General features: G+C 67.4%; 49 protein-coding genes, 3 pseudogenes and 1 other annotated feature (1 of these 53 running past the window's edge). Of the genes and pseudogenes, 30 read left to right on the forward strand and 22 right to left on the reverse strand.

Annotated features, from left to right (window positions below; translation table 11 throughout):
• The 3 genes from QP165_RS19170 to QP165_RS19180 form a co-directional block, all read right to left on the reverse strand.
• A protein-coding gene (locus QP165_RS19170) for a cell wall hydrolase (RefSeq protein WP_333996847.1) crosses the window boundary here: on the reverse strand, nucleotides 1-343 show its 5' portion. Its footprint begins 281 nt before the window's first position; only the first 343 of its 624 coding nucleotides appear in the window; it begins with the start codon at nucleotides 341-343; its stop codon lies off the left edge, out of view.
• A 181-nt stretch (nucleotides 344-524) separates the two neighbouring features.
• Complete coding sequence (cysK, locus tag QP165_RS19175) at nucleotides 525-1,445, reverse strand: cysteine synthase A (protein WP_056024711.1); 921 nt, start codon at nucleotides 1,443-1,445, stop codon at nucleotides 525-527.
• Nucleotides 1,442-2,794, reverse strand: coding sequence for an MFS transporter (locus QP165_RS19180; RefSeq protein ID WP_333996848.1), 1,353 nt, complete (start codon nucleotides 2,792-2,794; stop codon nucleotides 1,442-1,444). The genes cysK and QP165_RS19180 overlap by 4 nt, the downstream gene beginning before the upstream one ends.
• A 430-nt stretch (nucleotides 2,795-3,224) precedes the next feature.
• On the opposite strand from QP165_RS19180, the gene pdhA reads away from it, so the two are divergent.
• Nucleotides 3,225-4,232, forward strand: coding sequence for a pyruvate dehydrogenase (acetyl-transferring) E1 component subunit alpha (gene pdhA / locus QP165_RS19185; protein ID WP_333997070.1), 1,008 nt, complete (start codon nucleotides 3,225-3,227; stop codon nucleotides 4,230-4,232).
• Nucleotides 4,232-5,656, forward strand: a complete 1,425-nt coding sequence (locus QP165_RS19190) for a pyruvate dehydrogenase complex E1 component subunit beta (protein WP_056024720.1) — start codon at nucleotides 4,232-4,234, stop codon at nucleotides 5,654-5,656. Before pdhA ends, QP165_RS19190 begins: the two co-directional genes overlap by 1 nt.
• Before the next feature lie 75 nt (nucleotides 5,657-5,731).
• On the opposite strand, the gene QP165_RS19195 is transcribed toward QP165_RS19190, so the two are convergent.
• The 3 genes from QP165_RS19195 to QP165_RS19205 are packed head-to-tail and all read right to left on the reverse strand — an operon-like array spanning nucleotide 5,732 to nucleotide 8,648.
• A complete protein-coding gene (locus QP165_RS19195; protein ID WP_333996849.1) occupies nucleotides 5,732-6,379 on the reverse strand; it encodes a TadE/TadG family type IV pilus assembly protein in 648 nt (215 codons plus the stop codon).
• A complete protein-coding gene (locus QP165_RS19200; RefSeq protein WP_333996850.1) occupies nucleotides 6,376-7,002 on the reverse strand; it encodes a TadE/TadG family type IV pilus assembly protein in 627 nt (208 codons plus the stop codon). Before QP165_RS19200 ends, QP165_RS19195 begins: the two co-directional genes overlap by 4 nt.
• Nucleotides 6,999-8,648 carry a TadE/TadG family type IV pilus assembly protein gene (locus tag QP165_RS19205; protein ID WP_333996851.1) on the reverse strand — a complete coding sequence of 550 codons (1,650 nt, stop codon included), beginning with the start codon at nucleotides 8,646-8,648 and terminating at the stop codon, nucleotides 6,999-7,001. The genes QP165_RS19200 and QP165_RS19205 overlap by 4 nt, the downstream gene beginning before the upstream one ends.
• A gap of 70 nt (nucleotides 8,649-8,718) precedes the next feature.
• Here QP165_RS19205 and QP165_RS19210 point away from each other — a divergent pair, with 70 nt between their 5' ends.
• Both QP165_RS19210 and QP165_RS19215 read left to right on the forward strand, forming a co-directional pair.
• On the forward strand, nucleotides 8,719-9,417 hold the full coding sequence (locus tag QP165_RS19210; RefSeq protein ID WP_333996852.1) for a hypothetical protein: 699 nt from the start codon (nucleotides 8,719-8,721) through the stop codon (nucleotides 9,415-9,417).
• 76 nt (nucleotides 9,418-9,493) lie between these two features.
• The gene (locus tag QP165_RS19215) at nucleotides 9,494-9,967 is read left to right on the forward strand and encodes an EF-hand domain-containing protein (RefSeq protein WP_333996853.1); all 474 of its coding nucleotides are present in this window, start codon (nucleotides 9,494-9,496) and stop codon (nucleotides 9,965-9,967) included.
• Here QP165_RS19215 and trmFO read toward each other — a convergent pair.
• Nucleotides 9,903-11,286, reverse strand: a pseudogene (gene trmFO, locus QP165_RS19220) (methylenetetrahydrofolate--tRNA-(uracil(54)-C(5))-methyltransferase (FADH(2)-oxidizing) TrmFO). The gene QP165_RS19215 and the pseudogene trmFO overlap by 65 nt on opposite strands.
• A gap of 58 nt (nucleotides 11,287-11,344) precedes the next feature.
• Here trmFO and QP165_RS19225 point away from each other — a divergent pair.
• From QP165_RS19225 to QP165_RS19245, 5 genes and pseudogenes are all read left to right on the forward strand, one after another.
• On the forward strand, nucleotides 11,345-11,776 hold the full coding sequence (locus tag QP165_RS19225) for a DUF488 domain-containing protein (protein ID WP_056024739.1): 432 nt from the start codon (nucleotides 11,345-11,347) through the stop codon (nucleotides 11,774-11,776).
• Nucleotides 11,777-11,845: 69 nt separating this feature from the next.
• A pseudogene (locus tag QP165_RS19230) lies at nucleotides 11,846-12,278 on the forward strand (TonB-dependent receptor plug domain-containing protein); the annotation flags it as partial.
• A 270-nt stretch (nucleotides 12,279-12,548) separates the two neighbouring features.
• The gene (locus tag QP165_RS19235) at nucleotides 12,549-14,261 is read left to right on the forward strand and encodes a TonB-dependent receptor (RefSeq protein WP_333997071.1); all 1,713 of its coding nucleotides are present in this window, start codon (nucleotides 12,549-12,551) and stop codon (nucleotides 14,259-14,261) included.
• 8 nt (nucleotides 14,262-14,269) lie between these two features.
• Nucleotides 14,270-15,019 carry a tetratricopeptide repeat protein gene (locus tag QP165_RS19240; protein WP_443019341.1) on the forward strand — a complete coding sequence of 250 codons (750 nt, stop codon included), beginning with the start codon at nucleotides 14,270-14,272 and terminating at the stop codon, nucleotides 15,017-15,019.
• The gene (locus QP165_RS19245) at nucleotides 15,013-15,696 is read left to right on the forward strand and encodes a Fe2+-dependent dioxygenase (protein ID WP_333996855.1); all 684 of its coding nucleotides are present in this window, start codon (nucleotides 15,013-15,015) and stop codon (nucleotides 15,694-15,696) included. Before QP165_RS19240 ends, QP165_RS19245 begins: the two co-directional genes overlap by 7 nt.
• Before the next feature lie 19 nt (nucleotides 15,697-15,715).
• Here the strand turns inward: QP165_RS19245 and QP165_RS19250 are convergent, their stop codons facing one another.
• From QP165_RS19250 to QP165_RS19275, 5 genes and pseudogenes are all read right to left on the reverse strand, one after another.
• Nucleotides 15,716-16,453 (reverse strand): FAD:protein FMN transferase, encoded by a 738-nt coding sequence (locus tag QP165_RS19250; RefSeq protein WP_333996856.1) that lies wholly within the window; start codon nucleotides 16,451-16,453, stop codon nucleotides 15,716-15,718.
• On the reverse strand, nucleotides 16,417-16,704 hold the full coding sequence (locus tag QP165_RS19255) for a hypothetical protein (RefSeq protein ID WP_333996857.1): 288 nt from the start codon (nucleotides 16,702-16,704) through the stop codon (nucleotides 16,417-16,419). Before QP165_RS19255 ends, QP165_RS19250 begins: the two co-directional genes overlap by 37 nt.
• A 4-nt stretch (nucleotides 16,705-16,708) precedes the next feature.
• Entirely contained in the window at nucleotides 16,709-17,545 is an 837-nt protein-coding gene (locus tag QP165_RS19260) for a DUF4198 domain-containing protein (RefSeq protein ID WP_333996858.1), read from the reverse strand.
• A gap of 42 nt (nucleotides 17,546-17,587) precedes the next feature.
• Nucleotides 17,588-18,069: pseudogene (locus QP165_RS20165) on the reverse strand (DUF2271 domain-containing protein).
• 11 nt (nucleotides 18,070-18,080) lie between these two features.
• Nucleotides 18,081-18,734: a PepSY-associated TM helix domain-containing protein gene (locus tag QP165_RS19275; RefSeq protein WP_333996860.1), complete on the reverse strand. Its 654-nt coding sequence runs from the start codon at nucleotides 18,732-18,734 to the stop codon at nucleotides 18,081-18,083.
• Between the two features lie 117 nt (nucleotides 18,735-18,851).
• Nucleotides 18,852-18,907, forward strand: a sequence feature (sul1 is cis-regulatory element that is thought to sense ions involved in sulfur or methionine metabolism; They are found in Alphaproteobacteria).
• Nucleotides 18,908-18,975: 68 nt separating this feature from the next.
• On the opposite strand from QP165_RS19275, the gene QP165_RS19280 reads away from it, so the two are divergent.
• The gene (locus tag QP165_RS19280) at nucleotides 18,976-20,457 is read left to right on the forward strand and encodes a SulP family inorganic anion transporter (protein WP_333996861.1); all 1,482 of its coding nucleotides are present in this window, start codon (nucleotides 18,976-18,978) and stop codon (nucleotides 20,455-20,457) included.
• Between the two features lie 102 nt (nucleotides 20,458-20,559).
• Here QP165_RS19280 and QP165_RS19285 read toward each other — a convergent pair whose 3' ends face one another.
• From QP165_RS19285 to yaaA, 4 genes are all read right to left on the reverse strand, one after another.
• Nucleotides 20,560-20,910 (reverse strand): DUF952 domain-containing protein, encoded by a 351-nt coding sequence (locus tag QP165_RS19285; protein ID WP_333996862.1) that lies wholly within the window; start codon nucleotides 20,908-20,910, stop codon nucleotides 20,560-20,562.
• On the reverse strand, nucleotides 20,907-23,687 hold the full coding sequence (gene gyrA, locus QP165_RS19290; protein WP_333996863.1) for a DNA gyrase subunit A: 2,781 nt from the start codon (nucleotides 23,685-23,687) through the stop codon (nucleotides 20,907-20,909). Before gyrA ends, QP165_RS19285 begins: the two co-directional genes overlap by 4 nt.
• Before the next feature lie 267 nt (nucleotides 23,688-23,954).
• Complete coding sequence (locus QP165_RS19295; RefSeq protein WP_333996864.1) at nucleotides 23,955-24,641, reverse strand: SDR family NAD(P)-dependent oxidoreductase; 687 nt, start codon at nucleotides 24,639-24,641, stop codon at nucleotides 23,955-23,957.
• Nucleotides 24,638-25,387, reverse strand: a complete 750-nt coding sequence (gene yaaA / locus QP165_RS19300; protein WP_333996865.1) for a peroxide stress protein YaaA — start codon at nucleotides 25,385-25,387, stop codon at nucleotides 24,638-24,640. The genes QP165_RS19295 and yaaA overlap by 4 nt, the downstream gene beginning before the upstream one ends.
• A 165-nt stretch (nucleotides 25,388-25,552) precedes the next feature.
• Between yaaA and QP165_RS19305 the strand changes: the two genes are divergently transcribed.
• Complete coding sequence (locus tag QP165_RS19305) at nucleotides 25,553-26,845, forward strand: hypothetical protein (protein WP_056024762.1); 1,293 nt, start codon at nucleotides 25,553-25,555, stop codon at nucleotides 26,843-26,845.
• Between the two features lie 112 nt (nucleotides 26,846-26,957).
• Here the strand turns inward: QP165_RS19305 and QP165_RS19310 are convergent, their stop codons facing one another.
• The gene (locus QP165_RS19310; RefSeq protein ID WP_056024765.1) at nucleotides 26,958-27,425 is read right to left on the reverse strand and encodes an Lrp/AsnC family transcriptional regulator; all 468 of its coding nucleotides are present in this window, start codon (nucleotides 27,423-27,425) and stop codon (nucleotides 26,958-26,960) included.
• A gap of 195 nt (nucleotides 27,426-27,620) precedes the next feature.
• Here QP165_RS19310 and QP165_RS19315 point away from each other — a divergent pair, with 195 nt between their 5' ends.
• Nucleotides 27,621-29,468, forward strand: a complete 1,848-nt coding sequence (locus tag QP165_RS19315) for a sensor histidine kinase (protein WP_333996866.1) — start codon at nucleotides 27,621-27,623, stop codon at nucleotides 29,466-29,468.
• Nucleotides 29,465-30,460 (forward strand): polysaccharide deacetylase family protein, encoded by a 996-nt coding sequence (locus QP165_RS19320; RefSeq protein WP_333996867.1) that lies wholly within the window; start codon nucleotides 29,465-29,467, stop codon nucleotides 30,458-30,460. The genes QP165_RS19315 and QP165_RS19320 overlap by 4 nt, the downstream gene beginning before the upstream one ends.
• Before the next feature lie 15 nt (nucleotides 30,461-30,475).
• Here QP165_RS19320 and QP165_RS19325 read toward each other — a convergent pair whose 3' ends face one another.
• A complete protein-coding gene (locus QP165_RS19325; protein WP_056024772.1) occupies nucleotides 30,476-30,745 on the reverse strand; it encodes a hypothetical protein in 270 nt (89 codons plus the stop codon).
• A 131-nt stretch (nucleotides 30,746-30,876) separates the two neighbouring features.
• On the opposite strand from QP165_RS19325, the gene QP165_RS19330 reads away from it, so the two are divergent.
• The 8 genes from QP165_RS19330 to QP165_RS19365 all read left to right on the forward strand — a co-directional run bounded on the left by QP165_RS19330 (nucleotide 30,877) and on the right by QP165_RS19365 (nucleotide 40,792).
• Nucleotides 30,877-33,093, forward strand: coding sequence for a ribonuclease R family protein (locus tag QP165_RS19330; RefSeq protein WP_333997072.1), 2,217 nt, complete (start codon nucleotides 30,877-30,879; stop codon nucleotides 33,091-33,093).
• 71 nt (nucleotides 33,094-33,164) lie between these two features.
• Nucleotides 33,165-34,988 (forward strand): translation elongation factor 4, encoded by a 1,824-nt coding sequence (gene lepA, locus QP165_RS19335; RefSeq protein ID WP_056024779.1) that lies wholly within the window; start codon nucleotides 33,165-33,167, stop codon nucleotides 34,986-34,988.
• A 241-nt stretch (nucleotides 34,989-35,229) separates the two neighbouring features.
• A complete protein-coding gene (locus QP165_RS19340) occupies nucleotides 35,230-35,517 on the forward strand; it encodes a hypothetical protein (RefSeq protein WP_333996868.1) in 288 nt (95 codons plus the stop codon).
• Nucleotides 35,518-35,637: 120 nt separating this feature from the next.
• Entirely contained in the window at nucleotides 35,638-38,064 is a 2,427-nt protein-coding gene (locus QP165_RS19345) for a polysaccharide deacetylase family protein (RefSeq protein WP_333996869.1), read from the forward strand.
• An 8-nt stretch (nucleotides 38,065-38,072) separates the two neighbouring features.
• Nucleotides 38,073-38,627, forward strand: coding sequence for a glycosyltransferase (locus tag QP165_RS19350; protein ID WP_333997073.1), 555 nt, complete (start codon nucleotides 38,073-38,075; stop codon nucleotides 38,625-38,627).
• 100 nt (nucleotides 38,628-38,727) lie between these two features.
• Complete coding sequence (gene modA / locus QP165_RS19355; protein ID WP_333996870.1) at nucleotides 38,728-39,498, forward strand: molybdate ABC transporter substrate-binding protein; 771 nt, start codon at nucleotides 38,728-38,730, stop codon at nucleotides 39,496-39,498.
• On the forward strand, nucleotides 39,499-40,203 hold the full coding sequence (modB, locus tag QP165_RS19360; protein ID WP_443019342.1) for a molybdate ABC transporter permease subunit: 705 nt from the start codon (nucleotides 39,499-39,501) through the stop codon (nucleotides 40,201-40,203).
• Nucleotides 40,193-40,792 carry an ATP-binding cassette domain-containing protein gene (locus QP165_RS19365; RefSeq protein WP_333996871.1) on the forward strand — a complete coding sequence of 200 codons (600 nt, stop codon included), beginning with the start codon at nucleotides 40,193-40,195 and terminating at the stop codon, nucleotides 40,790-40,792. Before modB ends, QP165_RS19365 begins: the two co-directional genes overlap by 11 nt.
• Nucleotides 40,793-40,856: 64 nt before the next feature.
• On the opposite strand, the gene rpsI is transcribed toward QP165_RS19365, so the two are convergent.
• The 3 genes from rpsI to QP165_RS19380 all read right to left on the reverse strand — a co-directional run bounded on the left by rpsI (nucleotide 40,857) and on the right by QP165_RS19380 (nucleotide 43,058).
• Nucleotides 40,857-41,414: a 30S ribosomal protein S9 gene (rpsI, locus tag QP165_RS19370; RefSeq protein WP_082446261.1), complete on the reverse strand. Its 558-nt coding sequence runs from the start codon at nucleotides 41,412-41,414 to the stop codon at nucleotides 40,857-40,859.
• Nucleotides 41,414-41,893, reverse strand: a complete 480-nt coding sequence (gene rplM, locus QP165_RS19375) for a 50S ribosomal protein L13 (RefSeq protein ID WP_082444974.1) — start codon at nucleotides 41,891-41,893, stop codon at nucleotides 41,414-41,416. Before rplM ends, rpsI begins: the two co-directional genes overlap by 1 nt.
• A 121-nt stretch (nucleotides 41,894-42,014) precedes the next feature.
• Nucleotides 42,015-43,058: a COX15/CtaA family protein gene (locus QP165_RS19380; RefSeq protein WP_333996872.1), complete on the reverse strand. Its 1,044-nt coding sequence runs from the start codon at nucleotides 43,056-43,058 to the stop codon at nucleotides 42,015-42,017.
• Between the two features lie 194 nt (nucleotides 43,059-43,252).
• On the opposite strand from QP165_RS19380, the gene QP165_RS19385 reads away from it, so the two are divergent.
• From QP165_RS19385 to QP165_RS19415, 7 genes are all read left to right on the forward strand, one after another.
• Nucleotides 43,253-43,657 (forward strand): MerC domain-containing protein, encoded by a 405-nt coding sequence (locus tag QP165_RS19385; RefSeq protein WP_333996873.1) that lies wholly within the window; start codon nucleotides 43,253-43,255, stop codon nucleotides 43,655-43,657.
• A gap of 70 nt (nucleotides 43,658-43,727) precedes the next feature.
• The gene (locus tag QP165_RS19390; protein ID WP_333996874.1) at nucleotides 43,728-44,201 is read left to right on the forward strand and encodes a Fur family transcriptional regulator; all 474 of its coding nucleotides are present in this window, start codon (nucleotides 43,728-43,730) and stop codon (nucleotides 44,199-44,201) included.
• Between the two features lie 92 nt (nucleotides 44,202-44,293).
• Nucleotides 44,294-46,216: a 1-deoxy-D-xylulose-5-phosphate synthase gene (gene dxs / locus QP165_RS19395; protein WP_333996875.1), complete on the forward strand. Its 1,923-nt coding sequence runs from the start codon at nucleotides 44,294-44,296 to the stop codon at nucleotides 46,214-46,216.
• Nucleotides 46,213-46,380, forward strand: a complete 168-nt coding sequence (locus tag QP165_RS19400) for a hypothetical protein (RefSeq protein ID WP_333996876.1) — start codon at nucleotides 46,213-46,215, stop codon at nucleotides 46,378-46,380. Before dxs ends, QP165_RS19400 begins: the two co-directional genes overlap by 4 nt.
• A 267-nt stretch (nucleotides 46,381-46,647) precedes the next feature.
• Complete coding sequence (locus QP165_RS19405) at nucleotides 46,648-47,067, forward strand: hypothetical protein (protein WP_333996877.1); 420 nt, start codon at nucleotides 46,648-46,650, stop codon at nucleotides 47,065-47,067.
• Between the two features lie 17 nt (nucleotides 47,068-47,084).
• Nucleotides 47,085-48,716 carry a TonB-dependent receptor gene (locus QP165_RS19410; protein ID WP_333996878.1) on the forward strand — a complete coding sequence of 544 codons (1,632 nt, stop codon included), beginning with the start codon at nucleotides 47,085-47,087 and terminating at the stop codon, nucleotides 48,714-48,716.
• Between the two features lie 9 nt (nucleotides 48,717-48,725).
• On the forward strand, nucleotides 48,726-49,919 hold the full coding sequence (locus tag QP165_RS19415; RefSeq protein ID WP_333996879.1) for a DUF1624 domain-containing protein: 1,194 nt from the start codon (nucleotides 48,726-48,728) through the stop codon (nucleotides 49,917-49,919).
• 8 nt (nucleotides 49,920-49,927) lie between these two features.
• Here QP165_RS19415 and QP165_RS19420 read toward each other — a convergent pair whose 3' ends face one another.
• Complete coding sequence (locus tag QP165_RS19420; RefSeq protein WP_333996880.1) at nucleotides 49,928-50,266, reverse strand: hypothetical protein; 339 nt, start codon at nucleotides 50,264-50,266, stop codon at nucleotides 49,928-49,930.
• A gap of 357 nt (nucleotides 50,267-50,623) precedes the next feature.
• On the opposite strand from QP165_RS19420, the gene QP165_RS19425 reads away from it, so the two are divergent.
• Entirely contained in the window at nucleotides 50,624-52,117 is a 1,494-nt protein-coding gene (locus QP165_RS19425) for an ATPase domain-containing protein (RefSeq protein WP_333996881.1), read from the forward strand.
• Between the two features lies 1 nt (nucleotide 52,118).
• Nucleotides 52,119-54,095 carry a PAS domain-containing hybrid sensor histidine kinase/response regulator gene (locus tag QP165_RS19430; RefSeq protein WP_333996882.1) on the forward strand — a complete coding sequence of 659 codons (1,977 nt, stop codon included), beginning with the start codon at nucleotides 52,119-52,121 and terminating at the stop codon, nucleotides 54,093-54,095.
• Nucleotides 54,096-54,283: the final 188 nt, after the last annotated feature.

A 54,283-nucleotide genomic window follows, 5' to 3' on the forward strand; every position in this document is an offset into this window, starting at 1 on the left:
CGGTCTCGCGCGCCTCGCCCTCGAAGACGACGCCGCAGACGGTCTTGGGGAAGGCGGGGTGCCGCAGCCGGTTGAGCACGACCTGCGCCACCGCGCGTTCGCCGAGCGTGTCGTCGCCCGCCTCGTAGAGAATGCCCGCCGCCATGCAGTCGGTCGCGCGCGCGCGATCCGCGGTTCCGCCGGCAAAGCGGAATGGCCGCGCGGCGGGGTTGGGGTCGGTCGAGAAGGGAACGCTTGCGTTGAACGCGCGCGCATCCTCGGGCGCGAGATCGACGAACTTGACGGGTTCGACCTGTGGCAGCTCCGCCTGCGGTACCACGCGGGGGCGGGGGATGACCGGCACCCCCGCTTGCGGACGGCGGGCGGGTCCGACACGACCAGCGACGGTACCGCGATCGCCGCCGCGGCGATCGCGAGTACCGACACGCGGACCAGCGTCGACCGGCGCGTGCCGGTCCCGGTGGTCTCTTCGCCGGGCGCGTCCGGTAGGGCGCCGGCGTCGCCACGCGCGTCGATCATCGTTGTCACTGCTCCGGAAGGAAGTCCGGCACCGACAGATAGCGCTCGCCGGTGTCGTAGTTGAAGCCGAGGACGCGGACGTCGTCGGGCAGGTCGGGCAGCTTCTGCAGGATCGCCGCAAGCGTCGCGCCCGAGCTGATCCCGACCAATATGCCTTCCTCGCTCGCCGAACGACGCGCCATGTCCTTGGCGACCGCGGCATCGACCTCGATCACGCCGTCGATCGCCTGGGTGTGGAGGTTGGCGGGGATGAAGCCCGCGCCGATGCCCTGGATCGGATGCGGCCCGGGCTGGCCGCCCGCGATCACGGGCGACGCGGCGGGTTCGACCGCATAGACCTTGAGCGATGGCCATTCGGCCTTGAGCGCCTGTGCGACGCCGGTGATGTGACCGCCCGTACCGACCCCGGTGATGATCACGTCGATCGGCGAATCGCGGAAGTCGTTGAGGATTTCCTGTGCCGTCGTACGGACATGCACGTCGATGTTCGCAGGATTTTCGAACTGTTGCGGCATCCACGCACCGGGCGTCTGCGCGACGAGTTCGCGCGCACGCTCGATCGCGCCCTTCATCCCCTTTTCACGCGGGGTGAGATCGAAGGTCGCACCATAAGCGAGCATCAGGCGGCGGCGTTCGAGGCTCATGCTCTCGGGCATGACTAGCACGAGCTTGTAGCCCTTGACCGCGGCGACCATCGCGAGACCGACGCCGGTGTTGCCGCTGGTCGGTTCGATGATCGTCCCGCCGGGCTTCAGGCGGCCATCCGCCTCTGCCGCCTCGATCATCGCGAGCGCGATCCGGTCCTTGATCGAGCCGCCGGGGTTCGAGCGTTCGGACTTCACCCAGACCTCGGAGTCGGGGAACAGCTTCGACAGGCGGATGTGCGGCGTGTTGCCGATCGTGTCGAGGATCGTGTGGGCCTTCATGGCTTGGCTTCTCCGTGCTGGGGTTCGGTCTCTAGTATCTCTGGCGGATCAAAGGTCTTGGCGCGTCCGAGTTCCGGGAACAGGCGCGCCCAGCCGATCGTGACGGCAATAGCACCGACGCCCCCGAACACCACTGCACCGACCGGACCGAGCATCGCCGCCATCACGCCGCTCTCGAACTCGCCGAGCTCGTTCGATGCCGAGATCGTCAGCTGCGAGACCGCGCTGACCCGGCCGCGCATGACGTCGGGGGTGTGAAGCTGGATCAGCGACTGGCGGACATAGACCGAGATCATGTCGGCACCCCCCGCGACGATCAGCGCGACGAGGCTGAGCAGGAAGGCGGGGTGGACGGGGATGCCGGCGATCGTGCCGGGCGCGATGCCGAGCAGGTCGACGATCGGCGTGGCAACGCCGAAGGTCAGGATCGCGAGCCCGAACACGACGACCGCGATCAGCATCTTCACGCCGACATTGCTGCTCATCGGCCGGAACGAGAACCAGATCGCGGTGACGGCGGCGCCGATCCCCATTCCCGCCGCGAGCACGCCGAGGCCCTGCGACCCGACATGGAGGATGTCGCGCGCATAGACGGGCAGCAGCGAGGTGGCCCCCGCCAGCAGCACCGCGAACAGGTCGAGCGTGATCGTCGCGAGCACGAGCCGGTTGCGGCGGACATAGGTGAAGCCCTCGATGATCCGCGCCAGCGGGCGGTGATCGGTCTGCGCGGCGGGCTGTGCCACCGGGCCGATCAGGAACATGAAGACGAGCGCGACGAGGAACAGCAACGTCGCGACGCCGTAGGCGACCTCGGGATGGATCGCGTAGAGCAGCCCGCCGACGCTCGGCCCGGCGATCGTGCCGACCTGCCACGCGATCGAGCTGACCGCGATCGCGGTCGGCAGGACCGCGCGCGGGACCAGATTGGGGGCGAGCGCGGAATAGGCCGGGCCCGAGAACGCACGCGCGACGCCGAATGCGACCGCCGCGGTGAACAGCGCGCCGAGCGTCAGATGGCCCGACCAGGTCAGCAGCCAGAGCGTCGCCGCGGTCAGCACGAGCAGCCCCGTGGTCCCGCGCACGATCCAGCGACGGTCGAAGCTGTCCGCGACGAGCCCGGTGATCGGGGTCAGCAGGAACAGCGGGACGAACTGCGCAAAGCCGATCATCCCGAGCATGAACGCGGCCTGGCGGATGTCCATCGTTTCGCGCGCGAGATTGTAGACCTGCCACCCGATGACGATCGACATCGCGCTGACCGCGATCGTGCCGGTGAAGCGGGACAGCCAATAGGCGCGGAAATTGGCGATCCGGAAGGGATGCTGATGCGGGTCGATCGTCGGGTCCATCGTCCCGGGCTTTAGGGGGAAGCGCGCGCGAAGGGCAACCGGAGCTTTGCTTGGGGCGGGGATAGGGCGGGGGCGGCGCCGCCTCTACCGGTCGCTGTCGTCATGCTCCGTCAGGCTCCGTCATGCTCCGTCACCCTGACGAAAGTCAGGATCGAGAGTTACAGGCGCTGTCCTGCGTTACTCTGGATCCTGACTTTCGCCAGGATGACGGGGGGAGGGGCGGCGTCCGGCTGAGGCAAAGCATGCGGCAGGGGACCCGTTGCGCGCGACGAGCCGCGGGGGCTCGGAGCCGCGCAGAACCGCATACCCCAGACGGGAATTGATGTTCGGCCCCGTCCGCGCCTATAGGCTCCATCAACTCCCCTACGGAAAACGAGGTTTCCCACATCGTGGCCAAAGCCCCCCAGCACGCGCAATCGCCGAACCGCCGATCACCAACCGCGAACGACCGGCCGAACCCAAGCCGTACGAGCCCAGCAAGGACGAACTGCTCGCCTTCTACAAGCAGATGCTGCTGATCCGCCGTTTCGAGGAAAAGGCGGGGCAGCTTTATGGCCTCGGCCTGATCGGCGGGTTCTGCCATCTGTACATCGGCCAGGAAGCGGTCGCGGTCGGGCTGCAGTCCGCGCTCAATGGCGACACCGATTCGGTGATCACCGGCTATCGCGACCATGGCCACATGCTCGCCTACGGGATCGACCCCAAGGTGATCATGGCCGAGCTGACCGGGCGTGGCTCGGGCATCTCGAAGGGCAAGGGCGGGTCGATGCACATGTTCTCGACCGAGCATAAATTCTATGGCGGTCACGGCATCGTCGGCGCGCAGGTGTCGCTGGGCACCGGCCTCGCGTTCAAGCACAAATATTCCGACGATGGCGGCGTCTGCATGGCCTATTTCGGCGACGGTGCGGCGAACCAGGGCCAGGTCTACGAGAGCTTCAACATGGCCGAGCTGTGGAAGCTCCCGATCATCTTCGTGATCGAGAACAACCAGTACGCCATGGGCACGAGCGTCAATCGCGCCTCGGCCGAGGACCAGCTCTATCGCCGCGGCGAATCGTTCCGCATCCCCGGCATCCAGGTCGACGGCATGGACGTGCTGGCGTGCCGCGGTGCCGCCGAGGAAGCGCTGGCATGGGTCCGCGCGGGCAAGGGCCCGGTCATCCTCGAGATGAAGACCTATCGCTATCGCGGGCACTCGATGTCCGATCCGGCGAAGTATCGCACGCGTGACGAGGTCCAGGCGGTCCGCGACAAGTCCGACCCGATCGACCACGTCAAGAAGCTGCTCGACGCGCAGGGCGTGACCGAGGCGGACCTGAAGTCCATCGAACAAGAGATCAGGAAGACCGTGAACGAAGCCGCCGATTTCGCCGAACAGACGCCCGAGCCGGATGCCGCCGACCTGTACACCGACGTTCTGGTGGAGTCGTACTGATGGCGATCGAGATCAAGATGCCCGCGCTCTCGCCGACGATGGAAGAGGGTACGCTCGCCAAATGGCTCGTCAAGGAAGGCGATAGCGTCAAGTCCGGCGACATCATGGCCGAGATCGAGACCGACAAGGCGACGATGGAGTTCGAGGCGGTCGACGAAGGCACGATCGGCAAGATCATGGTTGCCGAGGGTACCGACAATGTGAAGGTCGGCACCGTCATCGCGACGCTGCTCGAAGAGGGCGAAAGCGCCGATTCCGCGCCGACCGAGGCGCGCGCGGGCGAGGCCGCCAACGCCGCGCCGAAGGAAACGCCGTCGGACGACAAGGCACCGCCGGTTCCCGAGGGTGCCTCGCCTGCCAAGGCCGAGAGCGGCACGCAGCAGCTCGTCGCGTCGGCGGAGAAGGTCGGCAAGACCGATCCGGCGATCCCGGAGGGTACCGAGATGGTCAAGACGACCGTCCGCGAGGCGCTGCGCGATGCGATGGCCGAGGAAATGCGCGAGGACGACCGCGTCTTCGTGATGGGCGAGGAAGTCGCGCAATATCAGGGCGCGTACAAGGTGACGCAGGGTCTGCTCGACGAGTTCGGCGAGCGCCGCGTGATCGACACGCCGATCACCGAATACGGCTTTGCCGGCATCGGTGCGGGCGCGGCGATGGGTGGTCTCCGCCCGATCGTCGAGTTCATGACCTTCAACTTCGCGTTGCAGGCGATCGACCACATCATCAACTCGGCGGCCAAGACCAACTACATGTCGGGCGGCCAGATGCGCTGCCCGATCGTGTTCCGCGGTCCCAACGGCGCTGCGTCGCGCGTCGGTGCACAGCATTCGCACAACTTCGCGGCCTGGTATGCCAGCGTCCCCGGCCTGATCGTGATCGCGCCCTATGACGCGGCGGATGCCAAGGGTCTGCTCAAGGCGGCGATCCGTACCGAGGATCCGGTCGTGTTCCTCGAGAACGAGCTGATGTACGGCCGCAGCTTCGACGTGCCCAAGCTCGACAACCATGTCCTGCCGATCGGCAAGGCGCGGACCGTGCGCGAGGGCAAGGACGTCACGATCGTCAGCTATTCGATCGGCGTGGGCATCAGCCTCGAAGCCGCCGAAAAGCTGGCCGAGGAAGGCATCGATGCGGAGGTCATCGACCTGCGCACGCTGCGGCCGCTTGACACCGAGACGGTGCTGAAAAGCCTCGCCAAGACCAACCGCATGATCATCGTCGAGGAAAACTGGGCGACCTGCTCGATCGCGTCGGAGATCGTGTCGGTGGTGATGGAGCACGGCTTCGACGACCTCGACGCGCCGGTGCTCCGCGTGACCAACGAGGACGTGCCGATGCCCTATGCGGCGAACCTCGAGAAGCTGATGCTGGTCGACGTCGCCAAGGTCGTCGCCGCGGCGAAGAAGGTGACGTACAAGTAATCGGGTCGGGCTCGGGCACGCCGTTTCGGCGGGGTGCCCGGACTGCCGGGCGGCGATGCCCGGAAAGTCACCGCGTCAGGCGGTGAAGGTCGAGCAGGATGACGCGGTGCCGGTCGACTGGACGTCGTTAACCTTGCGCTCGCGGACCATCATGCCCGTGACCGACCGCAGCGTCCGCGCGCCGAGAAAGCTGTTCGAGATCAGCGGCTGGTAGCGATAGACGACCTCGACGAAGATGACCTCGTCATTGGGTCCCGCGGCGATCTTGCGATCCGACGGGCCGATCCCCTGTACCCCGAGCGATGCTCCTGCGACGCCATAGGACGAGGTGGCGGTCATCGCACCGGTGCAGCGCTGCCAGCGGATCTTCTGGTCGGTCACCTTGCCCGCGCCATCGACGATCGGCTGGACGCTCGAGACGATCACCCGCCCGTTCGCGGCGAAGTTGAGCGTCGCGCCCGTCGTCTTGATCCCGTCGAGCGATTCGGTGATGTCGGCCTCGCTGATGCCGATCCGGATGCGCGCGATCTGATCGGTCGTCAGCGTCGCGATGTCTCCGATCTTCTGCGTCGCATAGGCGAGGTTGACGGTTTCCATCCCCACCATCGTCAGCGCGATGAAGATCGGCATCGACAGCGCGAATTCGAGCATCGCGACGCCCGACCGGTTGCGTGCGAGCGCGCGGAGGCCGGCACGCGGCGGCGAAGCGGGTGCGAGCGTCACGACTTGCACCGGATCGTGGGGGAGGCCTGCGCCTCGAACGGCTGGCGGCGGACGACCGTGGTCGCCTGCGTCGAGGCGCGCGCGGTGCCGCCGATGAAGCGGTGCACGGGCAACAGGCGATCATAGCTCACGGTGACGGTGTATTTGACGATGTCGTCGGCGCCGCCGATGCCGTCCGCACCCGCGGTGACGATGTTGCGCACGCCATTATTGTCGACGTCCTCCCAGCAGTCCGACTTGTCGGGGACGCCGTTGCCATCGGTATCGACCGGCCCGTCGAGGATGCCGTTGTTGTTGAGGTCCTGCGTCAGGCGTTCCAGCGTACCGAAGCTGTTGTAGCGATTGACGCTCCCGCGGACGATATTGATCGTCGCGGCGGGCGCGACACGCCTGATCTGCGTGCGCAGTTCTGTCTCGCTCGTGCTGGCATCGGCGTTCTGCAGCGTGACCGCCCGCGTCAGCGTCTCGAGCGCGCCGAGCGTGACCGAGCGGACATAGGCCTGATAGCCGACCTCCATCGTCCCCATGATGATCACGCACAGCGGCACGAGCAGGAGCGCGAACTCGGGCAGAGTCGCGGCACGCCGGTCGGCGGCGAGGCGCAGCGTCGTGCGCGGGATCATTTCGACAGTCTCAGCGAACCGATATTCTCGCCAATGTCCTGAAACGCCTTGTTGAGCGCAGCACTGTCGGCGGCGCGATAGCCATAGCCGGCGCCCGACGAGCAGGCCTCGAGATCCGCCGACAGCGTCGATCCGTTGCCGAACGAGATCGCATAGATCTGCGCTTCCATGTTCTTGATCGCCGCGCAGGTCATCAGCAGGCGCTTGCTGTGATTGTCGTCGGACGTGTCGCGGTCGCCATTGTTGGTGATCCGCCGCCAGAAATATTCCTGCGCATAGGCGCCGTAGCCCAGATTGCCCGTGTCCATCTCGCCGTCGGTCATGAGGATGACGTACCGCTTCACAGGGAACCCGTTGTAGAACTCCGGGTTTTCCGTGCCCCACAGGCCGGTGCGCGACAGGAACCGCGCCGCCCAGAGCATCCCGATGTCGAGATAGGTACCGCCATTGGCGACGAACCCGTTGTTGAAGGCGAAGTAGTTGTTGAAATCGCTTCCCGTCATCGCGCCCAGTTCGCGCATCGGTTTGGGGCAGGCGTACTGCGCGACGCCGGTTGCGTTGGGATCCGCCATCGTCCAGCGCCGTTCCGTGCTGGTCGGTGTTTCGTCGAACTTCAGGTCATACGCGTTGGCGGGGATATTGCCGGGAATCTGGTAGCTCGAGGTCGCGGTAATGAGGTTGCTCGTAGCGCGCTCCTCGACGCAGCCGTCCCATGTCTTGCTGATCCAGTCGGCGTCATGCGAGGTGGTAGCGGGCGCATAGGCGCAGCTGCTGCTGTAGGCGTTGCAGCGTGAATAGCGATAGGATCCGCTGCTGTTGAACCAGCTGGGATTGCGCGAATACAAGGTCGTTCCCGCAGCGCCGGTACTGAACCCGGGATTGGTCATCTGCGAAAAGGGGACGATCGCCCAGCGGATCCGCTTGCGCGAGCTTGAGGATGCCGCCGCGAACTGATCCTCGATGATCGCCATCTGGGCTTGCAGCGATTTCAGCGCGTCCCTCAGGCCCTGCATGCGCGAGACGTTCGTGGTACCGCTTCGCTCCTCGCCGACATAGCTCACGTTCTTGCCGTTGACGGGCAGCGTGTAGCCGGATTCATTGTTGGCATAGGTACTGCACGTCGCCGCGGTCCGCGACGGCGCGCACGCCATCGAGCCCGTCGTGTCGAGCACGAGGACGATGTCGATATTGGCGTAGTCGTCGCGCGCGCTGCACGTCACCGAGACCGGGATCGTCGCCGTGCCGAACAGCCGCATGATCGCGGTGTTCATCGTCGTCGACAAGGTCAGGTTGATCGTGTCGGTGGCACTCGTCAGCGTCGGCGTGACCGGGAACGCGGTCGTGTCCAGCGAGCGCTGCGGAAAGTTGAAATTGACGTAGCTGGTGACCTGATCCGTCACCGGGGTGGTCAGCGAACCGCCCGCGCCCATCGTGCGTCGCCCGGCAAGAACGCCCGCGTCGCAGGCCTGCTGGAGCCGCGTGCGGACGAGATAGGCGCGGCTGAGATCGAGGCCTGCGCCGACGAATGCGGTCATCGGCAGGATCGCGGCGGCGACGATCGCCAGGACGTTGCCACGCGTGTCGCGCGCGAGCGAACCCAGGAAACCTCGTGCGGACGATGATGCTCTAGTCTTGCGCAATCGCATGGCGGGCCAACGTAAGGGGGGCATTCGCCCGTGCCTTACGCCGGGAGTTCATAAGCGGAGCACAAGCGATATGGTTAACGGGCGCGGCGATGATGGAGCCGGGGAGGGACATGGCATCCCGACGCTCGCCGAGCGCGAACGGGGGCTGGCGATCGGCTACGCGCCTTCGGCCGTACGGCCGAGGCTGGAGGCGCTGTTCGCGCTCGATACGACGCTGGGGGCGATCCTGAAGACGACGCGCGAACCGATGGTGGGGCAGATGCGGCTGACCTGGTGGTATGAGGCGCTGGTCAGGCTGGACAGCGCGCCGCCGCCCGCCGAGCCGGTCCTCCAGGCGCTTGCCGCGCATGTCGTGCCGCGCGTGTCCGGGGCTGCGCTGGCCGCGATCGCCGAGGGCTGGGAGGCGCTGCTCGAGACGCCGCTCGAGGACGATGCGGTCGAGCGGTTCGCGCAGGGGCGCGGCGGGTTGCTGTTCGCGGCAGCGGCGAAGCTTTCAGACGTCGAGGATGCGCGGATCGCGCTCGCCGGGCAGGGCTGGGCGCTGGCGGATCTTGCGCTGCGGCTGTCGGACGACGCGCGGGCGGCCGCCGTCGCGGCGCGCGCGCGTGAGCGGCTGGACCGCGCGCTGACGGGACGCTGGCCACGCCGCGCGCGGGCGCTGGGGGCGCTCGCGCTGCTCGCGCGGGCGGACGTCGATCCGGCGCGCCGGCCCGCGGGAAGCCCGGCGCGGGTCGGGCGGCTGCTGCTGCACCGATTGGTCGGATACTGACCGATCGGATTGGGCGCGACAGACGGAGGCGCTAGCGTGGCGACCGGGGCGATGTCCGCCTGCGGGGAGAGCGGCGATGTGGCGATACCTGACGGGTGGGGCGGCGCTGATCGCGTTCGCCGGCGCGGCGGTCCTCTTCCTGGGAGGGAAGGCGCCATCGGCCGCGGTGCTGAAGCCGCAGCCCGCGGGTCGGGTCGCGGGGCGCGCGGGCATGGCGCCGGAGCCGTTACCTGATGCGGCGCCCGAGGCGACGGAATTGACGCGCGAGCAGAAGCGCTTCGACCGCTACGACAAGGACCGCGACGGCGCGGTGACGCGCGACGAATATCTCGTCGCGCGCCGCAAGACCTATGCGAAGCTCGACGTCGACGGCGACGGGCGGCTGTCGTTCGACGAATGGGCGCTCAAGGCGACGACGAAGTTCGCGGCCGCGGACAAGGACCGGTCGGGCGCGATGACCCCGCCCGAATTCGCCGCCACCGCGGTCAAACGGAAGCCGTCGTCTCGGGCTGCCTGTCCGCCGGTTCCGGCGCCGTCGGAGGAGAGTTGAGCCACGCCGCCAGCGCCGCGCGGCCCCGGTCGGTGTACATGCGCTTGCGATCGGTCTTCTTCGTCCGGCCGGGGATCGGCGGGAAGAGACCGAAATTGACGTTCATCGGCTGATAGGTCTCGGCCTCCGCACCTCCCGTGATGTGCCCGAGCAGCGCGCCGAGCGCGGTCGCGAAGGGCGGCGGCGTCAGCGTCTGCCCGGTCAGCTCGGCCGCGGCGAACCGCCCGGCGAGCAACCCGATGCCGCAGCTCTCGATATACCCCTCGCAGCCCGTGATCTGGCCTGCGAAGCGGATGTTGGGGCGCGATTTCAGGCGCAACGTCTGGTCGAGCAGTTCGGGCGACCGGATGAAGGTGTTGCGGTGGAGGCCGCCGAGCCGCGCGAATTCGGCGTTTTCGAGCCCCGGGATTGTGCGGAACAGCCGGACCTGGTCGGCGTGCTTGAGCTTGGTCTGGAAGCCGACGATGTTCCACAGCGTGCCCTGCGCATTGTCCTGGCGGAGCTGGACCACAGCGTAGGGCCAGCGCCCCGTCTTGGGATTGTCGAGACCGACGGGCTTCATCGGACCATAGCGCAGCGTGTCGACGCCGCGCTCGGCCATGACCTCGATCGGCATGCAGCCGTCGAAATAGGGGGTGTCCTTCTCCCAGTCCTTGAACGGGGTCTTCTCGCCGTCGACCAGACCCTGGTGGAAGGCGAGATACTGGTCCTTGTCCATCGGGCAGTTGATGTAATCCTTGCCCCCGCCTTCGACGTCGGCGCCCTTGTCCCAGCGCGAGGCGAACCACGCGGTGTCCATGTCGATCGAGATCGCGGTGGACGATGGGTGCGAGCGCGTCGAAAAAGGCAAGCGCCTCGCGGCCGGTCTCGGCCCCGATCCCGGCGGCGAGCGAGGCGGCGGTCAGCGGGCCGGTGGCGATGATCGTCGGGCCGTCGGGCAGCGCGTCGATCCGTTCGCGGACCAGCGTGATGTTCGGGTGCTGGTCGATCGCCTCGGTCACGCTGTTCGAGAAATTGTCGCGGTCGACCGCGAGCGCGGAGCCTGCGGGGACGCGGTGCAGATCCGCCTGCCGCATGATCAGCGAGCCGAGCGTGCGCAGTTCCTGGTGGAGCAGGCCGACCGCGTTGCTTTCGGCATCGTCCGAGCGGAAGCTGTTCGAGCATACCAGCTCTGCGAGGCCGTCGGTCTGGTGCGCGGGCGTCGCTTCGCCGCTGCCGCGCATTTCGGACAGGCGCACCTTGAGGCCGGCTTCTGCGAGCTGCCAGGCGGCCTCGGATCCGGCAAGGCCGCCGCCGATAACGTGAATGTCGTGGGTCATCTCCGTCAGATAGCGCCGGACGCTTGCCGTGTCAGGTCTGCAATCCCATTTCGACGCCATGAAAATCTTCACGATCGGGTACGAAGCCACGACGATGCCGGACTTTATCGGCACGCTTGCCGCGGCGGGCGTCGAACGAGTCATCGACGTCCGCGCGCTGCCGCTGTCGCGCCGGCCGGGGTTTTCGAAGACATCGCTCGCCGCGTCGCTCGGCGAGGCAGGGATCGGGTATGTCCACCTCAAGGCGCTGGGCACGCCCAAGGCCGGGCGCGACGCCGCGAAGAAGGGCGACGTCGCGACGCTGACCGCGGTGTACGAGGCACAGCTCGAGCTGCCCGAGGCGCAGGCGCAGGCGGCGATCATGCTCGGGCTGGCGGCGGAGAAGCCGAGCGCCCTGCTCTGCTACGAACGCGATCCGTGTCATTGTCACCGCACGCTGCTGCTCGACGCGGTGGGCGATGGCGCGGAGGTGGTCGACCTTTTCACCTGACGCGGCGGGTCGTGCTATTGACTCTGATAATCAGTCGCAATAGCGAGGAGCCCGTAAAGGGGTTCCATCATGTCCAACATTTTGTCACGGCCGGTCACGGCCGGTCGCTTCCTTGCGCTCTCCTGCGTCGGGTTTCTCGCCAGTGCGCCGGGGCATGCGGCAGACGCGCCGCGCACCCGGCCCGTCGATGCCGATACGCCGCAGGTCGGTGATATCCTCGTCAAGGGTCAGCGACCGACCGACGACGAACCCAAGCGCGTCGCGCCCTTGCTCGATACGCCGCGATCGATCCTAGTCCTGCCGAGCGAGATCATCGAGCAGACCGGGTCGAACAGTCTTCAGGATGCCCTTCGTACCGTGCCGGGGATCACCTTCGGCGCGGCGGAGGGGCAATCCGGTCGGCGACCGGCCGTTCATCCGCGGCTTCGACAGCCAGGGGAGCATCTATCTCGATGGCGTCCGCGACCTCGGCGCGCAGAGCCGCGAGGTCTTCGCGGTCGACAATGTCCAGATCGTCCGCGGGTCGGACTCGACGCTGGGCGGGCGGGGATCGGCGGGCGGCTCGATCAACGTCGTGTCGAAACTGCCGCAGCTCGACACGTTCGTGCGCGCAAGCGCGAGCTATGGCGAGGCGTCGTACAAGCGGACGACCGCGGACGTGAACGTCAAGGTCGCGGATACGGTCGCGGTGCGGATCGCGGGGCTGTGGCACGACCAGGACATTGCCGGTCGCGACGCGCTCTACGCGCGGCGCTGGGGCGTCGCGCCGAGTGTGACGATCGGGCTCGGCACGCCGACCCGGCTGACCGCGAGCTACTATTATCTCGAAAGCCACGACCTTCCCGACAGCGGGATCCCGTATCTGAACACGCTTGCCAACGCGCCGGGAACGGGGACGATCCGGGTCCGCCCCGCGATCGGCACGGTCACGCTCGCCGACGGCAGCACGGGGCGGGTCGATCGCGCGACCTTCTATGGTCTGGCGAACCGCGATTTTCGCGACACGACCAACCATCAGGCGATGCTGCGGGTCGAGCATGACTTCGGTGCGCTGACGCTGCGCAACACGTCGCGGTTCAGCGACAGCGTCCAGCGCTATATCTACACGCAGCCCGATGACAGCCAGGGCAACGTGTTCGCGACCGGCCGCGTCTGGCGGCGCGCGAACACGCGGGACAGCCATTACGAGAGCATCGTCAACCAGACCGACCTGTACGGCGTGTTCAGAACTGGCGGGATCGAGCACAGCATCTCGGTTGGCGCCGAACTGTCGGCCGAGCGCGCGCGACGTGGCACGTTGCTGGTCACGACAGACCCGCGCTGCACCGCCGAGGGGGTGGCGCGGTACAATTGCACCAGCCTGTTCGCCCCCAACCCCTATGACCCCTGGGTCAATTCGGTAAGCGGCACCGACGCGACGGCGACGCCGATCGTTCCGAGCGCGCAGACGACGCGCGTTCAGAACAGCGCGACGAGCAAGGGGGTCTATGCGTACGACTCGATCACGCTGATGCCGCAGCTCGTCCTCAACCTCGGCGCGCGGTACGATCACTTCCGCTCGGTCGCGATCGCGGCGGGCGCGACGCAGGTCCGCGTGACGCGGGCGGACGATCTGTTCAACTGGCAGGCGGGGCTCGTCTTCAAGCCGACCCCGGAGACCAGCGTGTATGCGAGCTATGCGACGGCGGCGACACCACCCAACAGCCTGCTCGGCGAGGGGCGCGAGGACAATGCGATACCCGCCAACGCGACCGGTGCGAACGCGGCGCTGCTCGACAGCCTGAAACCGCAGAAGACCAGGAGTTACGAGGTCGGCGCGAAGGCGAACGTGCTTGGCGAGCGGCTCGCGCTGAGCGTTGCGGCGTTCCAGACCGAGATCAGCAACGCGCGCGTGACGGGCGACGACGCCACCGTCGCCTTTGTCGGCGAGACGCGGATCCGCGGCATCGAGCTGTCGGCGACGGGGACGATCGTGCCGGGCTGGACGGTGTTCGGCGGCTACAGCTATCTTGATCCCGAGATCGTCGATGGCGGCTTCACCGCGCTGACCGCGCCCGCGGTTGGGGCGCAGCCGGCCCGGATCGTCGCGGTGCCCTCGGTCAACACCGGTCGCCAGCTGCAGCAGACCGCGAAGAACAGTTTCACCGCGACGACCAACGTGACGCTGTTCAAGCGGCTCCAGCTCGGCGGCACCGCGATCTACATGGACAATGTCATCGGCGGCTATCAGGACAATCGCACCGCGACGCAGACCGCCGCGGGCGTGGTCACGGTCAATCCGGCGACCAAGCTGATCGTGCGCGACGTGCCCAGCTATTGGCGGTTCGACGCGCGCGCGAGCTTCGCGCTGACGCCAAGCATCGAACTCGCGGTCAATGCGCAGAACCTGACCGACAAGACCTATTTCAACCAGGTGTTCACGACGCATTATGCGGGGATCGCGCCGGGGCGGACGATCTTCGGCACGATCAACCTGAAGTTCTGAGGAGAGCGGTGGTGACGACGATCGATGCGCTGACCCCCGAGGCGATCGCGGCGCGACTGTCGGGTGCGCCCGAAGAGCGGACGGCGTTGATCCGCGAGGGTGCCCAAGCGGGGCTCGCCGAGGCGCAGGCGGTCTATGGCCAGATGCTGCTCGACGGCGCGGGGGTGCCCTGCGACCCCGCCGCCGCGCTCGGCTGGTTCGTGCGGGCGGCGGCGCAGCATCACCTGATGGCGCTCAACATGGTCGGGCGCTGCTACGACCTTGGCTGGGGGACGGCGCCGGACAAGGCGAAGGCAGCGGCGTGCTACCGCATCGCTGCCCAACGCGGGCTCGACTGGGCGATGTACAATTATGCGACGCTGCTGACGCTGGGCGAGGGCGTCCCCGAAGACCGGGTGGCGGCGCTCGGCTGGCTGCGCCGCGCGGAACGGGACGGCGTGGGGCTCGCACGCGCCAAGGCAGTCAACGTCATCGGCAGCTTCCACGAGGATGGCTGGGCGACGCCGCGGAGCATGACCGATGCGGCGGCATGCTATGCGCAGTCCGCGGAAGGCGGCGATTTCCGCGGCTGCTTCAATCACGCGCGGATGCTGGGTGCGGCGGGCGACGTCGCGGCCGCGCTGCGCTGGCTGACGCGTGCGGGCGAATGGGGCACCGCGTCGTTCGTCGCCAAGGCGGAGGCCTGGCTTGCGAAAAGCGATGTCGCCGCGTTTCGGAGCGAGGGCGTCGCCGCGCTTCGCCTGGGTGCCGCATGCTGATCGCGATCCCCGATGTGCTGAGCCCGGCGGAGGTCGCGCGCGTGCGCACGATCATCGACGCGGGATCCTGGGTCGACGGCAATGCGACATCGGGGGCGCAGAGCGCGCTCGCCAAGCGGAATGCGCAGCTGCCCGAGGACAGCGCGGCGGCGCGCGAGGCGGGCGGCATCGTGCTCGACGCGCTGGGGCGAAGCGCGCTGTTCGTTGCCGCCGCATTGCCGCTGAAGGTGTTTCCGCCGTTGTTCAATCGCTATGCCGGCGGGCAGGATTTCGGGCTTCATGTCGATACCGCGGTCCGCGTCAAACGCGGCAGCGACTTCCGGATCCGCAGCGACCTGTCGGCGACGCTGTTTCTCGAGGATCCCGCGGATTATGACGGCGGGGAATTGATGATCGAGGGGCAGTTCGGGCCGCAATCGGTCAAGCTGCCCGCCGGGCACATGGTGCTCTATCCCGCGTCAAGCCTCCACCGCGTCATGCCGGTCACGCGGGGCACGCGCACGGCGTCGTTCTTCTGGCTGCAGTCGATGGTCCGCGACGAGGAGTCGCGGCGGATCCTGTTCGATCTCGATCAGGCGGTGCAGGCGGTCTCGGTCGACAAGGGGCTGGCGGACCCGAGCGTCGTGCACCTGACCGGGGTGTATCACAATCTGCTGCGGCGCTGGGCGGACGTCTGAGCCGAGCCGGGCGGGCGGGTCAGTCGTCGAGCATCGCGTGCAACGCGGGCGAGAGATGCTCGACTTCTCTGCCGTCGATCACCGTCACCAGCCGCGCCGCGATCCCCAGATCCGATGCGAGCGCGAGACCGTCGACGGGCCCCAGCACGCTCAGCGCGGTGGCGAAGGCATCGGCGGCGGCGGCGGTGGCGTGGATGACGCTGGCGGAGACGACACCGGTCGCGATCGGCCGTCCCGTGCGCGGGTCGAGCGTGTGCGCCCCCCGGCGGTAGTCCCCCGACGTCGCCACCGCGAGTCCGTGCAGCGCGATCCGCAGCGGTGGCAGCACCATGCCCGGCGGGCTTTCGAGATCGACCCACCACGGGTCGCCATCGGGCTTGACGCCACGCCCTACCAGTTCCCCGCCGATCTCGACCAGTGCATGTTCGATCCCGTGCGCCCGGAGCAGATCCGCGACCGCGTCGACCGCATGGCCCTTCGCGATGCCCGACAGATCGAGCGCGACGCCGCCCGGCTGGTGGAGCATCGCGCCCTGCGTTGCCATTGCCTGCGTCGCCAATGTGAGCCGCTGCCAGCCGGAAAGCGCGCGCGCCTGTGCGATCGCCGCGTCGTCGGGGCGGCGGGGCTGGCCGGTCGCGCCGAACCCCCAGGCATCGACGATCCGGCCGATCGCCGGATCGAACGCGCCCTCGGTCGTGCGGGCAATCGACAGCCCCTGCGTCATGCACTGCGCGAAATCGGGGGAAGCGCGAACCACGTCCCCGCGGCTGCGCGGTTGAAGCGGGACAGCAGCGATTGCGACGCCCAGTGGCTCATCTCGGCGACCAGCCCCGCCAGTCGCGCGACGATCGCCCGGTCGAGCGTTGCCACGTCGATCCCGCTGCGGGCCGCGAAGCGCACGCACCAGCTCGTACCCATCGTCTCGCCGCGCAGGTCGACGAGCGTGGCGGCGGGATCGCGCTCGCGGAACGCCGCGGGGTCGATCGATGGCGGCAGCGCTATCCGCACGACGTCACGGCGTCAGCACCTCGAGCGTCGTGACATAGCTCATCCGCCGTTCGGTCGCGCGCGGCGTGGTCGCCTTCGCGTCGGTCAGCGTCGCATTTAGCCAGTACATCCCTGCCGCGGGCCAGGTGACGCTGAGCACGCCGTCGGCGCCCGTGGACAGCTCGCGCGCGCCCTCGTCGTTGCGATAGCGCTTGCCACCGGGGATGATCGTCACCTTGAGCCCCGGCGCGGGTTTGCCGTCGACGAGGAAGCGGAACGTCGCGGTCTCGCCCGCGACCAGCTCGTCGGGATGCGTGACGGGCGCGAATTCGAGCCCCTTGCCCGTCGGCCTGAAGACCGTCGTGGTGGGCGCGCCCGCGGTGACGAAGATCTCGTTGCGCGTCGACGTCTCGGCGAGCTTCACGTCGGTGGCGTTCGCGGGAATGTCGGCGACGGTGAGGGGGGCCGGGGCACCCGGCTGCGGCGGGCCGCGCCGGCCGAGGCGCTTCTCGACGCCGTCGACCTTGAAGCTGCCCATGACGGCGGTCATCTGCGTCCCGATCTTCCACGTCCCCGGCTTGTCGAGCCTGACGTCGAATACCGACCGATAGCGTCCGGTGGCGCCGTTCTGGAGCACGCCCTCGCTGCCGTCGGGCTGCCAGACCTTGACGCCGTCGAGGCGGAGCGGCTGGTGATCGAAGAAGAAGAGATCGTTCGAGACCGCGGCGTCGACCGTCACCCAGCCGCTCGTGTCGGAGAACACCGTGCCCGACGGCAGCATCCACATGCGATGCGCGGACAGCGCGGCGGGGACCGACACGAGTGCGGCGGCGGCGATCAGGCGTGCGCCCAGGGGTGTCATGAGGCTGTTCCTAACGGGGAGAGGCGGGGAGGGGCGGGCGCGTCAGCGCGGCGACAGCGCGATCGCGCCGAGTTCGGTCTTGCCCGCGCCCTGCGCGGCGGCGCGCACCGGGACGACGAGCGGGATGCTGACGAGTTCGCGGCCGCCCGTCTCGCGCGCGGCCTCGACGTTCAGCACATAGTTGCCGGGCTTGAGCGTGGCGGGGAGGGGATGCTGTACCGGCCGGGTGCGCGCGTCGCGCCGCTGATGCCGTCCGCGGGCATTGCGAGCCCGCGTCCGCCCTTGCGCCACCATGCGCGCAGTTCCGAGAGCCATTTGGTGCCGGGTTCGTTCCCCGCCTTCTTGACGTCGTACCACAGGGCGAGCGTCCGCGGTGCACCGCCACCGACCGGGTCGAGCCAGACCGCGACATAGGGCCGGTGATATTCGGCGACGCTCAGGCGCGGGATCGTGACGGTCACGGTTCCGGCAGCAGCGGGCGCCGCGACGGCACCCCCGATCAGGACAAACGCGGACAGACGCATGGCAGAACCCCTCAATGCAGGAACAGGATGGCTAGGATCACGGGAATGGCGAGCCCGGCGCCGACGATCGGCCAGGTCGCCGGACGATGCCGCGCGTGCAGCTGGAGCAGCAGCAGCCCCGTCAGCGTGAAGACGATGCACGCGACCGCGAAGACGTCGATGAACCAGAACCATGCGGTCCCCGCGTTGCGGCCCTTGTGCAGGTCGTTGAGATACGAAATCCAGCCGCGATCGGTCGTCTCGGCGGTGATGCGGCCGGTCGCGCGGTCGATGCTGACCCAGGCGTCGCCACCGGGGCGGGGGAGCGCGACGTAGGCGTCGGTATCCGACCATTCGACCGCCCGGCCGGCGGGATCGAGCCCGGTCGCCGCGGCAACGGCGGCGGCGACCGGCGACGGCAGGCGCGCGTCCGGTGCCTGAGAACGCGAGAGCAAGGGCCGGAGCGGTGCGGGCAGGATCGCCGCCTGCTCGGTGACCACGGGCGTCGCGCCGATCGTCGCGGCATGGTTGAGCGTGAGCCCGGTGACCGCGAACAGCAGCATGCCGACCAACGACAGCGCGGCGCTGATCCAGTGCCAGCTGTGAAGCTGTTTCAGCCACCAGCCCCGCCAGCGGCGCTTGCGCTGTTGCGGTGTCGGTGCAGCTTTGGGGGGCGGGGTGGTCACGCTCGAGCGCTATCGCAACGAGCAGCCCCTGGCAAGCTATTGCGACCCATTATCAATAGATTCGGTCGTCTCCCCTGTTGCAATGCAGCATCGAGGGAGGTAGGGGGCGGACATTCACAAGGACCCGGTGAAATTCCGGGTGGCTATTCCGGCCGCCGATCCGCCGGACAACGCAACGACGCCTTTCCATCGACTGCCGGCCAGCGCGCCGCAGCATCGTGCGTCCTATGCGGATACATCCATGAAATCCTTATCGTTTTCTCGTTACCGAGCCGAATGGTTCAGCGGCCCTGCCGCCGCGCGCCGCGACATCCTTGCGGGGATGGTCGGCACCTTTGCGCTGATCCCCGAGGTCATCGCCTTCTCCTTCGTTGCCGGGATCGATCCCGAGGTCGGCCTGTTCGCCTCGTTCGTGATCGGCATCGTCATCGCCTTTGCCGGCGGGCGTCCCGCGATGATCTCGGGCGCGGCGGGCTCGGTCGCGCTGGTCGCCGCCGCGCTCGTCCACGCGCACGGGCTGCAATATCTGCTCGTCGCGACGATGCTCGCAGGCGTGCTCCAGATCGCGTTCGGGCTCGCCAAGCTCGACGTGCTGATGCGGTTCGTGTCGCGCTCGGTGCATGCGGGCTTCGTCAACGCGCTCGCGATCCTGATCTTCTCGGCGCAGGTGCCGCAGATGGTCGGCGTCAGCTGGCAGGCCTATGCGATGATCGCGGCCGGGCTTGCGATCATCTATCTCGTGCCGCGGATCTCGAGCGCGATCCCGTCGCCGCTGATCTGCATCGTCGTGCTGACCGCGATCGCGATGTGGTTTCCGATGCCGCTCAAGACGGTCGGCGATCTCGGGCGCTTGCCCGATCTGCTGCCGTCGTTCGGGCTTCCCGACGTGCCGTTCGCCTGGGATACGCTGCGGATCGTGGCGCCCTATGCGTTTGCGATGGCGGCAGTCGGCCTGCTCGAATCGATGATGACCGCCAATGTCGTCGACGAGCTTACCGAGACGCGCAGCTCGAAGGCGCGCGAATGCACCGGGCTCGGGCTAGCCAATGTCGCCGCGGGCGCGTTCGGCGGGATCGCCGGGTGCGGGATGATCGGGCAGACCGTCGGCAATGTCCGCTATGGCGGCACCGGACGGCTCTCGACGATGGTCGCGGGCGTGTTCCTGCTCGTGGTCATGGTGCCGCTGCGGCCATGGGTCGCGCAGGTGCCGGTCGCGGCGCTGGTCGCGATCATGATCATGGTGTCGATCAGCACCTTCTCCTGGGGCTCGCTGCGCGACCTCGCGCGGCACCCGAAGATGTCGAGCGTCGTCATGCTGGCGACCGTCGTCGTCACTGTCGCAACGCACGACCTGTCGCTCGGCGTCGGGGTCGGCGTGCTGCTGAGCGGCGTGTTCTTTGCGTGGAAGGTCACGCGGTTGATGGACGTGGCGGTCGATTACGACGCCGCCAGTGATACGCGGATCTACCGCGTGACGGGGCAGGTCTTCTTCGCCAGCGCCGATATCTTCGCGGACACGTTCGACCTGCGCGAAGAGGCCAAGCACGTGCGGGTCGACCTGACGGGCGCGCATCTGTGGGATGTGACCGCAGTCGGCGTGCTCGACGACGTGGTCGGCAAGCTGCGGCGGCATGGCGTGGCGGTCGAGGTCGTCGGGCTCAATCGGGCCAGCGAGGTGCTGGTCGACCGGCATGCGCCTTTGATGCGCGATCTGGCGGGGTGATCGGGTAGCGGCGGGGGCGGTTACAACGACGGTCGTCGTTGCCGCCCCCTCCGTCAGGCTTTGCCTGCCACCTCCCCCTGGCGGGGGAGGATTGTTCGGGGGTTAGCCGGCCACGGGGAGCTTGACCTGGCCGGCGTCGTCGCGTTCGAGCGGGCCGTAGGACAGCACCGTCTCGAGCAGCAGCGGGCCGTTATAGATGTGCGGAAAGAGCTGGCCGCCGCGCGATTCTTCCCAGGTCACGTCGTCGCCGATCGCTTCAAGATCGACCGCGGCGACGTGGAGGTCGCTCTGGCCGGCGAAGTGCTTGTCGACCGTCTCGGTCAGCTGTTCCGCGGTCGACAGGTGGATATAGCCATCGGCCAGATCGACCGGCGCACCGGCGAAGCTGCCGCTTTCCAGCGTCGCGAGCTGCTCGCCCGTCAGCACCTTGTAGGCGATAGGATCGCGGCTCATTCGCTATCCCCCTGGCCTTCGGTCGGATCGCCAGCCGCCGTGTCCTCGCCGATCGTCGCACCGGTATCGGGCGCGAGCTCTGGCGTTGCGTCCGCCAGGTTCACTTCGGCGTCTTCCTCGGTTTCCTCGATCCGCGCGGCGGAGACGACATGCTCGCCCTTTGCGACGTCGAACAGCTTCACGCCCGCCGAATTGCGGCTGATGACGCGCAGCGACGCGAGCGTCGTGCGGATCAGCTTGGCCTGGTTGGTCACCAGCATCAGCTGATGGCCCTTCGCCGCGGCGAAGCTCGCCACGACCGGACCGTTACGGCCGATATTGTCGATGTTGGTGATGCCCTGACCACCGCGACCTGTGCGGCGGTAATCATAGGCGCTCGACAGCTTGCCATAGCCGTTCTCGCAGACCGTCAGGATGAACTGCTCGCGGTCCTTGAGATCGTTGTAGCGCTCGTCGCCCATCCCGTGATCGCCCTCGCGCTCGCCCTTCCAGGGGGCGAACTTCAGGTACGTCTCGCGCTCTTCCGGAGTCGCGCCGACGCGGTGGAGAACCGACAGCGAGATGACCTCGTCGTCGCCCTTCAGCGTCACGCCGCGCACGCCGGTCGAGGTGCGGCTCTGGAACTCGCGGACGTCGTCGCCGGCAAAGCGGATCGCCTTGCCGAGCCGCGTCGCGAGCAGCACGTCGTCATGCTCGGTGAGCAGCGCGACGCCGATCAGCTTGTCCTCGGAGCCTTCCTCGAAGCGCATCGCGATCTTGCCGTTCGAGGGCACGTTGGTGAACGCATCCATCGCGTTGCGGCGGACGAGCCCGCGCTGCGTCGCGAACATCACGTGCAGGCGGCTCCACTCGCTGAGATCCTCGGGCAGCGGGAGTACGGTCGAGATCGTCTCGCCCGGCGCCAGCGGCAGAAGGTTGATCATCGGCCTACCGCGCGTGGCGGGGCCGCCCTCGGGCAGGCGCCAGACCTTGTAGCGATAGACCTTGCCGAGGTTCGAGAAGAACAGCACCGGCGTGTGCGTCGAGGTGACGAACAGCTCGGTGACGACATCCTCGTCCTTCGTCGACATGCCCGCGCGGCCCTTGCCGCCACGTGCCTGTGCACGGAACGTGTCGAGGCTGGTGCGCTTGATATAGCCCTGCATGGTCACGGTGACGACCATGTCCTCGCGCTCGATGAGATCCTCGTCGTCGATGCCGTTGGCGGCAGCGGCGATCTCGGAGCGGCGCGGCGTGGCGAATTCGTCGCGGATCGCGATCAGCTCGCCGCGCATCACTTCGTACAGCTTGGCGCGGTCGGCGAGGATGTGGAGCAGCTCGGCGATCGACGCCGCCAGCACCTTCAGTTCGTCGCCGATCTCGTCGCGGCCGAGCGCGGTGAGGCGGTGGAGGCGCAGGTCGAGGATCGCGCGGACCTGCGGCTCGGACAGCTTGTAGATGCCCTCCTGCTGCTTGTCCTCGACCGCCTCGACGAGCGCGATGTACGGCGCGATCTCCGCGACCGGCCATTCCCGCGCAAGCAATTTGCCGCGCGCTTCGGCGGGGCTCGACGAGCCGCGGATGATGCGGACGACTTCGTCGAGGTTGGTGACGGCGATGACGAGGCCGAGCAACAGATGCGCGCGCTCGCGCGCCTTGGCGAGCTCGAACTTCGAGCGGCGCGTGATGACCTGTTCGCGGAACGTGATGAACGCGCCGATGATGTCGCGCAGGTTCAGCAGCTCGGGGCGTCCGCCGCGGATCGCGAGCATGTTGGCGGGGAAGCTCGACTGCGCCGGCGTGTGGCGCCAGAGCTGGTTGAGTACAACGTCGGGGGTCGCGTCGCGCTTCAGGTCGATGACGATGCGCACGCCCATCCGGCTCGATTCGTCGCGAATGTCGCTGACGCCTTCGATCCGCTTGTCCTTGGCGGCTTCGGCGATCTTCTCGACCAAGCCGTTCTTGCCGGTCTGGAACGGGATTTCGGTGAGGACGATCGAGCGACGATCGCCCTTGCCCTCCTCGACGACGTGGCGTGAGCGGACGATGATCGAGCCGCGGCCGGTCTCGTAGGCGGACTTGGCGCCTGCACGGCCGAGGATGATCGCGCCGGTCGGGAAGTCGGGACCGGGGACGATCTCGAACAGTTCCTCGGTCGTGATCGCGCCATTGTCCATATAGGCGAGGCACGCGGCGATCACTTCGCCGAGATTGTGCGGCGGGATGTTGGTCGCCATGCCGACCGCGATGCCGCCCGCGCCGTTGACGAGCAGGTTGGGGAAGCGCGCCGGCAGCACCGACGGCTCGCGCTCCGACCCGTCATAGTTGGGCGTGAAGTCGACGGTATCCTTGTCGAGATCGCCGAGCAGCGCGTTGGCGACCTTGCCGAGGCGGGCCTCGGTGTAGCGCATCGCCGCGGGCGGATCGGGATCCATCGAACCGAAGTTGCCCTGACCGTCGATCAGCGGCACGCGCATCGACCAGTCCTGCGTCATGCGCGCCAACGCGTCGTAGATCGAGCTGTCGCCGTGCGGGTGATATTTACCCATCACGTCACCGACGATGCGTGCCGACTTGCGATACGGCTTCCCCGCGACGAAGCCGCTCTCATGCGCGCCGTAGAGGATCCGGCGATGGACGGGCTTCAGGCCGTCACGCACATCGGGCAGCGCGCGGGCGACAATCACACTCATCGCATAGTCGAGATAGCTCGACTTCATCTCGTCGACGATCGAGATGGTGGCAATGCCGGCTGGCTCGCCGCCGGTGGGTTCGGCGAGCATGGTCTCGTCGGTCAAATCTGAAGGCTTTCGGCTTGTTTCGGTACGATGACACACCTTAGCCGAGGGGCCGGCGCCTTACTACCCCCGCGCACGCGTACGCACGCGAGCGATATGGGTTTCATGGGTATTTTGCGGGTGGTTGCGGCTTGGCGGGAGCGCGGCCGCCTTTATCCGTCATCCCGGCGGAAGCTGCGATCTCATTATGGGACGAGCGTCGCCGGATGCGGGGAGAGACCCCAGCGTTCGCTGGGGTGACGAATTGGCGGGGAGGATTGCACGAGGTTACGGCGTGATCTCGGCACCGTCCCATGCGAACAGCTTGCCGCTGTCGGGCGCGCGAAGCCCGTCGATCACGTCGAGCAGCTGGACCGCGGCGCGATCGGGCTTGAACAGCGTGCCGGGCGTGACGTTGCCCTGGAACGGCTGCGACAGCCCGGTGTCGACCGTGCCGGGATGCAGGCCGACGACGATCCCGCTCGAGTTGCGGCGCTTGTCCTCGATCGCGATCGTCCGGACGAACTGGTTGAGCGCGGCCTTCGACGCGCGATAGCCGTACCAGCCGCCAAGCTTGTTGTCGCCAATGCTTCCGACGCGCGCGGAGAGCACGGCGAAGACGATCCGCCCCGCCTTGGGCATCGTCGGGAGGAAGTGCTTGGCGACCAGCGCGGGGCCGATCGCGTTGATCGCGAAGTTGCGCGCCATCCATGCCGGATCGAGATCGCGCATCGCCTTTTCAGGCCCCTTGTCGCCGTCGTGGAGCAGTCCCGTCGCGACGATCACCAGCGTCGGCGATCCCACGCGCAGGGCGGCGGCGGCGATGCTCGCCTCGTCCTCGAGGTCGAGATGACGCTCGCCGCCGTCCGAGCGCGAGAAGCCGTGGACGGTGTCGAATGCCCCCTCGTCGAGAAGCGCCGCCTCCAGCGCCTTGCCGATTCCACCCGAGGTGCCGATGACGACCGCGCTGCTCATGCGCGGACGAACCGCCACTGCGCGTCGGTGCTCCCGGCCGCGTCATAGGCATAGCCGTCGGTATCGAAGCCCTTCATCCCCTCGATGTCGTCGATGCGGTGCTCGACCATCCAGCGCGCCGCCATGCCGCGGGCCTTTTTGGCGTGGAAGCTGACGAACTTCTGCGCGGCACCCTCGCGGAAGTCGAACGCGACGACGCGGATCGACGATGGCAGCTGGCCGTCGGCGGCGGCCCAATATTCCTGGCTGGCGAGATTGAGGATCGTCCCCGAGCCCTCGGCCTCGACGTCCTTAGCGAGCAGCGTGGCGATCCGGTCGCGCCACCAGTCGGTCAGCTTCTTGTGCCGTGGCGCCCAGCGCGTGCCCATTTCGAGCCGGTATGGCCGCATCGCATCGAGCGGACGCAGCAGCCCGTACAGCCCCGACAGCATCCGGAGGTGATCCTGCGCATAGTCGATCGCCGGCTCGTCGAGCGTCCCGGCATCGAGCCCGGTATAGACGTCGCCGGCAAACGCGAACAGCGCGGGGCGTTCGGGCAGCGTGTCGAAGTCGCGAAACCGGTCCGCGTTCAGCTTGGCGAGCGCGGGCGAGATATGCATCAGCGCTGCAAGCTTCTTCTGGGTGAGGTTCGCGGCGGCATGCGCGAGCGTCGTCGCCTCGGCGGCGAAGCGTGGCGTGGTGGGATCAAGCGGGGGTAGCGCCGTCTCGTAGTCGAGCGTCTTGGCGGGCGATAGGACGGCAATCATCGCGAACACGTAGCGGTGCAACCCGCGCCGTTCAATTGGCGTTCAGTGCGCAGGAGGGATAAGACGCGTCGTCATCATCCATCTTCGGCTGTTCGCTTGAACGCCGGCCGCCACACCCATATAGCGTCGCGCCAAGGCGCACATACGCACGAGGAGAGTCCCCGCATGAAGACCATTTCGAAGCTCGCACTGGCCGCGGTGCTCGCCACCGGCGTAAGCGGCATGGCGCTGATCGCCCCCGCCACCGCGATGGCGAAGAAGGAAGAGGCCAAGCCCGGCCTCAAGCTCAGCCCCGACGTGCTGAAGGCGGCGCAGGTCGCACAGCCCGCGATCGCGGCGAAGGATTTCGCCACCGCCGAGCCGGCACTGGCGCAGATCGACGCGGCCGCCAAGACCGACGACGACAAGTATATCGGCGCCGCGCTGCGCTATGACCTCGAGCAGCAGAAGCTCGCGGCGCAGCAGGCTGCCAATCCGAACGCACCGCTGAACGAGACGGTGCTCGCCGGCCCGCTCGACGTGCTGATCGCCAACCCGAGCACGCCCGCGGACATGCGTGGCCGCTATACCTATCGTCGTGGTGCGCTCGCGTTCAACGGCAAGCAGTATCCGGTCGCCGTCCAGTATTTCCAGAAGGCCAAGGCGCTCGGCTACACGAACGAGGATCTGGATCTCCAGATCGTCAAGGCGAAGATGGAGAGCGGCGACGTCAAGAACGGCCTCGCCGATCTCGATGCGTCGGTGACCGCATCGACGGCCGCGGGCAAGAAGGCGCCCGAGGATTATTATCGCTACGCGATCAGCAAGGCGAACGGTGCCAAGCTGAAGCCCGAGACGTTTGCCTGGCTGCAGAAATACGCGGTCGCCTATCCGTCGCCCAAGACGTGGCGTGACGTGATCGTGACGTTCGGTCTGCAGCAGAACGGCGTCGTGACGCTCGACGAAACGCAGAAGATCGACATGTTCCGCCTGATGCGCCAGACCAAGTCGTTGGCCGACCAGAACGACTATCTGGAATATGCCGACAGCGTGAACCGTCGCGGGCTTCCGAGCGAAGCGCAGGCCGTGCTGAAGGAAGGCATGGCGTCGGGCAAGATCCCGGCGTCGAACACGATGGCGAAGACGCTGCTGACCGATACCGCGACCGCGATCCGCAACGACGGTCCGCTGGCGGGCCTCGAGAAGAAGGCGACGACGAACGCCGACGGCAAGCTCGCCGCGGGTACGGCGGATGCGTATCTCGGGCAGGACAATTATGCCAAGGCGATCGAGCTGTACAAGGTCGCGCTGAGCAAGGGCGGCGTCAACGCCGACGACGTCAACCTCCACCTCGGCATCGCGCAGGCGAAGTCGGGCGACAAGGCGGGCGCGGCGGCATCCTTCGCGGCGGTCAAGACGACCCCGCGGATGGAGCAGGCCCAGCTCTGGACCGCGTGGATGAACGCACCGACCGCCTGATCATCGGACGTCGGTTACGGGAAAAGGGGCGGCAGTGATGCCGCCCCTTTTTCGTGTCGCGTCCGGTTCGTTGAAGAACGACGCGACCCCTAGCCGCAGCCGGACCGGTCGATCAGTCGACGGTGACGGGGATTCCCGACAGCGCCTTGGCCGTGCGGATCGTCAGCGAGGTCTTCACGCTGGCGACATTGGGCGCCGGGGTGAGGTGCGTGGTGAGGATTTCCTGGAAGCTCTTGAGGTCGGCGGCGACGATCTTCAGGATGAAGTCGATCTCGCCGTTGAGCATGTGGCATTCGCGGATTTCGGGAATGTCCGCGATATGCGTCTCGAACGCGGTCAGGTCGTGCTCCGCCTGGCTGCGCAGGCTGACCATCGCGAACACGGTGATCGGAAATCCGAGGCGGCTGGCGTCGAGGTCGGCGTGATAGCCACGGATCGCGCCAGCTTCCTCGAGCGCACGGACGCGGCGCAGGCAGGGTGGAGCGGTCAATCCGACCTGGTCTGCAAGGTCGACATTGGTCATGCGACCATCGGCTTGCAGAAGCGACAGGATCTGACGATCGATCCGGTCAAAACTCATTACGCGCAACTCCCATCAAACGTTTCGAACCATGCGGTTCGGATGGGCTAGCTATAAGATAATTACCGGGGAACGCAATTGTCCCACATTGCGACGCAGCACGGGAACGCGGCAATTCTGCGGTTTCCTCTAAGGCGCTGCGGAGGTATGACACAGTAATGACGTTTGCCGTGCAGCGTCGATCCGGGGAACGACGTGCGCTTCGATGATAGCCTGAAGACAGTGTTATCTGCCGACATGTCGACGAGCTTCGGCGCGCAATCGACATGGCGGCAGCTCGTCGACCTGATGGGCAGGGGCCGTGGTCCCTCGAATGGCGAGGCGCTGGCATGTCTTCGTGCGCTGCGTCCCGATATTCCCGAACCGATCAGGGCGAGCAGCGCACGCGCGCTCGCCTTTGCCGCGCCCGACGCCGCGCTGGTCGGATTTTTCGCCGAAGACAGCCTGGCGATCGCAGCGCCCGTGCTGCGGACGGCGACGCTCGATGCGGGCGACTGGATTGCATTGCTCCCGCGGCTGACCCCGGCGGGACGTTCGGTGCTTCGCCACCGCCGCGACCTGCCGCCCGCGGTCGGGCGGGCTCTCGAGAGCTTCGGATCGACCGATTTCGTGCTCGGGCATCCCAAACCTGCGGTGAGCTCCGACGCTGTTATGGACGTCCCCGTCGATGCCGTGGCGGTCGGCGAGGATCCGGTCGCGTCGCAAGCGCCCGCCGCGCCGTCGGCGCCGTCGCCCGACACCCCGCTGAGCGCGTCGCCGTTCATGACGTTGGGGATGATCGCGCGCGGGCTGCCGTTCGTTGCCGAGGCATTGCGTCATGCCGCCGAACCCGGTGAGCCGACTTCCCAGGCCAGCGATACCGCGATGCCGGAGCCCGTCTCGACCGCGTCGCCTGCGCCCGAGCGGTTCGAGATTTCCGACCTCGTCAAGCGGATCGACGCGTTCAACCGCGACCGGGTCGTTCCCGAGGTCGCGCCGGCGACGGCGGCGGCGCCGCCGGAGGCTTTCCGGTACGAGACCGATGCGGCCGGCGTGATCCGCTGGGTCGACGGCGTGTCGCGCGCCGCGCTGATCGGCGTATCGGTCGCGCATGCGGCACGACAGGGCGAGGTCCAGATCGATGGCGTCGCGGTCGGCGGGTATCGTCGCAGGTCGCCGTTCGAGGCGGCACGACTCCAGGTCGGCGGGCTCTCGAACGCGGCGGGATCGTGGCGCGTGTCGGGCGTCCCCGTGTTCGACGAGGGATCGGGCCGGTTCATCGGCTTTCGCGGCAGCGCGCGCCGGCCGCGCCGCGACGAGATGGCCGAACTCGCGGTGGCCCCCGAAAAGGCGAATTCGCCGGTATCCGATCTGCTGCGACAGCTGGTCCACGAGCTGCGCACGCCGACCAATGCGATCGCGGGGTTTGCCGAGCTGATCGAGACCGAATTGCTGGGCCCCGTCGCACCGACCTACCGCGACCGCGCGACGACGATCCGCCGCCAGGCATCGGACCTGCTGGCTGCGATCGACGATCTCGACATCGCCGCGCGGATCGAGGGGCACGCGCTCGACCTGCGTCCGACCGTCGTCCCCGTGCTGCCACTGCTGAACGCGGTCGTGCACGATTTGACCCCGCTCGCGGCGTTGCGCGGCGCGCATGTGATGGTCGATCCGTCCGCGGGCCCCTGCGAGATCGCCGGCGACGACCGCGCGGTCGAGCGGCTCGTGAGCCGTCTGCTGGCAACGCTGGTATCGGCGAGCAGCAAGGACGAGATGCTGATGGTCGGGGTCGAGGCGACCGCCGGCGAAGTCTGCATCGGGTTCGACCGGCCGCGCTCGCTCGCGGTGCATGCGGCCAACATCCTGCTGAGCATCGATACCGAGCGCGAGCATGAGCGCGAGGGTGCGCCGCTGCTCGGTACCGGGTTCGCGCTTCGGCTTGCACAGAATTTTGCGGTCGAGCTCGGTGGGCATCTCGCATTCGGGCCGGACCGCCTCACGCTGCGCCTGCCCGCCGTGGCGACCGAGCGGAGCGAACGGGTGCTCGACGGCCTGCGGTGATCGCGCGCTATCGGCCCGAACGGCCCGCACCGGAACACCACGTCACGTGGAAAAGCGGCTTCGGTCCGTGCTTCACGTTGTTCGTCGACGTCGAGGAGGAGTTCGACTGGCGTCGTCCGCTCGGCACCGCGCCCTATTCGACCAAGGCGATGGCGGCATTTCCCGCGGCGCATCGCCGCTTCGCCGATCGCGGCGTTGCGCTCGCCTGCGTCGTCGACCTGCCGATCGTCAGCGATCCGCGGTCGGTCGACATTCTCCAGGCGGTCGTCGCCGACGGCCGGTCGGAGATCGGTGCGCAACTGCATGGCTGGGTCAATCCGCCGATCGTCGAAGAGATCAGCGCGGTGACCAGCTATGCCGCGAACCTGCCCGCGGGTGTCGAAGCCGCCAAGATCGCGGTGCTGACCGACGCGATCACCGCAGCCTTCGGAACGCGGCCGCGGGTCTATCGCGCGGGACGATACGGGATCGGGCCCGACAGCTTCGCGATCCTCGCGGCGATGGGATACCGGATCGATAGCTCGGTCCGGTCGGGCTATGATTACAGCGGGCAGGGCGGGCCCGACTTTTCGGGCATCGGGTCGGAGCCCTATCATGCAGGATCGCTGATCGAACTGCCGTTGACGACGGTGCATACCGGCAGGCTGCGCCGCGGCGGGGCCGCTTTGTACCGGGCGCTGTCGCGGGTTCCCCGTGCACGCGGCGTCTTCTCGCGTCTGGGTCTGTTGTCGCGCGTCGCGATGACGCCCGAGGACATGCCGATCGCGGCCGCGCTCGAGGCGGTGACGATCGCGATCGGGGAGGGCGCGGCGTTCCTCAACTTCTCGTTTCATTCGCCGTCGCTCGCGCCCGGGCACACGCCCTATGTCCGCGATCGCGCCGATCTGCAGCGCTTTCACGACTGGTGGACCGCGATGCTCGACCATCTCGACCGTCTCGGCGTGCGCAATGCGTCGATCGCGGAGATCCTCGACAATATCCGCGAGGGCTAGGCCTGCGCGCGGCGTTCAGATCGCGCGGCGATGCTTTCCGCCATAGCGACGGCCAATATAATCGCCGATCTGCGCGACTTCCGCCGCGGCTTCGCGTGCGGCCTTTGCCTGGCATGGCATCGGATCGGTGGTCGGGTCGGCGGCGCGTCGCTGGACGGTTGCGCAGAGATCCTCGATATCGGCTCGCGACAGGATGTTCTTTTCGCGCAGCAGGCAAATCAGGCTCTGCAGGATGACGAGGTTCTTGTCCTCGGGATCGGCTTCGAGCCGTAGCGGCGTCGTCACTGTCTCTCTCCTTATATTTATACGCGGATGATATGCCTATGCCGTGCGCACGCAAGGGCTGATTTTCACGGTCCTGCAGCGTGTTGCCGGTAACGGGTGACGCGTGGCGCTACGCACCCTATCTGGGAGCGATGTACAAACCAAAAGCCGGTCTTCCGACCCGCCAGCAGATCCTGGACTTCATCGCGTCGTCGGACGTCCCCGCGGGCAAGCGCGAGATCGCCAAGGGTTTCGGCCTGAGCGCGCAGGACAAGATCGGGCTGAAGGCGCTTCTCAAGGACATGGCGGACGAGGGGCTGATCGACAGCGCCCCCGGCCGCGCGTTCCACAAGATGGGCGGCGTGCCCAAGGTCACCGTGCTGCGGATCGCCGATGTCGACGATGCGGGCAATGTCTGGGCGGTCCCCGAACGCTGGGAGGCCGAGGGCGTGCCACCGCCGCGGCTGCGCGTGCGCGAACGCAAGCGCGGCGCGCTGGGGATCGGCGAGCGCATCCTCGCGCGCACCGAGGAAGCCGGCAATGGCTGGATCGCGCACCCGATGAAGGTGCTCGCGCCCGCGTCCGAACAGGTGCTCGGCGTGCTGCGCGAGGAGGCGGGGCGGCTGTGGCTGACCGGCGTCGACAAGCGCGAGCGGCGTGAATTCGCGGTCGCCGATGCGGGCGGTGCCGCGCCGGGCGATCTGGTGCTTGCCGAACTGGCGGGCAAGCCACCGCGGATCGCCGCGCGGGTCGTCAACAAGCTGGGCGACCCGTTTGCCGCGCGCAGCTTCTCGCTGATCGCGATCCACAAACACGGCATCCCCGACGTATTCGCGGTCGAGGCGATCGACGAGGCCAAGCGCGTCGCGCAACTCCCGCTCGGCGACGACCGCGAGGATCTGCGCCACCTGCCGATCGTCGCGATCGACCCCGAGGATGCGCGCGATCATGACGACGCGGTCTGGGCGGAGGCAGATGAGGATCCGGCCAATGCCGGCGGCTGGAAGGCGATCGTCGCGATCGCCGATGTCAGCTTCTATGTTCGGCCGAAGTCCGAGATCGACCGCGAAGCGCGGCGGCGCGGCAATTCGGTCTATTTCCCTGACCGCGTCGTGCCGATGCTGCCCGAGATCCTGTCGGCGGACGTCTGTTCGCTGAAGGAGGGCGAGGATCGCGCCGCGCTCGCCTGTCACCTCGTGATCAGTCGCGACGGGTCGCTCAAGTCGTGGCGTTTCACGCGCGCGGTCGTTCGGATCGCGGCGAACCTCGCCTATGAGGAGGCGCAGGCGGCGATCGACGGGACGCTGGCGCTCGACATGACCGAGACGGTGCTGAAGCCGCTCTGGGGCTGCTGGGCGTCGCTGGCGAAGGCGCGTGATGCGCGCGCGCCGCTCGACCTCGATTTGCCCGAGCGGCGGGTGGTGCTCGACGAGAAGGGGCGGATCATGTCGGTCGCGCCGCGCGAACGGCTCGATGCGCACCGGCTGATCGAGGATTACATGATCGCGGCCAATGTCGCCGCCGCCAAGGCGCTCGAGGGCAAGAAGGCGCCGGTGATGTACCGCGACCACGAGCCGCCGAGCCGCGAGAAGCTGGCGGCGCTGAAGGATTATCTCGAGACGTTCGGCGTGCCGTTCGCGCTGGGGCAGGTCATCCGGCCGGCGACGTTCAACCATGTGCTCGAGCGGATCGGCGATGCCGATTTCCGGCCGCAGGTGATGGAGCAGGTGCTGCGCACGCAGACGCAGGCTTATTACAGTCCCGCCAATCACGGGCATTTCGGGCTCGGCCTTGGCAGCTATGCGCATTTCACGTCGCCGATCCGCCGTTATGCCGACCTGATCGTGCACCGGTCGCTGGTCGCGGCGTACGGCCTTGGCGCAGGCGGGTTGCCCGCCGAGGATGCGGCCGGGATGGAGGCGATCGGCGAGACGATCAGCCGGCTCGAACGCCGCGCGATGGAGGCAGAGCGCGACACGATCGACCGCTATGTCGCGTCGTTCCTGTCCGAACGCGTCGGCCAGATCATGGAAGTGCGGATCACCGGCGTCACCAATTTCGGGTTCTTCGCGACGGTCGAGGGAATCGGCGGGGACGGGCTGATGCCCGTGCGTGACCTTGGCGGCGAATATTTCCGCTTCGACGAGGCGGCGCGGACGCTGGTCGGCGAGGATAGCGGCGACGTCTATGCGCAGGGGCAGATGCTCGACCTCAAGCTGGCCGAGGCGAACCCGGTATCGGGCGCGCTGCGGTTCGAAATGCCCGAGGGGAAGGGGGCCGCGGGGCCCGCACGCGCGCGCAAGCCGGGCCGCGAAATCAAGCGGCGCGGGCGTCCGGCGAACATCCGGCATCAGGGAAAGCGACGCTGATTGTGATCCCCGTTGCCACGGATGTCGCGGAAGCTTTGGCATAAGCCCGGCGAGGTGCTAACGGCGCGCGCATGACGACCGCATTGTCCCACATCCGCAACTTCTCCATCATCGCGCATATCGACCATGGCAAGTCGACGCTCGCCGATCGGCTGATCCAGCAAACCGGCGGGCTGACCGCGCGCGAAATGTCCGAGCAGGTGCTCGACAACATGGACATCGAGAAGGAGCGCGGGATCACGATCAAGGCGCAGACCGTGCGCCTGGCCTACCGCGCGAAGGACGGCGAGGATTACGTCCTCAACCTGATGGACACGCCGGGGCATGTCGACTTCGCCTATGAGGTGAGCCGCAGCCTCGCCGCGTGCGAGGGCGCGCTGCTCGTGGTCGACGCGGCGCAGGGCGTCGAGGCGCAGACGCTGGCGAACGTCTACCAGTCGATCGAGCATGACCACGAGATCGTGCCCGTCATCAACAAGATCGATCTGCCCGCCGCCGAACCCGAGAAGGTCCGCAAGGAAATCGAGGACGTGATCGGCATCGACGCGTCCGGCGCAGTGCTTGCGTCGGCGAAGTCGGGGATCGGCATCGAGGACATCCTCGAGGCGATCGTCACGAAGATCCCGCCGCCCAAGGGCGATCCAGAGGCACCGCTGAAGGCGATGCTGGTCGACAGCTGGTACGATCCGTATCTCGGCGTCGTCATCCTCGTCCGCGTGATCGACGGGGTCCTGAAGAAGGGCCAGCAGATCAAGTTCATGCAGACGGGCACGATGCATCTGGTCGACCGCGTCGGGTGTTTCCGGCCCAAGATCGAGCAGCTGACCGAGCTCGGCACGGGCGAGATGGGCTTCATCACCGCGCAGATCAAAGAGGTCGCGCAGACGCGCGTCGGCGACACGATCACCGATGCGAAGCGGCCTGCGCTCGAGGCGCTGGCGGGCTTCAAGGAAGTCCAGCCGGTGGTGTTCTGCGGGATGTTCCCGGTCGATGCCGCCGAGTTCGAGAAGCTGCGCGAATCGATCTCGAAGCTGCGCCTCAACGATGCGAGCTTCTCGTTCGAGATGGAGACGTCGGCGGCGTTGGGCTTCGGTTTCCGCTGCGGGTTCCTGGGGCTGCTGCATCTGGAGATCATCCAGGAGCGTCTGACGCGCGAATATGACCTCGACCTGATCACCACCGCGCCGTCGGTGGTTTACGAGATCGAGCTGAACCACCCCGATCCTGCGGGCACGACGCATATCGAGTTGCACAACCCGGCCGACATGCCCGAGCCGAACAAGATCGCGACGATCAGCGAGCCGTGGATCGAGGCGACGATCTACGTCCCCGACGAATATCTCGGCAGCGTGCTAAAGCTCTGCCAGGATCGCCGCGGCATCCAGAAGAACCTGACATACGTGGGCGGCCGCGCGCAGGCGACCTATGAGCTGCCGCTCAACGAAGTGGTGTTCGATTTCTACGATCGGCTGAAGTCGATGTCGAAGGGCTATGCGAGCTTCGATTATCATCAAATCGGCTACCGCGAGGGTGATCTCGTGAAGATGGGTATTCTCGTCAACGAGGAGCCGGTCGACGCGCTGAGCATGATCGTCCACCGCGGCACTGCGGAAGTCCGCGGTCGCGGGATGGTCGAGCGGCTGAAGGACCTGATCCCGCGGCATCTGTTCAAGATCCCGATCCAGGCCGCGATCGGCGGCAAGGTCATCGCGCGCGAGACGATCAGCGCGATGCGCAAGGACGTGACCGCCAAATGCTATGGCGGCGATGCGAGCCGCAAGAAGAAGCTCCTCGAAAAGCAGAAGAAGGGGAAGGCGAAGATGCGCGAGTATGGCTCGGTCAGCATCCCGCAGGAGGCGTTCATCGCCGCGCTGCGGATGGGCGACGACGCGTAAATCGGACGTATCCTCCCCTGCCAAGGGGCGCGCGACAGGTGTCGGAGGGGGAGGATACGGAATAGCGGTTTTCCTGTCCTCCCCCTCCGTCAGGCTACCGCCTGCCACCTCTCCCATGCGGGGGAGGATTTGCGACTGCGCCGCCGCCTGCCAACATGACGAATTTGACAGGATGGCGAGGGCGAGGTTGCACGCGCGTTCGTGCATGGCGTCCGCGCCAACGCTCGGATAGCTTGAGGTCATGACACTGCATCCCGTCTTCTATGACGCCAGCGGCCGCCGTCGGCGGCGGTTCACGCTGGGCGTCGTCGCGTTCGTCGCGCTGCTCCTGCTGTCGGTGGCGGTGCTCGTCGTCTCGGTCGGCGTGGTCCCCGCGGCACCGCTGTTGCCGTTCGAGCCCGAGCATCCGGGACTCCACAGCCTGCCGGCACCGCATAGCGGGCTGATCGGCCGGACAAGGCGCAGCCTCGATTATTACGCGAAGGGGCTGTTCGGGGGGCGGCAGCGGGGGCTGGGAAGGCGGGGGTAAAGGGTGGCGTCGGCCAGACCCCGCGCGCGACCAATCCGCGGCTGGCGATCGCATTCCACACGCCGTGGGACGAGATCGAGCACGGCGAGTCTCGCGCGGCATGTCGAGCAGCTCGACTGGGTGATCCCGGGATGGGTGTCGGTCACCGGTCCCGATCATGCGATCACGGTGTTTCGCGATACCGCCGGACGTGCCGTCCTCAACCGCGCGGTGCATCGTCCGGTCATCCTGCCGATGGTCCAGAATGCGAAGGACGGCGACTGGGACGGCGCGGGCAGCGCGGCGCTGTTCGCGGATGCGCGCGCACGCCACGCGTTGCTCGACAGGCTGGTCCCGTTCCTCGCGGCGAATCACGCGGGCGGCGCCTTTTTCGATTTCGAGAACCTGCCGCAGGGCGCGCAGGCGAATTACCGGCTGTTCCTGAGCGAGGCGAAGGCGCGCTTCGCACCGCGCGGCTGGGTCGTGGCGATCGCGGCGCCGGTCGGCAACCCCGACTGGAGCATGGCGGCGTATGCGCGGGTGACCGACAAGATTTTCCTGATGGCGTATGACGAGCACGAGACGAGCGGCCCGGCGGGACCGATCGCGTCGCAGCGCTGGTTCGTGCGGTCCGTCGCCGACGCGTCGCGCGGGATCCCGCCGTCGAAGCTGGTCGTCGCGATCGGGTCCTATGCCTATGACTGGCACGGCGATGCCGAGAGCGGGCGCGGCGATGCGCTCGGCGTCGAGGAGGCGTGGCAGGCCGCCGCCGATTCGGACGCGCGGCCGAGCTTCGACGCGGGCAGCGGGAACAGCAGCTTTGCCTATGCCGATGGCGGCGTCCGGCACCAGGTCTGGCTGCTCGATGCCGCGAGCGCGTACAACCAGATGGCGTTCCTGCAGAAGGCGGGTGTCGGCAGCGTCGCCTTGTGGCGGCTGGGGTCCGAGGATCCCGCGCTCTGGTCGATCTTCGGCCGCAATCATCGCCGCCTGCCGGCGCCGGGCGCGATCGATGCGATCCCGGCGGGGACGAACGTCGATATCGAGGGCAATGGCGAGATCCTGAAGATCGCGGCGTCGCCGGTCTCGGGTCAACGCACGGCGATCGCGGCGCGGGACGGGACGGTCGCGGACGTCCGGTTCACGCGGCTGCCGTCGCCCTATGTCGTCGAGCGGACCGGCTATCGCCCGCGCCAGCTCGCGCTGACGTTCGACGACGGTCCCGATCCCGAATGGACGCCGCAGATCCTCGACATCCTCAAGCGCGAGCATGTGCCGGGCACGTTCTTCATCGTCGGCGAGAACGCGCTGACGCAGCGTGGCCTGCTCGAGCGGATGGTCGCCGAGGGTCACGAGATCGGTAGCCACACCTATACGCATCCCAATCTGGCGACGGTGTCCGACCGGCAGGCCAGGTTCGAGCTGAACACGACGCAGCGGCTGTTCCAGGCCTTTACCGGACGCTCGCTGCGATTGTTCCGCGCGCCCTATTTCGGCGATGCGGAACCGAGCACCGCGGACGAGATCCTCCCCGCGCTCGAGGCGCAGCGCCGCGGCTATGTCTCGGTCGGGCTGCACGTCGATCCCGACGACTGGAAGCGGCCGGGCGTTCAGGCGATCATCGACCGGACGATCGCGCAGGTCGAGGACGGCAATCCGGAGCGCAGCGGCAACATCGTCCTGCTCCACGACGCGGGCGGCAACCGGGCACAGACCGTCGCCGCGCTGCCCGTGATCATCGATCGGCTGCGTGCGATGGGGTATGATTTCGTCCCCGTCTCGACGCTTGCCGGCCTGTCGCGCGATGCGGCGATGCCCGTCATATCGTCGAGCGACCGTGCCGCGGCGGTGGCGGATCTGGCGTTGTTCAGCGCGCTCGGCGGCATGGTGATCGCACTGCGCTGGATCTTCGGGATCGCGATCACGATCGGCATCCTGCGCGCGCTGGCGCTGTCCGCGCTCGCGCTGATCCAGGCACGGCGCGAGTTGAAGACGGTGTTCCCGGCGATCGATCCCGACCGGTTCGTGACGGTGATGATCCCGGCGTTCAACGAAGAGCGCGTGATCGTCCGCGCGGTGCAGGGCGTGCTCGCCTCGACCGAGGTCGCGATCGAGGTCATCGTCATCGACGACGGATCGAGCGACGCTACGTCGGCGGTCGTCGCGCAGGCGTTCGCCGGCGACGACCGCGTCCGTCTGCTGACGCTGGCGAACGGCGGCAAGGCGCGTGCGCTCAATCGCGGGCTCGACCTCGCGCGCGGCGAGATCGTCATCGCGCTCGATGCTGATACGCAGTTCGAACCGACGACGATCGCGCGGCTTGCGCGGTGGTTCGTCGATCCGACGCTGGGGGCGGTCGCGGGCAATGCCAAGGTCGGCAACCGCGTGAACCTGATCACGCGCTGGCAGGCGCTCGAGTACATCACCGCGCAGAATCTCGAGCGGCGCGCGCTCGCCCGGCTCAACGCGATCACGGTCGTGCCGGGCGCGGTCGGTGCCTGGCGACTCGCGGCGATCCGTGCGGTCGGGGGTATCCCGACGATACGCTCGCCGAGGATCAGGACCTGACGATCGCGATCCAGCGCGCAGGCTGGGCGGTGCAGTACGACCAGTTCGCGATCGCGTGGACCGAAGCCCCCGAGACGATGCGCGCGCTCGCCAAGCAGCGGTTCCGCTGGGCGTTCGGGACGCTGCAATGCCTGTGGAAGCACCGCAGCGCGATCGGCCGCAGCCAGCCGCGGGGGCTGGGCTGGGTCGGTTTGCCGCAGGCGATCGTCTTCCAGATCCTGCTCGCAGCGATCTCGCCGATCATCGACCTCGCGCTCGTCGTCAGTTTCGCGACGACCTATGTCGCGGTCTCGGCACACGGCTGGGCGCAGACGAGCCATGATCTCTACACGATGTTGACCTATTGGCTGGTGTTCACCGCGATCGACCTGCTCGCGGCGACGATCGCCTTCGCGCTCGAACGGCGCGAGCGGTGGCGGCTGCTCTGGCTGCTGATCCCGCAGCGGATCGGCTATCGGCAGGTCATGTATTATGTCGTGCTCAAGGCGATCGCGCAGGCGTTGCGCGGTCCGATGGTCGGGTGGGGCAAGCTGGCGCGGACGGGGCGCGTCGCCGCGCCCTGACGGGCCAGGCGCCAGGCGATTGAACCGGACCCATGGTCTGGCGTTCAACCGCGTGCGGCGTATACGGACAGGCGTCGTAGGGCCTGCCCGAAGGGACATGATGACGTATCTGGGATTTACCGCGCTGGTGGCCGCGAGTGCGGCCGCGACGCTTGCCGCGACGCCGGCGGCTGCCGATCCGACGCCACCGCTGGTGCTGGCCGCGGCGAGCCTGCAGGAGTCGCTGACGGCGGCAGCAAATGCGTGGGCGGCGAAGGGGCATGTAAGGCCGGTGATCTCGTTTGCGGCGTCGTCGGCGCTCGCGCGTCAGGTGCAGGCGGGGGCGAACGCCGATCTCTTCATTTCCGCGGACGAGGACTGGATGGACGCGCTGGCGGCGCGCAAGCTGATCGTCGCGAACACGCGGGTGACGTTCCTCGGCAATCGTCTCGTCGTCGCGGCGCCGGCGGGATCGAAGATACGAATTCCGGTGCGTCCGCCGGCAGCGCTGGTCCGCGTCCTGACCGCGGGCCCGCTCGCGATGGCGGACACGCCGGTCCCCGCGGGCAAATACGGGCAGGAGGCGCTCGAGCGTCTGGGGGTATGGCCGCAGGTCGCGCCGCGCGTCGTCCGCGCCGAGAACGTCCGCGCGACGCTCGCGCTGGTCGAACGCGGCGCCGCGCCGCTGGGGATCGTCTATGCGACCGACGCCAAGGCCTCCGCGCAGGTGCGGATCGCGGGCGTGTTCCCCGCCTCGACTCACCCCGCGATCACCTATCCGGTCGCGCGGCTCAGCACGTCGCGCAACCCCGAAGCCGAAGCCTTCCGGCGGTTCCTCGTCTCGCGCGGGGGCAAGGCGATCTTCGTGCGCTATGGTTTCTCGGCCCGCTGAATGGCGGGTGACCTCCTGTTGACGTCGGCGGAATGGGCCGTGGTGGGCCTGTCGCTGAAGGTCGGCGGGGTCGCGATGCTCGTCACGCTGCCGATCGCCTTTGCAATCGCCTGGGTCCTTGCGCGGGTCCGGTTTCCGGGGCGCGTGCTCGTCGATGCGCTCGTTCATCTGCCGCTCGTCGTGCCGCCGGTCGTGACGGGATGGCTGCTGCTGATCGCGTTCGCTCCCAATGGCCCGATCGGCGGCTGGCTGCAGGACTGGTTCGGCGTGAGCGTCCTGTTTCGCTGGACCGGCGCCGCGATCGCGGCGGGGGTGATGGCACTGCCGCTGATGGTGCGGGCGATGCGGCTGTCGATCGAGGCGGTCGACCGGCGGCTGGAAAGCGCCGCACGGACGCTCGGCGCGGGCCCGTGGCGCGTGTTCTGGACGCTGACGCTCCCGCTCAGCGTGCCCGGCGTGCTCGCGGGGGCGGTGCTGGGCTTCGCGCGATCGATCGGCGAGTTCGGCGCGACGATCACCTTCGTCTCGAACGTGCCCGGGCAGACGCAGACGCTCCCGCTCGCGATCTACTCCGCGCTGCAACAACCCGGCGCGGAGGCGATGGTGTGGCGACTGTCCGCGATTTCGGTGTCGCTGTCGCTGGTCGCGCTGGTCGCGTCCGAACTGCTCACGCGGCGTGCAGGGCGGGGGCTTCATGTCCTTTGAGATCGACGTGCGCAAGCGGCTGGGGGAGGCCGAGGTCGCGCTGACGCTGGCAGCGGGCGAGGGCGCGACGGTGCTGTTCGGCCCTTCGGGCGTCGGCAAGACGAGCGTGCTCAATATGGTCGCGGGGTTGCTGCGCCCCGATAGCGGACGGATCCTCGTCGATGGCGAGACGCTGTTCGGTGACGGGATCGATGTGCCGCCCGAGGCGCGTCGCGCAGGCTATGTCTTCCAGGAAGCGCGGCTGTTTCCGCATCTGAGGGTCCGCGCGAACCTGCTCTACGGTGCGGGCCGCGATACCGGCGCGTTCGAGGACCGGATCGGGTTTCTCGGGATCGGGCACCTGTTCGACCGCTGGCCCCGTACGCTGTCGGGCGGCGAGGCGCAGCGCGTCGCGATCGGCCGCGCGGTGCTGAGCAACCCGCGCTTCCTGCTGCTCGACGAACCGCTGGCGTCGCTCGATCGCGCGCGGCGCGAGGAGATCCTGCGCGCGATCGAGCATCTGCGCGACGTGATGCGGCTGCCAATCCTGATGGTGACTCACGATCCCGACGAGGCGGAGCGGATCGGCACACGCGTCGTGCGGATGTAGCCCGGACATGAAAAAGGCGGCCCGGGAAAACCCGGACCGCCTTTTTTGTAGCTCGCTGAGGCGTTTAGCGCTTCGAGAACTGGAAGCTACGACGGGCCTTCGCCTTGCCGTACTTCTTGCGCTCGACGACGCGGCTGTCGCGGGTCAGGAAGCCTGCAGCCTTGACCGACGCGCGCAGCACCGGCTCGAAGCGGGTCAGCGCCTGGCTGATGCCGTGCTTGACCGCGCCGGCCTGGCCCGAAAGACCACCACCCTTGACGGTGCAGACGACGTCATACTGACCTTCGCGCTCGGTGATCCCGAACACCTGGTTGATGACGAGACGCAGCGTCGGACGTGCGAAATACACTTCCTGGTCACGACCGTTGATCGTGATCTTGCCGGTGCCGGGCTTGACCCAGACGCGGGCGACGGCGTCCTTACGACGGCCGGTCGCATAGGCGCGGCCCTGCTTGTCGAGGATCTGCTCGCGCAGCGGCATCGGCTCGCGGACGGGCTCGTTCGAGACCGGTGCTTCGATATCGCCTTCGCTGGTCGGCAGCGTCTGGGCGGCAGGGGCAGCCGGCGCGGGCTGGTTGGTCAGGCTCGCGAGATCGGCGAGCGACTGGCGGTTGTCGGACATTATGCGCCCACCTTGTTCTTGCGGTTCATGCTGCCGATGTCGAGCACGGCAGGGTTCTGTGCCTCGTGCGGATGCTCGGTGCCCTTGAAGATACGCAGGTTGCGCATCTGCTCACGACCCAGCGGGCCGCGCGGGATCATGCGCTCGACAGCCTTTTCGAGAACGCGCTCCGGGAAGCGGCCGTCGAGGACCTTGGCGGCAGTGATGCCCTTGATGCCGCCGGCGTAACCGGTGTGCTTGTAATAGATCTTCTTCGCGGCCTTGTTGCCGGTGAAGCGGATCTTGTCGGCGTTGATCACGACGACGTTGTCACCGCAATCGACATGCGGGGTGAACGACGTCTTGTGCTTGCCGCGCAGGACGTTGGCGATGATCGATGCGGCACGACCGACGACGAGACCTTCCGCGTCGACGATATGCCACTGCTTCTCCACCTCGTGCGGCTTGGCCGACTTGGTGGTCTTCATGAGCGCCTTCATGGGCGTTGGACCTTCCAGATTGAATGCAAGCGCGCCGCAGGGTTTCCCCGCAGCGCGAATGCCCGCCTAATGCTGAAAGGGGGTCTTCAAGTCAAGCTTTCCGCCAGTTTGCTGACGGGTATCATGATACCCTGGCAGGGCTGCCGACCCGATGCGCGGCGAAAACCGTGGCGATCAGCAGCAGCGCGGCGTTGGCCTGATGCGCGACCGCGACATGGATATCGACCCCCGTCATCAGCGTGGCGATGCCGAGAAACACCTGAAGCGTGACGAGCCCCACGACCCAGAAACCCGCGCGTGCACCCAGCCGCGTCGTGCGGACCGCGAGCCAGACGAGCCCGGCGGCGGTCGCAAAGGCCAGCCAGCGGTGGATGAACTGCACCATGATCGGGTTGTCGACCGCGTTGGTCCAGCCGGGTGTGAGCATCGGCACGCCTGCGGGATACAGGCTGTCGCCCATCAACGGCCAGCTGGCGAACGCGTATCCTGCATCGAGGCCGGCGGTGAACGCGCCATAGACGAGCTGGATGAAGAGCAAGGCGAACGCGGCAATCGCAATCGGTGCGAGGCGGGCAGGGGCGGCGAGCCGCGACTTGTCGAGCGCGAGCAGGTCGAGCGCGGTCCAGACGATCCCGGCGAGCGTCACCAGCGCGGTCATCAGATGGACCGCGAGCCGGATGTGGCTGACATCGGTGCGCACCGACAGCCCCGACTTCACCATCCACCAGCCAATCGCACCCTGCAGCGCGCCGAGCGCGAGCAGCGCGCCGAGACGCCAGCCATAGCCGGCGGGGATCTGCCGACGGACCGCGAACCAGATCAGCGGGAGCGCGAAGGCGGCTCCGATGGTGCGCGCGAGCACGCGGTGGAGATACTCCCAGAAGAAGATCCCCTTGAACCCGTCGAGCGTCATGCCGCTGTTGAGCTGGCTGTATTCGGGGATCTGCTTGTAGTTGGCGAACTCGGCCTGCCACTGCGCCAGCGTCAGCGGCGGGATGATTCCCGTGATCGGCTTCCATTCGGTGATCGACAGCCCCGAATTGGTCAGCCGCGTGATCCCGCCTACGACGACGATTCCGACGATCATCGCGGCGACGACGAGGAGCCAGATCGCGACCGCTCGCGGGCGCGCTGTGGACAGGAAGGCGGCACTGGGCTGAAGCATGCGACAGCCCTACGCCCCTGCGCCGGGGGCGTCGAGTATCAGGAGTTACCGCAGGCCGGATTTCCGATCTGACAACCGAGTGTGCGCCGGACGAGCGACGTCGTGGCGGTTTCGCGCAAGCCGGCGGGATGCTGCGCAAAATTTACCGATGTGATGTTGTATCCTGTCCTTGAATCGCCTATCTGACGGAAACGATGTCGACCACCACCCACACGCACGCGTCCGCACATGCGCACCGGCCCTGGCTTGCCGGGCTCGACCGCTATGCGATCGGACTGTCGGGGTTGTGCATGGTGCATTGCCTGGCGACGTCGGTGCTGCTCGCACTGATGTCGACCGCGGGCGGTGTGCTGCTCGATCCGATCTTCCATGAGGTCGGGCTGACGATCGCGATCATGCTGGGCGCGGTCGCGCTGGGGCGCGGCGTGCTGCATCATGGCCATGCGCTGCCCGCGGCGATGGGGGCGTTCGGGCTCGGGATCATGGGCGGCGCGATGACGCTGCCGCATGACGCAAGCGGGCTCGAGACGGTCTGGACGGTCGCGGGCGTCGCGTTGCTCGCGCTCGGGCACGAACTCAATCGCCGGGCGGCGCACTGAGACGCCGTCCATGCGCCGCGCCGGCGGCGTGCTTGCGGCAGGCGCTGCGGCACCCTAGCTTGACCGGATAATGGCAGCACACGCACACAAGCATCACGAACCGCAGGGTATCGACCTCACCGTTGCGGCGCAGGCGGCGCTGGAGAAGTCCGGCGAGCAGTGGACGAGCATGCGTGCGAGCGTCTTCGCCGCACTGGCGGGGTTCGACAAGCCTGCCAGCGCCTATGACATCGCCGAGTCGGTGTCGAAGACCGAGGGCAGGCGGGTCGCCGCGAACAGCGTGTACCGGATCCTCGACCTGTTCGTCGGCGCGAACCTTGCGCGGCGTGTCGAAAGCGCCAACGCCTATGTCGCGAACGCGCACCCCGAATGCCTGCACGACTGTATCTTCCTTGTGTGCGACTCATGCGGACAGACGACGCATATCGACGACGATCCGGTCACGCGCGGGGTGCGCCATGCAGCAGAACTCGCCGGATTCACCCCGGTGCGGCCGGTGATCGAGGTGCGCGGTCGCTGCGCCGCGTGCGAGGCACAACGCTGAGGGATGCGCCACGCGCAGATAATCTGATGCGCGGCGCGGGGTTTCGTTCGGTAGCAATCGACACCAAACCTGTGCTGCGATAAGCCCGTCCGATGGCTGATACTCCTGTAACCCCGTTGCTCGACACGGTTTCGACCCCAGACGATCTCCGCAAGCTGAAGCCCGAGCAGCTTCGCCAGCTCGCCGACGAGCTGCGCACCGAGACGATTTCCGCGGTCGGGACGACCGGCGGGCACCTCGGATCGGGGCTTGGTGTCGTCGAGCTGACGACCGCGATCCATTATGTGTTCGATACGCCACGCGACCGGCTGGTCTGGGACGTCGGGCATCAATGCTATCCGCACAAGATCCTCACCGGTCGCCGCGACCGTATCCGCACGCTTCGGCAGGGCGGGGGGCTGAGCGGCTTCACCAAGCGTAGCGAGAGCGAATACGACCCGTTCGGCGCGGCGCATTCGTCGACCTCGATCTCGGCCGCACTGGGTTTCGCGGTCGCGAACAAGATCGCGGGCAAGCCGGGCAAGGGAATCGCGGTGATCGGCGACGGCGCGATGTCGGCGGGCATGGCCTATGAGGCGATGAACAATGCCGAGCAGGCGGGCAACCGTCTGGTCGTCATCCTCAACGACAACGACATGTCGATCGCGCCGCCGGTCGGCGGGCTGTCGGCCTATCTGTCGCGAATCGTGTCGAGTCGCGAGTTTCTCGGCATCCGCGAGCTCGCCAAGAAGTTCGCCCGCCGCCTGCCGCGGCCGTTCCACAACGCCGCGCGCAAGACCGACGAGTTCGCGCGCGGGATGACGATGGGCGGCACGCTGTTCGAGGAGCTCGGCTTTTATTATGTCGGGCCGATCGACGGGCACAATCTCGATCACCTGATCCCCGTGCTCGAGAATGTCCGCGATGCGGAGGAGGGCCCGATCCTCGTCCATGTCGTTACCAAGAAGGGCAAGGGCTATGCCCCGGCCGAGGCCGCCGCGGACAAGTATCACGGCGTCCAGAAGTTCGACGTGATCTCGGGCGTGCAGACCAAGGCGCCACCGGGACCGCCGCAATATCAGAACGTGTTCGGCGCGCAGCTCGTCGCCGAGGCGGCCAAGGACGACCGGATCTGCGCGATCACCGCGGCGATGCCGTCGGGGACCGGGCTCGACGCGTTCGCCAAGGCCTATCCCGACCGGTTCTTCGACGTCGGCATCGCCGAACAGCACGGCGTGACGTTCGCGGCGGGGCTTGCGGCGCAGGGCATGCGGCCGTTCTGCGCGATCTATTCGACGTTCCTGCAGCGCGCCTATGACCAGGTGGTGCATGATGTCGCGATCCAGAACCTGCCCGTGCGGTTCGCGATCGACCGTGCGGGGCTGGTCGGCGCGGATGGCGCGACGCATGCCGGCTCGTTCGACGTCACCTATCTCGCGACGCTGCCGAACTTCGTCGTGATGGCGGCGGCGGACGAGGCCGAGCTCGTCCACATGACGCACACCGCCGCGCATTATGACATCGGCCCGATCGCGGTGCGCTATCCCCGCGGCAACGGCACGGGGGTGGCGCTTCCCAGCACGCCGCAGCTGCTCGAGATCGGCAAGGGCCGGATCGTCCGCGAGGGCAAGACCGTCGCGATCCTGTCGCTCGGCACGCGACTCGAGGAGGCGCTGAAGGCGGCCGAGGTGCTCGAGGCGAAGGGGCTGTCGACGACGGTCGCCGATCTCCGCTTTGCCAAGCCGCTCGACATCGACATGATCCGCAAGCTGCTGACGACGCACGAGGTCGCGGTGACGATCGAGGAGGGCGCGGTCGGCGGCTTCGGTGCGCATGTCCTGACGCTGGCGAGCGACGAGGGGCTGATCGATGGCGGGCTCAAGCTGCGGACGCTGCGACTGCCCGACCTGTTCCAGGATCAGGACAAGCCCGACGTGCAATATGCCGACGCGGGGCTCGACTCGGCGGCGCTCGTCGAGACGGTGTTGAAGGCGCTGCGGCACAATTCGGGCGGAGTCGCCGAAGCACGCGCATGACCGGGCCGACGAAGGCCGTCGTGATCATCGCGCTCGCGGTGATCGTGATGGTGTCGCTGAACATCGCGATGTGGCGGCGGATGCGCGCCGGCCTGGTCGCCGCAAAGGCCGACCAGGCCGCAAATCCCGCACTGTTCGACCAGGACGGCGCGCGCATTCCCTAGCGCGCTTGCCGCATCCGACGGGCGATGGCCTGTCGATGGTGCCTTGGGCCCATGGGAGCAGAGCAGACCGGCCCGGCGCGCAGTCTCCGGCCGGCTGGAACGCGTACGCCCCGACCGCCCGGCGCCGTCTGGCAGGACGCCTTGCCGCAGCATGGTTGCCGATCCCGACAAGATCGTTATGAGACATAATATCATATCGGTTGCGTGCGGGAAGACTTGGTGGCGAGAGCGTTGAAGCGAAGGGGGGCAAGCGGGGCGATTGCGCGAATGCCGCGAAGGCTGTCGCGCGTCGTCGGCGTGATCGGGTTGATGGCAGGATCGTCGGTCCAGGCGCAGGAGACGGAGGACGCGGCCGAGCGCGACGACATCGTCGTGCTGGGAACGCGGACCTCGCGGGATGCAACGCTCTCGTCCGATCGCGCGACCGAGCTGATGTCGCAGTCGAGCCGGTCGCTGGAACAGGATCTCCTGCGCGCGGCGGGCACCTATCGACTGAGTGATGCGCTGGAGCTGGTCAGCGGAAGCAGCCAGCAGAACAACCGTGGCGGCTTTGCCGACAATTTCGCGATCTGCGGCTTCCTCAGCACCGCCGATGGCGGGGGCGAATATTACACGGACGGCTTCATCGCCAACCGGGGAGCGCACCCGCGCGCGATCCGGCGACGATCGAGCGTATCGAGATACTGAAAGGGCCCGCCGGCGCGGTGTTCGGCGACATCGATCCCGCCGGACGCGTCAACATGGTGAGCAAGACGCCGCGCTTTGCCGCGCACGCGTCCGCGACGCTGCAATATGGCTCGTTCGACACGCGCCGGATCGAGCTCGATGCGACGGGACCGCTGACCGACACGCTGGCCGCGCGGATCGTCGTCGCGACCGAGGATAGCGACGGCTATCGCGACTTCGTGACGTTGAAGCGCCGGGTGGTATCGCCGTCGCTGACGTTTCGACCCTCCGATGCGGTCCAGTTGACCTATCTGGCGCAGCATATCGCGTATGATGCCCCGTTCGATCGCGGCGTGAGCGCGATCGCGGGCGATCCACTGGCGCTGCCTGCGTCGCGGTTCCTTGGCGAGCCGTCGAACGGCGTCACGCGCGCGCGCGACACGCGGCACCAGCTGACCGGCGAAGCCCGGCTGGGCGGGGCATGGTCGCTGGTCGGCGGGATCGCGTATCGTACCGGTTCGCTCCGCGGCATCTCGGCGGACCAGTCGCGGCTGGTGGACGGGCGGACGCTGTGGCGGCAACGGCGCGAGCGCGGCTATGAGGTCGAAGACCTTTCGGCGCGGCTGGAACTGCGTGGCGAGGTCCACGCGCTGGGTGTCCATCGACCCAGCTTCGGCATCAAGGGGTATACGCTCGACTATCTCGAGCTGCTGAACCGGCGAAACCCGACCGAAACGCATCCCTATGCGATCGACATATTCGACCCGGTCTACGGGGTGGCGCAGGCGCTGCCGCTCCTTCCCAGCATCGATCAGCGCGAGACGCGGCAGGTGCTGTCGCTCTACGCGCAGGATGCCTGGGCCGTGACGACGAAGCTCGACCTCGTCGGGGGCGTGCGGTTCGACGCCTATCGCCAGCAGCTCGAGCGCAACCTCGTCAACGCGACCACCGTTTCGAAGGCGGAGCCCGTCAACTTCCGGCTCGGTGCGCGTTATGCCGTGGACGAGGCGATCTCGGTGCATGCCAATTGGGGTGAGTCGGTCCAGCTCAATTCGGGCAGCGGGATCGGCGGCGTGGCCTTCGCACCCGAGCGGGGACACGGCTTCGAGATCGGCGCGGCGGCCCGCCTGAGCGGTCTGGACCTCGGCGTCACCTGGTTCGACATCCGCAAGAGCAACGTCCTGACCACGGACCCCAACGACGCCAATTTCCTCGCGCCCGTCGGATCGCTGACGAGCCGCGGGATCGAGGTCGACGCGTCGCTGCGGCTTGCGCGTCGCTGGCAGGCGGTCGTGAATTACGCGTGGACCAGGGCGCGCAACGACGACCGGTCCTTCGCGACGCCTTTGGCTCTCAACGTGCCGGATCATTCGGGCACGGTCTTGATCGTGCATCGCTTCGATCCCGGTACCGGCCGGGACTGGCTGGTCAGCGGGGGCCTCGCCTATGTCGGCAAGCGCTCCGGCGCGACCGACGCCAGCGGCCTCGTCCTGCCCGACTATGTGAAGGTCAAGGCATCCGCCGAGATCCCGCTGTCGACGACGCTGACGCTGCGGGGGGAAGTCGATAACCTGATGAACGCGCGCTATGCGCAAAGCTCGTACAATTCGTTCTGGATCTATCCCGGCGCGCCACGAACGCTGCGCGCCTCGCTGCGCGCGGAATTCTAGAGGGATGTCATGACCCAGGCCCACACGCCGGCAACGCCCGGCGATACGCAGACCGCGCGCAAAAGCCCGGGCAGGCGCCTTGCGAGTATCGACGCGCTGCGCGGGCTGGTGATGGTGCTGATGCTGCTCGACCATCTGCGCGAGACGTGGATCGTCCTCGTCCCGATGCCCGATCCGGTGGATGCGCGTACCGTAATGCCCGCGCTAGCGATCGCGCGCTTCGCGGCAAGTTTCTGCGCGCCCGTCTTCGTCGCGCTGACGGGCCTCGCCGCCTATCTCTTCGCCAGGAGCCATACACCCGGCGAGACCGCGGGGTTTCTCATCAAGCGCGGGCTCCTGTTGATGGCGATCGACGTCGTGTATCTGTCGCCGCTCTATTGGGGGGTGGTGCCACAGCCGACATTCTGGCTCCAGGTGATCTGGTGCCTCGGCCTGTGCATGATCCTGCTGGCGGCGCTGATCCGGCTGCCGCGACCGGCGCATATCGCGCTCGGGCTGGTGCTCGTCTGCGGGCACAACCTGCTCGACCCGATACGATTGCAGCAGGGGGATACCCTTTTCCCGCTCTGGGCGCTGGTGCATCAGCGCGACGTGATCGCGTTGCCGTTCGGGTTCATCGCCAAGACGACCTATCCGATCCTGCCATGGCTCGGCGTCATGCTGCTCGGGCACGCGATCGGTCCATGGTTCGGGCACGACGTCGCGCCCGTCGTGCGGGTAAGGCGGCTTGTGCGTCTCGGCGTCGGGATGATCGGCGCCTTCGTCGTGCTGCGCCTCCTCAACGTCTATGGCGACGCGCCGTGGTACGTCGTCAAGGGCAGCGGCGTGCGGACGGTGATCAGCTTCCTGTCGATGACGAAATATCCGCCGTCGCTGCTCTTCCTGCTACCGACGCTCGGCGGCGGCGCGCTGATGCTCGCGTTGCTCGAGATGCGCGGCGGGGCGTGGCTGATAGAAAAGCTCGCCGTGTTCGGCGCGGCGCCGATGTTCTTCTATCTCTTCCATCTCACCGTCCTGCGCCTTCTCTATCATGGCGCGCTGGCCTGGTGGGGGCCGACCACCGGATCGGTCTTCATGGTCGACGGCTATGGCTGGGTGATCGGCTGGTACGTCGCGCTGATCGTGCCGCTCTATTATCCGACCGCGTGGTTCTCGCGGCTGAAGCAGCGTCGCCGCGACATTGCGTGGCTCCGCTTCTTCTGACCGCGCGCCTAGCGTTGTTTCTTGGTCAGCGTCGCGGTGAAGTCCGGATCCTTGTTCGCGACCCAGTCGACGAACTTGCGCACGGCGGGGTTCGCCAGCAGGGCTTCGACATCCATCCCGTGGCGCTGCAATTCGGAATTGGTGAAGTTGGCGGTCAGGTTCTGCTGGCAGATCGGATGCATCGGAACCACGTCGCGGCCACCGCGGCTCTTGGGGACCGGATGGTGCCAGATGATGGTCTTTCCCGTCGGGCGACCGCAGAGCCAGCACGCCACGACCTCGACAGGCGCCTCGTCTTCGGCCTGCGTGTCCTCGTAGGGGCCGTGTTTCGAATGTTTACGGGCCATGTGCGTTTCGAGAGTCCCTGATGATGAGGCTGCTAGTAGCGGGGAAGTCGTGCTTGTCACAGCATCGAAGACATCGATCAGCCGGGATGTCAAAGTCGGCAGCACCAGCCGTGGGGGTCGTCGACATCATCGAACACTCGAAGCGCGCTGCGGAATGTGTGGCCTTGCGCAGCCAATGGTTCCTTTCGAACGTTTGCCCCCATGCCAGCTTCCCTTTTGGTTACTCATGGGATTCGGCTGGTCGCGGCGCGCCCCGGGCGGTAGGCAGATCATATCCGAAGCCCGCCGAACGCCGGGTGTTCGCAAGCATGTCGAAGCCCCTGAATTAAGGAACTATGGTTGCCGTCGATGGAAAAAATGCCAGCCCTGGCTCTGACGGGTATCAGCGGCCTCGATGATATCCTGAACGGCGGCCTGACGCCGGACCGGATGTATCTCGTCGAAGGCACGCCCGGTACCGGCAAGACGACCCTCGGACTTGGCTTCCTCCTGACGGGTGCGGCGACCGGGGAGACCGGGCTCTATATCACGCTCGCCGAGACCGAGGTGGAACTGCGGGCGGTCGCGCAGACGCATGGCTGGTCGCTGGACAGTCTGACATTGTTCGAGATGGTCCCCGCCGATGGGCTGGGCGAAGACCAGGAACAGACGCTGCTGCATCCGAGCGAGGTCGAACTCGGTGAAACCGTCCGCGATATCATGGCAAAGGTCGACGAGGTCCGGCCGACGCGCGTGGTACTCGACAGCCTGTCCGAACTCAGGCTGCTCGCGCAGAGCCCGATCCGCTATCGTCGACAGATCCTCGCGCTGAAGCACTTCTTCTCGACGCGGAACTGCACCGTGCTGTTTCTCGACGACAAAAGCGGGACGGGGAGCGACCTGCAATTGCACAGCATCGCGCACGGCGTCGTGTCGCTCGATCAGATCCTGTCGGGCTTTGGTGCGCAACGGCGGCGGCTGCATGTCGTCAAGATGCGCGGGGTCAAGTATCGCGGCGGCTATCACGACTTCGAGATCGAGCGCGGGGGCCTGCGCGTCTATCCGCGGCTGGTCGCATCGGAGCATGAGACGGCGGAGGCTGGTGCCGCGGTTTCGACCGGCTCGCTCGAGCTCGACGCCTTGCTCGGAGGCGGGCTCGTGCCCGGAACCGCGACGTTGCTCACGGGCCCGGCGGGGGTCGGCAAGACGACGGCGTCGGTGCAATGCATGGTCGCCGCGCTCAAGCGTGGCGAAAACGCCGCCTATTTCCTGTTCGACGAGCGGATGCCGACATTGCTCACGCGCAGCGCGTCGCTCGGCATGGACCTCGAGCCGTATCTCCAGAACGGCCAGCTCGAATTGCGCGCGATCGATCCGGCGGAGATGTCGCCGGGGGAGTTTGCCGACGCGATCCGGAGGACGGTCGAGGATCACAGTGCGACGCTCGTCGTCGTCGACAGCCTCAACGCGTATCTCCAGGCGATGCCGAACGAGCAGTTCCTCGTCCTTCAGATGCACGAGATGCTGACATATCTCGGGCAGAAGGGCGTGGTCAGCCTGCTGATCCTCGGGCTTCACGGCGTGATGGGCGACATCCGGTCGGACGTGGATCTCAGCTATCTGTCGGATACGGTGGTCCAGCTGCGCTATTTCGAGGCGCATGGCGAAGTCCGCCAGGCGATTTCGGTGATCAAGACACGTACCGCGCGGCACGAACGGACGATCCGCGAGTTTCAGATCGGCAGTCATGGGCTCCGGCTTGGTGAACCGCTCCGGCAGTTCCAGGGCGTTTTGACCGGGGTCCCGACATTTTCGGGTGAAGGAAAGACGCTGATGGCCAGCCAGATGGGGACGCTGGATTCACACGGTTAGCATGAACGCGCGCGTTCTGATCCTGGCGCCGCGCGGACGCGATGCGGCGATCGCAGCGGAGCTTCTCGCGCGTGGCGCGATCGAGACGCATGTGTGCGACAGCCAGCCGGAGCTCGTCGAAGCGCTGCGCCAAGGGGCGGGTGCCGTCATGCTCACCGAAGAGGCGCTGGCGCCGAGCGCGGCGGACCTGATCGATTGGGTCGCTGGCCAGCCCGCCTGGTCGGATATTCCGTTCGTGGTCCTAGCCAACGGGTCGCGGACACCGCGCACATTGCTCGCGACCAGCCGGTTGGGCGATCTCGGCAACGTCGTCCTGCTCGAGCGTCCGTTGCACGCGGACGCCATGCTCGGCGCCGTGCGCTCGGCGCTGAAGGCGCGCGCGCGTCAGTATGAGGTACGCGATGCAGCGGCGACGCTCGAACAGGCCGTCGTGGACCGGACCGCCGACCTCGAAGCCACGCGCGATGGCCTGGAAGTCGCGCTCGAGGCCGCGGGCATGGGAAGCTGGGACATCGATATCGTCACCGGTCTGACGCGACGGACGCTGCGCCACGATGAGATCTTCGGCTATGCGACCAAGCTCGACCATTGGGACGTGGAGAGCTTCCTCGCGCATGTCGATCCGTCGCAGCGCGATGCGACACAGGCGGCGTTCAGCGAGGCGCTGGTGAGCGGCTCGCTCGACATCGAATGCGCGATCATGACGGCGGACGGCCGCAGCCGGTGCATCGTGGCCAAGGGGCGCGTGCGGTACGGCGCCGACGGCAACGCGATTCGAATGACCGGCGTGGTGTCCGACATCACCGATCGCCGCGACGCCGACATGCAGCTCGCGCAGGCGCAGAAGATGGATGCCATCGGTCAGCTCACCGGCGGCGTCGCGCATGACTTCAACAACCTGCTGACGCCGATCGTCGGCAGCCTCGATCTCATCCGACGGCGACACAAGGACGACGAGAAGACGCAGCGCATGATCGGCGGCGCGTTGCAGGCAGCAGAGCGCGCGGCGACGCTGACGCAGCGGCTGCTGTCGTTCGCGCGGCGGCAGGCGCTGCAACCGCGTGCGGTCGATATCGGCAAGCTGATCGACGGCATCGTCGATCTGATCCGCCGTTCGCTCGGGCCATCGATAACAGTGGTTCTGGATATCCCGGCGCATCTGTCGTCCGCCCGCGTCGATCCCAACCAGCTCGAGCTCGCGCTGCTCAATCTCGCGATCAATGCCCGCGACGCCATGCCGGGCGGCGGCCGGCTGACGCTGGGCGTAAGCGAGGCGAGCGTCGATGGCCGCAATGCGCTGGGGCTCAAGGGCGGCGGCTATGTACGGCTCGTCGTCGCCGATACGGGCAGCGGGATGGACCAGGCCACGCTCGCACGCGCGACCGAGCCGTTCTTTTCGACCAAGGGCGTTGGCAAGGGGACGGGGCTGGGCCTCTCGATGGTGCACGGGCTCGCGGCGCAATCCGGGGGGACGCTCAAGCTCGAAAGCGTGCCCGGCACCGGGACGACGATCGAGCTGTGGCTTCCCGCGTCTGCCGAGACGGGTGTCGAGCCGGACAAGCCGGCGGCCGAGCCGGTAGTCGCCGAGCGGGCGGCGACGGTGCTTCTTGTCGATGACGAGGAGCTGGTCCGATCGGCCACCGCGGAGATGTTGCGTGACATCGGCTACAGCGTCATCGAGCTCGCGTCCGCGTCGCAGGCCCTGTCGGCGATACGTTCGGGAATCGATGCCGATATCCTCGTCAGCGATTATGTGATGCCCGGAATGACGGGAGGCCAACTGATCAACGAATTGCGCGCGACCGGGGTTCGTATTCCGACATTGCTGGTCACCGGCTATGCCGCCACGGGCGAGGACGTGCCGGGTGACGTGACGCGCCTCGCCAAGCCGTTCCGCCAGGTCGATCTTGCCGCGCGCGTCAACGAATTGCTTCGGCCGTTGCAGGATCCTGCTGAAACTGCCGCGATCGCACGTTGAAGCCAGTCGGTCGCCAACGCTGACTGCAGCTCGTCATCGCGTTACGACCCACGGCTGCTCGCTTGATGATCAGCCTACGGTGGCTGGTCGTGTTGGTCAGCTACCCGGACCAAAGCCGGCTCGATGCGACCGATGCCCTCGGTCAGCCCCTCAGGGTCATCCAGCAGGGCACGGGAGCGTTGAAACGC

Source organism: Sphingomonas sp. 22R3R2A-7 (assembly GCF_036856055.1).
Classification (GTDB): domain Bacteria; phylum Pseudomonadota; class Alphaproteobacteria; order Sphingomonadales; family Sphingomonadaceae; genus Sphingomonas.

Excerpts from the sequence above, each read along its gene's own strand:
- QP165_RS19245 (WP_333996855.1), top strand. The coding sequence starts at position 15,013 with ATGCTGATCGCGATCCCCGATGTGCTGAGCCCGGCGGAGGTCGCGCGC.
- QP165_RS19205 (WP_333996851.1), bottom strand. The coding sequence starts at position 8,648 with ATGCGATTGCGCAAGACTAGAGCATCATCGTCCGCACGAGGTTTCCTG.
- modB (WP_443019342.1), top strand. The coding sequence starts at position 39,499 with ATGGCGGGTGACCTCCTGTTGACGTCGGCGGAATGGGCCGTGGTGGGC.
- lepA (WP_056024779.1), top strand. The coding sequence starts at position 33,165 with ATGACGACCGCATTGTCCCACATCCGCAACTTCTCCATCATCGCGCAT.
- rpsI (WP_082446261.1), bottom strand. The coding sequence starts at position 41,414 with ATGTCCGACAACCGCCAGTCGCTCGCCGATCTCGCGAGCCTGACCAAC.
- QP165_RS19380 (WP_333996872.1), bottom strand. The coding sequence starts at position 43,058 with ATGCTTCAGCCCAGTGCCGCCTTCCTGTCCACAGCGCGCCCGCGAGCG.
- QP165_RS19405 (WP_333996877.1), top strand. The coding sequence starts at position 46,648 with ATGCCGCGAAGGCTGTCGCGCGTCGTCGGCGTGATCGGGTTGATGGCA.
- yaaA (WP_333996865.1), bottom strand. The coding sequence starts at position 25,387 with ATGATTGCCGTCCTATCGCCCGCCAAGACGCTCGACTACGAGACGGCG.
- QP165_RS19260 (WP_333996858.1), bottom strand. The coding sequence starts at position 17,545 with ATGACACCCCTGGGCGCACGCCTGATCGCCGCCGCCGCACTCGTGTCG.
- rplM (WP_082444974.1), bottom strand. The coding sequence starts at position 41,893 with ATGAAGGCGCTCATGAAGACCACCAAGTCGGCCAAGCCGCACGAGGTG.
- QP165_RS19180 (WP_333996848.1), bottom strand. The coding sequence starts at position 2,794 with ATGGACCCGACGATCGACCCGCATCAGCATCCCTTCCGGATCGCCAAT.
- QP165_RS19420 (WP_333996880.1), bottom strand. The coding sequence starts at position 50,266 with ATGGCCCGTAAACATTCGAAACACGGCCCCTACGAGGACACGCAGGCC.
- QP165_RS19415 (WP_333996879.1), top strand. The coding sequence starts at position 48,726 with ATGACCCAGGCCCACACGCCGGCAACGCCCGGCGATACGCAGACCGCG.
- cysK (WP_056024711.1), bottom strand. The coding sequence starts at position 1,445 with ATGAAGGCCCACACGATCCTCGACACGATCGGCAACACGCCGCACATC.
- QP165_RS19340 (WP_333996868.1), top strand. The coding sequence starts at position 35,230 with ATGACACTGCATCCCGTCTTCTATGACGCCAGCGGCCGCCGTCGGCGG.
- QP165_RS19280 (WP_333996861.1), top strand. The coding sequence starts at position 18,976 with ATGAAATCCTTATCGTTTTCTCGTTACCGAGCCGAATGGTTCAGCGGC.
- QP165_RS19200 (WP_333996850.1), bottom strand. The coding sequence starts at position 7,002 with ATGATCCCGCGCACGACGCTGCGCCTCGCCGCCGACCGGCGTGCCGCG.
- QP165_RS19310 (WP_056024765.1), bottom strand. The coding sequence starts at position 27,425 with ATGAGTTTTGACCGGATCGATCGTCAGATCCTGTCGCTTCTGCAAGCC.
- QP165_RS19225 (WP_056024739.1), top strand. The coding sequence starts at position 11,345 with ATGAAAATCTTCACGATCGGGTACGAAGCCACGACGATGCCGGACTTT.
- QP165_RS19430 (WP_333996882.1), top strand. The coding sequence starts at position 52,119 with ATGAACGCGCGCGTTCTGATCCTGGCGCCGCGCGGACGCGATGCGGCG.
- QP165_RS19390 (WP_333996874.1), top strand. The coding sequence starts at position 43,728 with ATGGCAGCACACGCACACAAGCATCACGAACCGCAGGGTATCGACCTC.
- QP165_RS19295 (WP_333996864.1), bottom strand. The coding sequence starts at position 24,641 with ATGAGCAGCGCGGTCGTCATCGGCACCTCGGGTGGAATCGGCAAGGCG.
- QP165_RS19210 (WP_333996852.1), top strand. The coding sequence starts at position 8,719 with ATGGTTAACGGGCGCGGCGATGATGGAGCCGGGGAGGGACATGGCATC.
- QP165_RS19305 (WP_056024762.1), top strand. The coding sequence starts at position 25,553 with ATGAAGACCATTTCGAAGCTCGCACTGGCCGCGGTGCTCGCCACCGGC.
- modA (WP_333996870.1), top strand. The coding sequence starts at position 38,728 with ATGACGTATCTGGGATTTACCGCGCTGGTGGCCGCGAGTGCGGCCGCG.
- QP165_RS19385 (WP_333996873.1), top strand. The coding sequence starts at position 43,253 with ATGTCGACCACCACCCACACGCACGCGTCCGCACATGCGCACCGGCCC.
- QP165_RS19215 (WP_333996853.1), top strand. The coding sequence starts at position 9,494 with ATGTGGCGATACCTGACGGGTGGGGCGGCGCTGATCGCGTTCGCCGGC.
- QP165_RS19425 (WP_333996881.1), top strand. The coding sequence starts at position 50,624 with ATGCCAGCCCTGGCTCTGACGGGTATCAGCGGCCTCGATGATATCCTG.
- QP165_RS19330 (WP_333997072.1), top strand. The coding sequence starts at position 30,877 with ATGTACAAACCAAAAGCCGGTCTTCCGACCCGCCAGCAGATCCTGGAC.
- QP165_RS19400 (WP_333996876.1), top strand. The coding sequence starts at position 46,213 with ATGACCGGGCCGACGAAGGCCGTCGTGATCATCGCGCTCGCGGTGATC.
- QP165_RS19190 (WP_056024720.1), top strand. The coding sequence starts at position 4,232 with ATGGCGATCGAGATCAAGATGCCCGCGCTCTCGCCGACGATGGAAGAG.
- QP165_RS19285 (WP_333996862.1), bottom strand. The coding sequence starts at position 20,910 with ATGAGCCGCGATCCTATCGCCTACAAGGTGCTGACGGGCGAGCAGCTC.
- dxs (WP_333996875.1), top strand. The coding sequence starts at position 44,294 with ATGGCTGATACTCCTGTAACCCCGTTGCTCGACACGGTTTCGACCCCA.
- QP165_RS19365 (WP_333996871.1), top strand. The coding sequence starts at position 40,193 with ATGTCCTTTGAGATCGACGTGCGCAAGCGGCTGGGGGAGGCCGAGGTC.